Source organism: Enterobacter cloacae complex sp. 2022EL-00981 (genome assembly GCF_028737495.1).
Classification (GTDB): domain Bacteria; phylum Pseudomonadota; class Gammaproteobacteria; order Enterobacterales; family Enterobacteriaceae; genus Enterobacter; species Enterobacter cloacae.
This window is the reverse complement of record NZ_JAQZRK010000032.1, coordinates 1-54,320: the sequence shown is the minus strand read 5'-3', so window position 1 is coordinate 54,320 and position 54,320 is coordinate 1. Positions and strand designations below refer to the sequence as shown.

55 protein-coding genes are annotated in these 54,320 nt (G+C 54.9%); 19 read left to right on the top strand and 36 right to left on the bottom strand.

Annotation, left to right across the window (positions count from 1 at the left end):
* Positions 1–59: 59 nt before the first annotated feature.
* Positions 60–257 (top strand): YbdD/YjiX family protein, encoded by a 198-nt coding sequence (locus PUZ33_RS21090; protein ID WP_006809671.1) that lies wholly within the window; start codon positions 60–62, stop codon positions 255–257.
* Here PUZ33_RS21090 and PUZ33_RS21085 read toward each other — a convergent pair.
* The 4 genes from PUZ33_RS21085 to PUZ33_RS21070 all read right to left on the bottom strand — a co-directional run bounded on the left by PUZ33_RS21085 (position 254) and on the right by PUZ33_RS21070 (position 3,008).
* The gene (locus tag PUZ33_RS21085) at positions 254–658 is read right to left on the bottom strand and encodes a helix-turn-helix domain-containing protein (protein WP_013097626.1); all 405 of its coding nucleotides are present in this window, start codon (positions 656–658) and stop codon (positions 254–256) included. The genes PUZ33_RS21090 and PUZ33_RS21085 overlap by 4 nt on opposite strands.
* Positions 639–935 (bottom strand): type II toxin-antitoxin system RelE family toxin, encoded by a 297-nt coding sequence (locus PUZ33_RS21080; protein WP_029882114.1) that lies wholly within the window; start codon positions 933–935, stop codon positions 639–641. Before PUZ33_RS21080 ends, PUZ33_RS21085 begins: the two co-directional genes overlap by 20 nt.
* Positions 936–1,118: 183 nt before the next feature.
* A complete protein-coding gene (locus PUZ33_RS21075; RefSeq protein ID WP_013097624.1) occupies positions 1,119–1,862 on the bottom strand; it encodes an SDR family NAD(P)-dependent oxidoreductase in 744 nt (247 codons plus the stop codon).
* Positions 1,863–1,919: 57 nt separating this feature from the next.
* The gene (locus PUZ33_RS21070; RefSeq protein WP_058681108.1) at positions 1,920–3,008 is read right to left on the bottom strand and encodes an oxidoreductase; all 1,089 of its coding nucleotides are present in this window, start codon (positions 3,006–3,008) and stop codon (positions 1,920–1,922) included.
* A 159-nt stretch (positions 3,009–3,167) separates the two neighbouring features.
* Here PUZ33_RS21070 and PUZ33_RS21065 point away from each other — a divergent pair, with 159 nt between their 5' ends.
* From PUZ33_RS21065 to PUZ33_RS21045, 5 genes are all read left to right on the top strand, one after another.
* Positions 3,168–4,670, top strand: coding sequence for a sugar ABC transporter ATP-binding protein (locus PUZ33_RS21065; RefSeq protein WP_058681107.1), 1,503 nt, complete (start codon positions 3,168–3,170; stop codon positions 4,668–4,670).
* Entirely contained in the window at positions 4,667–5,662 is a 996-nt protein-coding gene (locus PUZ33_RS21060; RefSeq protein ID WP_058681106.1) for an ABC transporter permease, read from the top strand. Before PUZ33_RS21065 ends, PUZ33_RS21060 begins: the two co-directional genes overlap by 4 nt.
* Before the next feature lie 19 nt (positions 5,663–5,681).
* A complete protein-coding gene (locus PUZ33_RS21055; protein WP_058681105.1) occupies positions 5,682–6,746 on the top strand; it encodes a sugar ABC transporter substrate-binding protein in 1,065 nt (354 codons plus the stop codon).
* An 89-nt stretch (positions 6,747–6,835) separates the two neighbouring features.
* Positions 6,836–8,077 (top strand): LVIVD repeat-containing protein, encoded by a 1,242-nt coding sequence (locus PUZ33_RS21050; protein ID WP_028028043.1) that lies wholly within the window; start codon positions 6,836–6,838, stop codon positions 8,075–8,077.
* Positions 8,078–8,209: 132 nt separating this feature from the next.
* Positions 8,210–12,367 (top strand): Ig-like domain-containing protein, encoded by a 4,158-nt coding sequence (locus PUZ33_RS21045; RefSeq protein ID WP_058681104.1) that lies wholly within the window; start codon positions 8,210–8,212, stop codon positions 12,365–12,367.
* A 29-nt stretch (positions 12,368–12,396) separates the two neighbouring features.
* On the opposite strand, the gene mtnK is transcribed toward PUZ33_RS21045, so the two are convergent.
* A complete protein-coding gene (gene mtnK / locus PUZ33_RS21040; RefSeq protein ID WP_058681103.1) occupies positions 12,397–13,596 on the bottom strand; it encodes an S-methyl-5-thioribose kinase in 1,200 nt (399 codons plus the stop codon).
* A gap of 104 nt (positions 13,597–13,700) precedes the next feature.
* On the opposite strand from mtnK, the gene mtnA reads away from it, so the two are divergent.
* Positions 13,701–14,717 (top strand): S-methyl-5-thioribose-1-phosphate isomerase, encoded by a 1,017-nt coding sequence (gene mtnA / locus PUZ33_RS21035; RefSeq protein ID WP_038418891.1) that lies wholly within the window; start codon positions 13,701–13,703, stop codon positions 14,715–14,717.
* 43 nt (positions 14,718–14,760) lie between these two features.
* Entirely contained in the window at positions 14,761–15,240 is a 480-nt protein-coding gene (locus tag PUZ33_RS21030; protein WP_013097615.1) for an SRPBCC family protein, read from the top strand.
* 40 nt (positions 15,241–15,280) lie between these two features.
* Here the strand turns inward: PUZ33_RS21030 and PUZ33_RS21025 are convergent, their stop codons facing one another.
* Positions 15,281–15,547, bottom strand: coding sequence for a helix-turn-helix domain-containing protein (locus PUZ33_RS21025; protein WP_058650492.1), 267 nt, complete (start codon positions 15,545–15,547; stop codon positions 15,281–15,283).
* A 106-nt stretch (positions 15,548–15,653) separates the two neighbouring features.
* Here PUZ33_RS21025 and PUZ33_RS21020 point away from each other — a divergent pair, with 106 nt between their 5' ends.
* Positions 15,654–15,878 (top strand): helix-turn-helix domain-containing protein, encoded by a 225-nt coding sequence (locus PUZ33_RS21020; protein ID WP_047351880.1) that lies wholly within the window; start codon positions 15,654–15,656, stop codon positions 15,876–15,878.
* 88 nt (positions 15,879–15,966) lie between these two features.
* Here the strand turns inward: PUZ33_RS21020 and PUZ33_RS21015 are convergent, their stop codons facing one another.
* Genes PUZ33_RS21015 through PUZ33_RS21005 form a run of 3 tightly spaced genes read right to left on the bottom strand, consistent with a single transcriptional unit; the run spans position 15,967 to position 17,806 of the window.
* Positions 15,967–16,509 carry a 1,2-dihydroxy-3-keto-5-methylthiopentene dioxygenase gene (locus PUZ33_RS21015; protein WP_023621337.1) on the bottom strand — a complete coding sequence of 181 codons (543 nt, stop codon included), beginning with the start codon at positions 16,507–16,509 and terminating at the stop codon, positions 15,967–15,969.
* Complete coding sequence (gene mtnC, locus PUZ33_RS21010; RefSeq protein ID WP_038980999.1) at positions 16,506–17,195, bottom strand: acireductone synthase; 690 nt, start codon at positions 17,193–17,195, stop codon at positions 16,506–16,508. The genes PUZ33_RS21015 and mtnC overlap by 4 nt, the downstream gene beginning before the upstream one ends.
* Positions 17,192–17,806, bottom strand: coding sequence for a methylthioribulose 1-phosphate dehydratase (locus PUZ33_RS21005; RefSeq protein WP_013097612.1), 615 nt, complete (start codon positions 17,804–17,806; stop codon positions 17,192–17,194). Before PUZ33_RS21005 ends, mtnC begins: the two co-directional genes overlap by 4 nt.
* 122 nt (positions 17,807–17,928) lie before the next feature.
* Here PUZ33_RS21005 and PUZ33_RS21000 point away from each other — a divergent pair, with 122 nt between their 5' ends.
* Entirely contained in the window at positions 17,929–19,089 is a 1,161-nt protein-coding gene (locus PUZ33_RS21000; protein ID WP_058681102.1) for a pyridoxal phosphate-dependent aminotransferase, read from the top strand.
* Here PUZ33_RS21000 and PUZ33_RS20995 read toward each other — a convergent pair whose 3' ends face one another.
* The 3 genes from PUZ33_RS20995 to citR form a co-directional block, all read right to left on the bottom strand.
* Positions 19,090–19,716, bottom strand: a complete 627-nt coding sequence (locus PUZ33_RS20995) for an IbrB-like domain-containing protein (protein ID WP_013097610.1) — start codon at positions 19,714–19,716, stop codon at positions 19,090–19,092. It lies immediately after the preceding gene.
* Positions 19,701–20,924: a phosphoadenosine phosphosulfate reductase gene (locus tag PUZ33_RS20990; RefSeq protein WP_058681101.1), complete on the bottom strand. Its 1,224-nt coding sequence runs from the start codon at positions 20,922–20,924 to the stop codon at positions 19,701–19,703. The genes PUZ33_RS20995 and PUZ33_RS20990 overlap by 16 nt, the downstream gene beginning before the upstream one ends.
* Before the next feature lie 171 nt (positions 20,925–21,095).
* Positions 21,096–21,995 carry a DNA-binding transcriptional repressor CitR gene (gene citR / locus PUZ33_RS20985; protein WP_062676778.1) on the bottom strand — a complete coding sequence of 300 codons (900 nt, stop codon included), beginning with the start codon at positions 21,993–21,995 and terminating at the stop codon, positions 21,096–21,098.
* A 638-nt stretch (positions 21,996–22,633) separates the two neighbouring features.
* Here citR and ahpC point away from each other — a divergent pair.
* The gene (gene ahpC, locus PUZ33_RS20980) at positions 22,634–23,197 is read left to right on the top strand and encodes an alkyl hydroperoxide reductase subunit C (protein WP_008501015.1); all 564 of its coding nucleotides are present in this window, start codon (positions 22,634–22,636) and stop codon (positions 23,195–23,197) included.
* 188 nt (positions 23,198–23,385) lie between these two features.
* Complete coding sequence (gene ahpF, locus PUZ33_RS20975; protein WP_029882129.1) at positions 23,386–24,951, top strand: alkyl hydroperoxide reductase subunit F; 1,566 nt, start codon at positions 23,386–23,388, stop codon at positions 24,949–24,951.
* Between the two features lie 60 nt (positions 24,952–25,011).
* Here the strand turns inward: ahpF and uspG are convergent, their stop codons facing one another.
* Positions 25,012–25,440 carry a universal stress protein UspG gene (uspG, locus tag PUZ33_RS20970; RefSeq protein ID WP_013097606.1) on the bottom strand — a complete coding sequence of 143 codons (429 nt, stop codon included), beginning with the start codon at positions 25,438–25,440 and terminating at the stop codon, positions 25,012–25,014.
* A 180-nt stretch (positions 25,441–25,620) separates the two neighbouring features.
* On the opposite strand from uspG, the gene PUZ33_RS20965 reads away from it, so the two are divergent.
* On the top strand, positions 25,621–26,859 hold the full coding sequence (locus tag PUZ33_RS20965) for a zinc-dependent alcohol dehydrogenase (protein WP_013097605.1): 1,239 nt from the start codon (positions 25,621–25,623) through the stop codon (positions 26,857–26,859).
* Between the two features lie 107 nt (positions 26,860–26,966).
* Here the strand turns inward: PUZ33_RS20965 and rnk are convergent, their stop codons facing one another.
* A complete protein-coding gene (gene rnk / locus PUZ33_RS20960; RefSeq protein WP_013097604.1) occupies positions 26,967–27,377 on the bottom strand; it encodes a nucleoside diphosphate kinase regulator in 411 nt (136 codons plus the stop codon).
* A gap of 266 nt (positions 27,378–27,643) precedes the next feature.
* Between rnk and PUZ33_RS20955 the strand changes: the two genes are divergently transcribed.
* Positions 27,644–28,261, top strand: coding sequence for a flavin reductase family protein (locus PUZ33_RS20955; protein ID WP_038418896.1), 618 nt, complete (start codon positions 27,644–27,646; stop codon positions 28,259–28,261).
* Here the strand turns inward: PUZ33_RS20955 and rna are convergent.
* Positions 28,255–29,064, bottom strand: a complete 810-nt coding sequence (gene rna, locus PUZ33_RS20950) for a ribonuclease I (protein ID WP_013097602.1) — start codon at positions 29,062–29,064, stop codon at positions 28,255–28,257. The genes PUZ33_RS20955 and rna overlap by 7 nt on opposite strands.
* 93 nt (positions 29,065–29,157) lie before the next feature.
* Entirely contained in the window at positions 29,158–30,525 is a 1,368-nt protein-coding gene (dcuC, locus tag PUZ33_RS20945) for an anaerobic C4-dicarboxylate transporter DcuC (RefSeq protein ID WP_020685657.1), read from the bottom strand.
* A gap of 580 nt (positions 30,526–31,105) precedes the next feature.
* Between dcuC and pagP the strand changes: the two genes are divergently transcribed.
* Positions 31,106–31,723: a lipid IV(A) palmitoyltransferase PagP gene (gene pagP / locus PUZ33_RS20940; protein ID WP_155687007.1), complete on the top strand. Its 618-nt coding sequence runs from the start codon at positions 31,106–31,108 to the stop codon at positions 31,721–31,723.
* A 190-nt stretch (positions 31,724–31,913) separates the two neighbouring features.
* A complete protein-coding gene (gene cspE / locus PUZ33_RS20935) occupies positions 31,914–32,123 on the top strand; it encodes a transcription antiterminator/RNA stability regulator CspE (protein WP_002439184.1) in 210 nt (69 codons plus the stop codon).
* A gap of 219 nt (positions 32,124–32,342) precedes the next feature.
* On the opposite strand, the gene crcB is transcribed toward cspE, so the two are convergent.
* Positions 32,343–32,726 carry a fluoride efflux transporter CrcB gene (gene crcB / locus PUZ33_RS20930; RefSeq protein WP_029882131.1) on the bottom strand — a complete coding sequence of 128 codons (384 nt, stop codon included), beginning with the start codon at positions 32,724–32,726 and terminating at the stop codon, positions 32,343–32,345.
* Between the two features lie 67 nt (positions 32,727–32,793).
* Between crcB and PUZ33_RS20925 the strand changes: the two genes are divergently transcribed.
* A complete protein-coding gene (locus PUZ33_RS20925; RefSeq protein ID WP_058681099.1) occupies positions 32,794–33,582 on the top strand; it encodes a deaminated glutathione amidase in 789 nt (262 codons plus the stop codon).
* A 125-nt stretch (positions 33,583–33,707) separates the two neighbouring features.
* Entirely contained in the window at positions 33,708–33,911 is a 204-nt protein-coding gene (tatE, locus tag PUZ33_RS20920) for a twin-arginine translocase subunit TatE (RefSeq protein ID WP_013097596.1), read from the top strand.
* 81 nt (positions 33,912–33,992) lie between these two features.
* On the opposite strand, the gene lipA is transcribed toward tatE, so the two are convergent.
* The 14 genes from lipA to leuS form a co-directional block, all read right to left on the bottom strand.
* Positions 33,993–34,958, bottom strand: coding sequence for a lipoyl synthase (gene lipA / locus PUZ33_RS20915; RefSeq protein WP_013097595.1), 966 nt, complete (start codon positions 34,956–34,958; stop codon positions 33,993–33,995).
* Positions 34,959–35,165: 207 nt separating this feature from the next.
* Positions 35,166–36,119, bottom strand: coding sequence for a YbeF family transcriptional regulator (locus PUZ33_RS20910; RefSeq protein ID WP_013097594.1), 954 nt, complete (start codon positions 36,117–36,119; stop codon positions 35,166–35,168).
* 291 nt (positions 36,120–36,410) lie between these two features.
* Positions 36,411–37,052 carry a lipoyl(octanoyl) transferase LipB gene (gene lipB / locus PUZ33_RS20905; protein ID WP_252107856.1) on the bottom strand — a complete coding sequence of 214 codons (642 nt, stop codon included), beginning with the start codon at positions 37,050–37,052 and terminating at the stop codon, positions 36,411–36,413.
* A gap of 95 nt (positions 37,053–37,147) precedes the next feature.
* Positions 37,148–37,411 carry a DUF493 family protein YbeD gene (ybeD, locus tag PUZ33_RS20900; RefSeq protein WP_003858718.1) on the bottom strand — a complete coding sequence of 88 codons (264 nt, stop codon included), beginning with the start codon at positions 37,409–37,411 and terminating at the stop codon, positions 37,148–37,150.
* A 106-nt stretch (positions 37,412–37,517) separates the two neighbouring features.
* On the bottom strand, positions 37,518–38,729 hold the full coding sequence (gene dacA / locus PUZ33_RS20895) for a D-alanyl-D-alanine carboxypeptidase DacA (RefSeq protein WP_013097592.1): 1,212 nt from the start codon (positions 38,727–38,729) through the stop codon (positions 37,518–37,520).
* A gap of 139 nt (positions 38,730–38,868) precedes the next feature.
* Entirely contained in the window at positions 38,869–39,981 is a 1,113-nt protein-coding gene (gene rlpA / locus PUZ33_RS20890; RefSeq protein WP_058681098.1) for an endolytic peptidoglycan transglycosylase RlpA, read from the bottom strand.
* A gap of 16 nt (positions 39,982–39,997) precedes the next feature.
* Positions 39,998–41,110, bottom strand: coding sequence for a peptidoglycan glycosyltransferase MrdB (gene mrdB, locus PUZ33_RS20885; protein WP_013097590.1), 1,113 nt, complete (start codon positions 41,108–41,110; stop codon positions 39,998–40,000).
* 2 nt (positions 41,111–41,112) lie between these two features.
* A complete protein-coding gene (mrdA, locus tag PUZ33_RS20880; protein WP_058681097.1) occupies positions 41,113–43,014 on the bottom strand; it encodes a peptidoglycan DD-transpeptidase MrdA in 1,902 nt (633 codons plus the stop codon).
* A 28-nt stretch (positions 43,015–43,042) separates the two neighbouring features.
* Positions 43,043–43,510, bottom strand: a complete 468-nt coding sequence (gene rlmH / locus PUZ33_RS20875) for a 23S rRNA (pseudouridine(1915)-N(3))-methyltransferase RlmH (protein WP_003858701.1) — start codon at positions 43,508–43,510, stop codon at positions 43,043–43,045.
* Between the two features lie 3 nt (positions 43,511–43,513).
* Positions 43,514–43,831, bottom strand: coding sequence for a ribosome silencing factor (gene rsfS, locus PUZ33_RS20870; RefSeq protein ID WP_003858696.1), 318 nt, complete (start codon positions 43,829–43,831; stop codon positions 43,514–43,516).
* Between the two features lie 268 nt (positions 43,832–44,099).
* Entirely contained in the window at positions 44,100–44,765 is a 666-nt protein-coding gene (gene nadD / locus PUZ33_RS20865; protein ID WP_058681096.1) for a nicotinate-nucleotide adenylyltransferase, read from the bottom strand.
* Positions 44,758–45,789 (bottom strand): DNA polymerase III subunit delta, encoded by a 1,032-nt coding sequence (holA, locus tag PUZ33_RS20860; protein ID WP_058681095.1) that lies wholly within the window; start codon positions 45,787–45,789, stop codon positions 44,758–44,760. Before holA ends, nadD begins: the two co-directional genes overlap by 8 nt.
* A complete protein-coding gene (gene lptE, locus PUZ33_RS20855; protein ID WP_028028133.1) occupies positions 45,789–46,358 on the bottom strand; it encodes an LPS assembly lipoprotein LptE in 570 nt (189 codons plus the stop codon). Before lptE ends, holA begins: the two co-directional genes overlap by 1 nt.
* A gap of 14 nt (positions 46,359–46,372) precedes the next feature.
* Positions 46,373–48,955 carry a leucine--tRNA ligase gene (leuS, locus tag PUZ33_RS20850; protein WP_014831081.1) on the bottom strand — a complete coding sequence of 861 codons (2,583 nt, stop codon included), beginning with the start codon at positions 48,953–48,955 and terminating at the stop codon, positions 46,373–46,375.
* Positions 48,956–49,169: 214 nt separating this feature from the next.
* Between leuS and PUZ33_RS20845 the strand changes: the two genes are divergently transcribed.
* Positions 49,170–49,652, top strand: coding sequence for a zinc ribbon-containing protein (locus PUZ33_RS20845; RefSeq protein WP_014831082.1), 483 nt, complete (start codon positions 49,170–49,172; stop codon positions 49,650–49,652).
* A gap of 56 nt (positions 49,653–49,708) precedes the next feature.
* On the opposite strand, the gene rihA is transcribed toward PUZ33_RS20845, so the two are convergent.
* From rihA to PUZ33_RS20820, 5 genes are all read right to left on the bottom strand, one after another.
* Positions 49,709–50,650: a pyrimidine-specific ribonucleoside hydrolase RihA gene (gene rihA, locus PUZ33_RS20840; RefSeq protein WP_058681094.1), complete on the bottom strand. Its 942-nt coding sequence runs from the start codon at positions 50,648–50,650 to the stop codon at positions 49,709–49,711.
* A gap of 120 nt (positions 50,651–50,770) precedes the next feature.
* Positions 50,771–51,496, bottom strand: coding sequence for an amino acid ABC transporter ATP-binding protein (locus tag PUZ33_RS20835; RefSeq protein ID WP_014831084.1), 726 nt, complete (start codon positions 51,494–51,496; stop codon positions 50,771–50,773).
* Positions 51,496–52,170, bottom strand: coding sequence for a glutamate/aspartate ABC transporter permease GltK (gene gltK, locus PUZ33_RS20830; RefSeq protein WP_013097580.1), 675 nt, complete (start codon positions 52,168–52,170; stop codon positions 51,496–51,498). Before gltK ends, PUZ33_RS20835 begins: the two co-directional genes overlap by 1 nt.
* On the bottom strand, positions 52,170–52,910 hold the full coding sequence (locus PUZ33_RS20825; protein ID WP_013097579.1) for an amino acid ABC transporter permease: 741 nt from the start codon (positions 52,908–52,910) through the stop codon (positions 52,170–52,172). The genes gltK and PUZ33_RS20825 overlap by 1 nt, the downstream gene beginning before the upstream one ends.
* Positions 52,911–53,065: 155 nt before the next feature.
* Complete coding sequence (locus PUZ33_RS20820) at positions 53,066–53,971, bottom strand: amino acid ABC transporter substrate-binding protein (RefSeq protein WP_014883004.1); 906 nt, start codon at positions 53,969–53,971, stop codon at positions 53,066–53,068.
* Between the last annotated feature and the right edge of the window lie 349 nt (positions 53,972–54,320).

Below are 54,320 nucleotides of genomic sequence, written 5' to 3'. Positions count from 1 at the left end.
TATCCTCCCTCTCCTTTTGGGAGAGGGCCGGGGTGAGGGAAACAAACGAGAAATGACCTATGTTCGACACCCTTTCCAAAGCAGGTAAGTACCTGGGCCAGGCCGCCAAAATGATGATTGGCGTGCCAGACTACGACAACTACGTCGAGCATATGCGCGTCAACCATCCGGACCAGACGCCCATGACCTACGAAGAATTTTTCCGCGACCGCCAGGATGCCCGCTACGGCGGCAAGGGCGGGGCGAAGTGCTGTTAACCCTCTTTCGGTAAATAGAGACTGATCTGTTCCTGTTTACAGCCGTAGATCGCCGCCAGCTTTTCACGGGTGCGCTTTTGCGGACGGGAGTCCAGCGCTTCCAGCTGTGATACGGCAGACTGGGTGATGCCGAGTTTCTCTGCCACCTCCTGCTGGGACATGCCGCGCAGGATGCGCCAGGCGGCCTGCAGGCTGACGTTCTGCCAGGTCATGATGCTGCAAACCTCACCTGGAAGTTCAACGTCATCCAGCTCATCGTGTTCGACTTCAATATCCTCCAGATCGTCGTCGGTTTCGTCGTCGATTTCCGCCATCTGCAGGCACATACGAAAATATTCATCATAGGGAATAACCACGTACTGCGTTTTTCCGTTATCGTCCTTAATTAGCTGAACAGCCATAGGTGGCTTTCTCCTCGTGCAGGTAAGTTGTTGATGTTCTGCGCTTAACGGCCAAAACATAACAATGGTTATCGGGTTCGTCCCGAAGCGTATAGACGATGCGGTAATCGCCAACGCGTAGCCGGTAGTGATCTTCTGTCGCCGATATTTTTTTGATATCGGGCCGGGGAGCCGAGCGGTCATCCAGCTCAACAAGCTTCAACTCAATGCGACGCTGATATCGCTCGTCAATCTTTAAAAATGCCTTCTTTGCCCCATTGGACCAGACAATTTTCATCCGTACCTCCACTGTACGCCCACACAAAGTATAAGGAAATAATAAGACTATTAGATAAATTCCGAATTTCTTATGGGCTACTGTAGAGCGGAGAACAAATGCAGGTAAGCGGCAAAATGCAAACCGTCGAGGCGGTGCGAAAACGCCTCTGCTGGGCGACAGAGGCTTGCAGAAAATATGCGATCAGGCGTTCAAACCGCCGTCCACATCCAGCCCCGTACCGGAGATCTGTCCGGCGGCTGGGCTGGCGAGGAAGGTGACCGCCGCCGCGATATCTTCCGGTTGCCCGTAATGACCGACGGCAATCATCTGACGCTGGGCTTCTGCCTGTTCGCCGTCCTCCGGGTTCATATCGCTGTTGGTTGGGCCGGGATGCACCAGGTTCACGGTAATACCGCGGGGCCCCAGATCCCGCGCCAGACCGCGCGTGAAGGAGTTAAGCGCGGATTTGGTCATGGAGTAGACGGAGATACCCGGCATCGCCACGCGGTTTGCCAGACAGCTACCGATATTGATAATGCGTCCGCCGTCAGACATGTGTACCAGCGCTTCCTGAGTGGCGATCACCACGCCGCGAATGTTGACGTTAATCAGGGCATCGATATCCGCCAGCGTCATGGACTCCAGCGGGCCGCCGCGGGCGATACCGGCGTTATTGACCAGAATGTCCAGCCCGCCGAGGGTGCGCGCCGCATGGGTGACCGCGTCCTGAATAGCCTCTGCACTGGCGCTGTCGGCCTGAACCGCCTCACTGTGCCGCCCCAGCGCGCTTATCTCATCGACCACGGCCTGGGCTTTATCGACGGACTTTTCATACGTGATAACCACATCGGCACCGGCGCGTGCCAGCGACAGCGCGATAGCACGGCCCAATCCCCGGCTGGCACCGGTGACCAGCGCTTTCTTACCTGTTAAATCGATCTGCATGATGACCTCGTTGCGAGAGTGGTGAGAATCATCATTAGGTATAGTCGCTCGGCGCGTTTAACGGCTGAAGGATTCCACTTTCTCGAACGCCGCGCGCAGAACGTCAGGTGTGAGCGCCACGGGCAAATAGTGAATCGACTCCACCGGGCGCAGGGTGTGATTGATGACCTTGTCCAGTTCGTCACGGTTGTTGATATCCACCTCCAGCTCGCGAAGCCGGGTCGGCAGGTTAAAGCGCTGATACGCGGTGACAAGCTGCGCCAGCACGTCGTCCTGACCGAGCAGGGCGCTTTGCACCAGAATGCCGTAGGCCACTTTGGTGCCGTGCAGGTATTTTTCCGTCTGCGGCAGGACGGTTAAGCCGTTATGCACCGCATGTGCCGCCGCCACGCGTGTATAACGTTCGCCGAGCCCACCGACCATGCCGCCACCGGCAATAATGGCATCCACCACATCCCTGAATGCCTGCGTTGCTTCGCCACGCTGCTGGTCAGCCAGCGCGTCCTCGCTGCGTTCCAGCAGCACGTCGCGGATAGCCAGCGCGCCGTTAATCCCCAGACGTACGGTCAGCGGCAGGTGTTCAGGCTGCGGTGCGAGTACAACCGCTTCATACCACTTCGCCAGGGTATCGCCGATACCAGCCAGCAGGTATTCCGCCGGGGCGTTAAGGATGATTTGCGGCTCCACCAGCACCAGGAAATTGGCATCGTCGAAAATTTCAAACTGCAGCGCCTGCCCGGCATCGTTGTACCAGACGGAGAGCGGCGTCCATGCCGCACAGGTAGCGGCGATAGTCGGGATACCCACGAACGGAACGCCCAAACGACGCGCCACGGCTTTGACCGTATCCATCACCGCTCCGCCGCCAATGCCAATCACTACGGCCGCCTCGCTGCCGGATTCATTCACCAGATGGGTGACGTCACGCTCGCTGCAGTGGCCTTTGAACAACAGGTGTTTTGCGCCGGGGGCCGCAAAGCTCTCCGGCAGGTAGGGACGTGCGCCTTCAAGCGCGCGTTCGCCGTAGATCCACACCGCGCGAGAAAGCTGCTCCGGGGTGAAGAAGTCATGCAGATGCGCAAGGCTTCCGGGGTGAGAAAAGTAGTTCGCCGGGCCGGGAACGACGCGGATATCGGTGTTGCTCATGGTGTTGTCCTTTTTTAGCAAGCGCTAACCCGATGTTATGTCTGGACATCCGGATGGCTAATAATATTTGGCTTTATCTTATGCCTTTTCTGTCGTTGTCAGTCAACCGGAGCTGTGAAAAATTCAATAAATCAAACTATTAATGAGGATCCTACGCGGATGGTTTCCAGTCGCCTTGAGATGCGCGGTATCAGCCTGGCCTTTTCCGGCTTTCAGGCGCTGTCGCGCGTGGACTTTACCCTGAACGGCGGATCGGTGCATGCATTGACCGGGGCTAACGGCGCAGGGAAATCGACGCTGATGGCGGTGCTGTGCGGAACGCACGATCGCTATGAGGGGGAGATCTGCATTAATAACCAGCCGGTGACGATCCGCGAACCGCTCGATGCCAAACGGCTGGGGATCCACCTTGTGCAGCAGGAAGTGGACGTGGCGCTGGTTCCGGGGCTGAGCATCGCTGAAAACATCATGCTTGACCAGCTGGCGCAGCCGGGACATCGCTACCGCTGGCGTGCTATTCGTCAACAGGCGAAGCAGGCGCTGGCTCAGCTCGACGTTACGCTGGACGTTCGCCGTTCCATCGACAGCTGCTCGTTGGCTGAAAAACAGCAGATCCTGCTGGCCCGGGCGCTGTCGCATCACTGCCGTTTTTTGATCCTCGATGAACCTACCGCACCGCTGGATGCCCACGACAGTGAACGCCTGTTCGCGGTGGTGCGGCGTTTAAAGCAGCAGGGCATTGGCGTGGTGTTTATCTCGCACCGCATTCATGAGCTGAAAGCCATCTGTGACACCTTAACGGTGTTGCGCGATGGCAAGCTGATTGAGACCGGCCCGATGGCGGATCTCAGCGGCGAAGCGATCGTCGAGAAGATGCTCGGCCACGAACTGAGCGATATCTACCCGCCAGCCCGTCCTGTGCATAGCGACGAGACGCTGCTGCGGGTGGAGGGGCTGCACGACGACGCGTTGCTGAAAGATATCTCCCTGCATCTGCGTAAAGGCGAAATCCTCGGCATTGCCGGGCTGGCGGGCGCAGGCAAAACCGAACTCTGCAAGGCGCTGTTTGGTGCCAGCAAAAGCCGGGTGGAACATGGCGAGCTCAATCATCAGCCCTGGAAACCGCGCGATCCGGCCGATTCCGTGCTGCGCGGGCTGGCGCTGGTACCGGAGGAGCGGCGCAAGGAGGGGATTTTTATCGACGAGCCGGTGAGCATGAATCTGGCCGTGACGGCAGATAACAGCTTTTCGCGCTGGAGTCTCTTTGGTCATCGTCAGGCGTGGCGCTGGGCGGAAGAGGTGATAGCCCGCGTTGGCGTGCGTACGCGCGGGCCGGGGCAGGTTTTACGTCGGCTTTCTGGCGGTAACCAGCAGAAGGTTGCTATTGGCAAATGGCTGCGCAATGACGCCAGCGTGCTGATATTCGACGAGCCGACCAAGGGCGTTGACGTCAAAGCGAAGACCGATCTGTTTCAACTGATCGACGGCCTGGCGCGCGAGGGCAAAGGGGTGATTTACGCTTCGGGCGAATTCGCCGAACTGGTAGGGCTGTGCGACCGCATCTGCGTGCTCTGGGACGGACGCATCGTGGCGGAAATCCCCGGGGCCGAGGCGCGGGAAGAGACACTACTTTATTATTCAACCGGAGGAACGGCGTCGTGAGCAAAGCCCTTTCAGTGACTGCGGCGGCGTCTGGCCGTCAACAGATTTTCGACTTTCTCTACAGGTGGGGCATGTTGCTCACCGTGGTGGCGCTGGTGGTGGTTTTTGGCCTGGCGTCGGACAGCTTCCTCGACCCGAACAACATCATCAACATTCTGCGCTCGATCGCCATCGTGACGGTGATCGCCATCGGCGTATCGATTTCACTCACCGTGGGCGGGTTCGATCTCTCCGTCGGCTCAACGGCGTCGCTGGCGAATGCGCTGGTGATCTCGCTCTTCGTCTGGCACGGCTTCGGCACCACCGAGTCGATCCTGATCACCCTCGCGCTCTGCACGCTGGTCGGGTTGTTTAACGCCTTTCTGATCGTCATCCTGCGCATCCCGGACATGCTCGCCACGCTTGCCAGCCTGTTCGTCATTCAGGGCGTGGCGATGACCTACAGCTACGGCGGGTCGATTACCGAGAACATGGTGCTGCCGAGCGGTGATATGGCGGAAGGAACCATTCCGGCGGCGTTCAGCCTGCTGGGGCAGGTGCCGACCATCGTCATCATCATGCTGGCGGTGACCCTACTGGCACAGCTGGGATTGTCACTGACCACCCACGGCCGGCGCATGTACGCCATCGGCGGTAACCCGGAGGCGGCGCGCCTTTCAGGCATTCGCACCACGCGTTACAAGGTCGCGGCCTACGTGCTTGCCTCGCTGCTGGCCGGACTGGGCGGGATTTTGCTGGCCTCGCGCATTGGGTCGTCGCAGGTGAATGCGGGCGGCGGGTATCTGATGGACGCGGTGGCGGCAGCGTGGATCGGCTTTTCGCTGGCCGGTTCCGGCAAGCCGAACGCGCTGGGAACGCTGGTGGGGGCGGTCATTCTGGGCGTGCTGTCGAACGGGCTGGTGATGCTCTCCGTACCGTATTACGCCATGGACATTATAAAAGGGCTGGTGCTTGCCGTGGCGCTGGCGATTACTTACATACAAAAACGCTGACAACACAACGGGATAAAAAATGAAAAAGATTGCACTCTCTTTGGTGGCTCTTGGGTTACTCACCTCTCTGCCGGGATTTGCGGCCACACCTGCACCGGTTCCGGCGGCCATTGCCAACCACGACGGCCCCATTCGCATTGCGGTGATCCGCAACCTTGGCTCGGATGACAACACCACGCAGTTTGTCGCCGGGGCGATTCAGGAAGGGAAAAAACTTGGCTTTAAGGTCAGCACCTTTTTAAGCAACGGTGACGACGCAAAATTCCAGGACTTTGTGAATCAGGCGATCAGCCAGAAATATGACGGGATTATTCTCTCTCAGGGGCGTGATCCGTATGCGACCGCGCTGGTGAAGAAGGCGGTGGATGCCGGGATTAAGGTTTCGGTGTTTGATACCGCCGTCAACGGCGAGATCCCAGGCGTGACGGTCACCCAGCAGGACGATGCCTCCCTGACGAATCTCTCCTTCGGCCAGCTGGCGAAAGATTTCAACGGCAAGGCCAATATCGTCAAGCTGTGGGTCGCCGGTTTCCCGCCGATGGAGCGTCGTCAGGCGGCGTATAAGGAACTGCAGAAACAGTACCCGAATATCAAAGAGCTGGAGTCTATTGGCGCGGTGTCGTCGGACGTGCAGGGCGATACCGCCAACAAGGTCGGGGCAATTCTGGCGAAATACCCGAAAGGTAAAATCGACGCTATCTGGGGCACCTGGGACGCCTTCAGCCAGGGGGCGTATAAAGCCCTGAAGGAGAATGGCCGCACTGAAATCAAGCTCTACAGCATCGACATCTCCAACCAGGATTTACAGCTGATGCGCGAGCCGGGAAGCCCGTGGGCAGTGAGCGTGGCGGTGGATCCAAAGCTGATTGGGGCAACTAACGTGCGTCTGATCGCTAACAAGATTGCCGGAGAGCCGACGCCTGCGACCTATGATTTTAAAGCAGCGGCGATCCCGCAGGCGCTGCTGACCGCCCAGCCGGGTGCGGTGAACGTGGCATCGCTGGGGAAAATCATTCCGGGCTGGGGACAGACCGAAGACTTTATTGCGCCGTGGTTTGCGACGCTGGAAGCGAAAAATAAATAAAAACAAGCCGGGTGGCGTCAGGTGCAGCCTGATGCCCTCACCCCGGCCCTCTCCCACCGGGAGAGGGGGAAAACCAACAGGAGCTAAAGGTGACAACATTACCCACCCCTGAATACAGCCGCAATATGCGGCTAATTGGCCATAGCGACCAGGGCGGTCGCCCGGACGGCGTGCAACTGATGGTGCACCGCGGTTATGCGTATATTGGTCATATGGTGTCGCAGGGCTTTTCGATTGTTGACGTGCGCGACCCGAAAAACCCGAAAGCGGCGGGTTATGTACCTGCGCCGCCCGGCACCTGGAATGTGCATTTGCAGGCACACGACGATTTACTGCTGGTGATTAACGCCCGGGATCTGTTTGCCGATGCCCGCTTCGCCGATGAAAAGGTCTACTACACCCGTCAGGTGGGGGAGACCGTCAGCGACGTGCAGGACAAAGGCTGGAGCGCCGGGCTGCGCGTGTTTGATATCTCCACGCCGGACAGGCCGCGTGAGATCGGCTTTCTGTCGTTAAATGGCATTGGCATTCACCGCATCTGGTACGTTGGTGGTCGTTGGGCTTATGTGTCGGCGCTGATCGACGGCTTTACCGACTATATCTTCCTGACTATCGACCTGGCCGATCCGCGTAAGCCCGAAGTGGCAGGGCGCTGGTGGTTGCCGGGGATGAACCAGGCCGCAGGTGAACGGCCAGAGTGGCCGGAAGGCAAACGCTACGCGCTGCATCATGCCATTATTGCCGGGGATACGGCATACGGCAGCTGGCGTGACGGTGGTTTAACGCTGCTGGATGTGAAAGATCGCACTCAGCCGAAGCTGATTAGCCACCGCAACTGGAGCCCGCCGTTTGGTGGCGGGACGCATACCGCGCTGCCGCTGCCGGACCGCGATCTGCTGGTGGTGCTCGACGAAGCGGTGCTCGACAACCAGGAGGACGGCGAGAAGTTCATCTGGCTGTTTGATATCCGCGAGCCGTCGAACCCGGTAAGTATCTCCACCTTCCCGCAGCCGGATGAAAGAGACTACGTGGCGAAAGGCGCGCATTTCGGCCCGCATAATCTGCACGAGAACCGGCCGGGAAGCTTTGTCAGTTCCACGCTGATCTTCGCCACCTTTCAGAATGCAGGGGTGCGTGCGTATGACATTTCGAACCCCTATCGCCCGGTGGAAACGGGGGCGCTGGTACCTGCTGCACCTGAAAGGATGATGGATACACGCCCGAATCGCCCGCAGGTGATCCAGTCGTGTGATGTTTTTGTGGATGCGCAGGGAATTATTTACAGCACGGATTATAACGGCGGGTTGTCGGTGATTGAATATTTGGGCTAAAGGGGAAAGGGGGGCTGAAATATATTTATAAGGTGAATGCTTATATTTATAGATTCTTAAAATAAACGCGCCGACTTTATCTTTAAGTCCTGATACGTACTATGGCTCTTTTTTTATTCAAGGATGAATTTAATGAGCCTGAAAAAATGTGCAGCCTGGTTGCAAATAGCATTGCAACTCCTTCCGCCGTCGTTATTTTCGCTGGGCGCGACGCCCGTCGCCGCGCAGGATAAGGTAGCCGAGCCGCAAACCACCGAGCGGGTAGTGGCACAAACCGCCGTGCAGGCGGGGTCACTGCTGGAGAGCGGCAGTGGCCGTTCTGTCGCCAGCGCAATTACGTCCCAGGCAACAAATACCGCCACGCAGGAACTTGAGTCCTGGTTAAATCAATTTGGTACCACGCGTCTGAATATCGGTACTGATGAGCATTTTTCCATTCAGGACGCGGAGTTAGATCTGCTTATCCCTTTATACGAGCAAAAAACGTCGCTGGTGTTCACCCAATTGGGTGGTCGTCGTCACGACGACAGAAATATCGTTAATGTCGGGTTTGGCTACCGTGAATTTAATACCGCATGGATGTGGGGCGTGAATACCTTTTACGATCGCCAGGTTTCGGCGAATCAGCATCAGCGCCTTGGTGTTGGAGCCGAGCTAGGCTGGGACTATCTGCGTCTTTCAGCCAACGGCTACTACCGTTTAAGCGACTGGATGTCTTCGTCCCGCTATCGCGATTATGACGAGCGCGTGGCGAACGGCTTTGACCTGCGTGCAACCGGGTATCTTCCCGCCTATCCGCAGCTTGGGGCGAACCTCGTCTACGAACAATACTATGGTCAGCACGTCGGGCTTTTCGGTGACGATGAGGACGATCGTCAGAAAGATCCTTACGCCGTAACCGTTGGACTGAGCTACACGCCCGTTCCGCTGGTTACCCTGGGTGTAAACCAAAAAATGGGTAAGGGCGAGGCATCGGATACGCAGTTTAACCTTGCGGTCAACTGGGCGCCGGGCGTGCCGCTGCGCACGCAGCTTGATGCGGACCAGGTGGGGGCACGCCGTACGCTGCTGGGGTCACGTCAGGAGCTGGTCGATCGTAATAACAATATTGTCCTGGATTACCGTAAGCAGGAGCTGATTTCGCTCGCACTGCCAGAAAACATCGCCGGGAATGAAAATGCCCGCCAGACCGTAACCGCGAAGGTTAAAACGAAATACGGGCTCGAACGCATCGACTGGCAGGGTGACAATTTGATACGTAACGGCGGCAAAATCACACCGGGTGCCGATCCGGCCCAGGTGGTGATTACGCTTCCAGCCTGGAAAAATGGCGGTTCCAACGCGTATACGTTAACCGCAACGGCCTGGGATAAGCACGGTAACGCTTCTGATACCGCGCGGATGACGGTGAACGTAAACGGCATGGACGTGACCACGCTGCAGCCCAGCCTGACGGCGTCTCCGTCCCGCTTACCGGCGGATGGCACCAGTCAGTCGGTATTAACATTGGCGCTAAAAACCGCATCCGGCGAGGCTGCAACCGGGTTATCGGAGCGTCTTGGCGCATCGATCACCCTGAAAAATGCCGTTACAGGCACCGCGGCGCCTGTCGCACCGCAAATAAGCGCGTTTCGCGAAACGAGCAGCGGCGTATACAGCGCAACGCTTATCAGCGGAACCGCGCCTGCCACCCTCACCATTCAGACGTTCATCGACGGCAATATTAAGCTTGCTACCGCCTCTGTGGCTGAAGAGGCGGTGTCCGAGGTTGTGGAACTTGCCTCACTCAGTCCGTCGGCCGTAAGCGCACCGGCCGACGGCGTAACACCAATTGTCGTTGTGGCAAGCGTTGTCGATCGGTCCGGCAATCCCGTTTCGGGGCAAGAGGTGAAATGGACAGCGGATAACGCTGCGGTTCAGCTGTCTGCTGAACGCACCCTCACCACTGAGCAAGGGCAGGCCAGCATTCAACTCATTAGCCGTGACGTGGTTTCGACGACAGTGAGTGCGCAACTGGCGGACGGTAACCCGCTCTCTACCCCGACGCTAAAATTCGTTGCGGACAGCGCCAGCGCACAGGTGAGATCGGTCAATGTCGATAAAACCCGCATTGTTGCCAATAACAGCGACAGCGTAACGTATACCGCGCAGGTCGCAGATAACAGCAATCATCCGCTTGAAGGCGTGACGGTTAACTGGACGGTGAAGCGGGAAGATGGCACGACCGCAGGAAGCAAAACCTCGGTTACCGACGCTGCCGGAAACGCAACGCTGTCGCTGTCGTCAGCAAAAACGGGCGTTGCCTGGGTTTATGCTGATGTAAATCAGCAGAATGCGGTGAAAGCGGAAGCCGTAACGTTTGTCGCTGACACCAGCACGCAGCGTATCGCCGCCGTGGTGGCCGATAAGCAACAGGCCGTGGCCAACGGCAGCGACAGTATTACCTGGACGGCGCAGGTGCGCGATCTGCAGGGTAACGCCATTTCGGGCGTAGAGGTTAACTGGTCGGCAGATAACCCAGACGTTAAGCTCGCCGCCAGCAGTACGCGGACGGATGCGCAGGGCAATGCCTCGCTGGTGGTTACCTCGCTGAAATCAGGCAGCGTTGTAATCACGGCTCAGACCGCTGAAAGCGCACCCGTTCGTGCTGACAGCGCAACCTTCACGGCCGATCTCACGACCGCGAAAATGACGGAGATGGCCGCCGACAGCGTAACGGCGGTGGCCAATGGTACCGACGGTATCACAGTGCGTACTACCGTTGTGGATGCCAATGATAATCCGGTTGACGGAGCGAAGGTTAACTGGGCGGTGAGCCCTTCCGGCGCGACGTTATCCGATACGAGCAGCGTGACGAATGCATCGGGTGAGGCGAGCGTGACCTTACGTTCTGAAACCGCGGGGGAATATTCTCTTCAGGCCACGTTCGGCAGTAACACGTTACGTGTGACAAAACTGGCCTTCACCGGTGACACCACCACGGCAAAGCTGGCTACCCTCACGGCGGATAAAACGACCGGCATTGTGGCCGACAGCGATACCGTACTGTTAACCGCCACCGTGATGGATAGCCATCAGAACCCTGTACCAGGCGTTGCCGTTAACTGGAGCAGCAGTGATGCGGCTGATGTGACCCTGACGCCCGTTTCAGCAATGACCAATGCGCAAGGGCAGGCTGAAACGCGCTTCTCATCGCGCAAAGCGGGCAACATCACGGTTACCGCGACGGTGAATGGTAGCGGTCAGACGCTTACTCTCTCCGTGACCGGTAATCCGGCGACAGCGCAATTTACGAGCCTGAGTGCGGATAAAAAAGAGGCGGTGGCTGACGGGAATGCGAGCATACGCTGGACCGCCACCGTCGAGGATGCCAACCATAACCCGCTTAGCGGGGTGGATGTTGCGTGGCGAGTAGATAACAGCAGCGTGAAGCTTGCCAGCGCCAGTACAAAAACCAACGAACAGGGCCAGGCGGCTGTAACGGCGTCAACGACAACGGCCGGAACGGCAACGGTTAGCGCAACAGTTGTCGGTTCAACGGCGGCGATAAACGCGGAGCCGGTATCATTCACTGGCGATGTGACCACCGCCAGGGTTGAGAGTCTCAAGGCCAGTTCCGACCACGCGGTGGTTAATACCGACCGTATTACCTACACCGCAGTGGTGAAAGATGTAAACGGTAATGCCGTCAAAAATGCGACGGTCAACTGGAGCACCACGCTTAATACCCTTTCAGCGCAAACCAGCGTGACCAATGGCAGTGGCGTGGCGACCGTGAAGCTAAGTGGCCCGGATACCGGTACGGCAACGGTGAGCGCGGGGATTAATAACACCACTAAAACCGATCAAACGGTTGTGTTTATTGCCAGCTATTCAGCCATGTGGAGCATCACCGGTTCGACAAGTGCATTCAGTACGGGCGCAATATTTGGCTTCCCTTCGCTTGGGTTCGTGGCAACGGGAAGTACGCAGGGGCCGACGTCCCTGGTATGGACCGCAGAAGGTTACAGTACGCTTGTCGTGCCGATGAAGGACGAACAAGGCAATACCCGGGAAGTGACGATTCGCGCGCAGCGCAGATCGGATTGCTCCACCCGTCCGTTCAATGTGGCGGTTCTGTGTAGCAGTTGGGAAACCACAGGCTATAGCGCCAGCCTTAAGTATGTTGAGGCCGATAACCCGGATCTCCCGAGCGGGGTTTACCGGGGGGATATCAAGTTTGCCGGTAAAGACTGGCATTCGTCGTGGTCTCTCGATTACACCGTGACCACCACGCTCACCAAAAACTGATGCAAAAACCTCCCGAAAGGGAGGTTTTTTTAACTGTACTGGCGCACTCTTGCCACCAGCTCTTCCACGCTGTCGATGCGATCGGCAATCACAATCAGCGCTTTACCCAGCGTGATGGCGTGGCGCAGACATTCGTGACGCATCGCGTCGTCCTGAATGGTATCGATGTCCGCGACGTGAGACAGCCCCACACTGCGGCGGATCAGCTCCGTTCCGCAGAAACCAATGGTATCTCTCCAGACCTTTTTCAAAAATTCAGAGGCATAGCCCGGCGCACTCAGCGCGGCATCCCGGGTTTTCTCGTGCGCCAGCGTCTGGAAGCGCTCCGCAAAGGTATTCCATAACGCCTGAATGTCGATCAGACGCTGTTCCCGGGCGGCAGCGGCATCGCGGATGCCTAAATGCCCCGGCAGGCCACAGAAGTTCAGCAGCAGGTTGCCGATGGCGGTGCCCACGTCAAACCCAATCGGGCCAAAGTAACCGAATTCGGCGTCGATCGCTTTCAGGCTACCCTCGGCCACGAAAATCGATCCGCTGTGGATATCCCCGTGCAATAGCGCTTCGGCGTGGGAGAAGAAGCGATGCTTCAGGGAGGCCACGGCAATTTTCAACTGGGCGTCATCGCGCAGGGCGGCGACATCGTTTTCCAGCTCAGCCGGATAGTTGTTGCGCTCGTGGATCTGGTACGGATCGTTAAAGAACAGATCTTCAGTGATCTCGCACATCTCCGGGTTAATGAACTGGGCAACCTGCGCTTTTTTCTGGTGCGGGTGCAGGTAAAAATCGCTGGTGTGGAACAGCGTGTGCGCCAGATACTCTCCCAGTTGACGCGCAGCCTGCGGGTAGGCGTTATTCTTAATCAGCTCCCCGCGCCAGATGCGATGGTCGGAGAGATCTTCCATCACCATGACCGCCAGTTCCGGGTCAAAATGATGAATTTTCACGGTATGCTGCGGGCTGTGCTTGTAATGCTCCACCAGCGTTTGCGCCTCAAGACGGGCGCGGTCCAGCGTCAGCGGCCATGACTCACCGACGCAGCGAACGTATGGCAGCGCCTGTTTTACGATGATGCGGCTCACGCCCTGAGCATCGAAAATTTTGAAGACCAGATTGAGATTGCCGTCGCCTACTTCCTGCGCCTCTACCAGTGATGATGGATTATCAAGGCCGCCAAACTGCCTGGCATACTCCACGGCGTCCTGGGCGGTAAAGGTACGGTATTGCGACATTGCCTGCTCCTCACTGATTTGCGAATAAAGACATTTAGACGTCTATACATCTGGATTTCATCCTGACACAATGTGCTACAACAACGCAACAGGGAATTAACGACATGCAGACATTACAGACGACCAGCCTGCGGGTGGCGGATAATCAGCTCTTTATTCTCGACCAACAGGCCCTTCCGCAGGAGAAACGCTGGCTTGACGCCTCAACGGTCGAGGCGCTGGTGGGGCATATTCACGCCCTTAGGGTGCGCGGTGCGCCGCTGATTGGTCTCTCTGCAAGTCTGCTGCTGGCGCTGCTGGCGGAAAAGGGGAAAAGCCGCGACGAGCTGGCGCTGGCGCTGGAAACGCTGCGCGCTGCCCGCCCGACGGCGGTCAACCTGATGAACAATCTCGACCGCATGAAGCAGGCGCTCTGGCAGGAAGATTTCGTTCCGGCGCTGGTGACGGAAGCTCTGCGACTGATTGACGAAGACAGGCAGCTTTGTGACGCCATTGCGACAGCGGGCAGCGCGCTGGTGAAGCCCGGTAGCCGCCTGCTGACCCACTGTAACACTGGCGGTCTGGCAACCGCAGGCGTCGGCACTGCGCTGGGTGTTATTGCTCGCGCACATCAGGAGGGCAACGTCAGCAACGTCTGGGTGGATGAAACCCGTCCGCTGCTGCAGGGCGGCAGGCTGACCGCGTGGGAGCTCGGCGAGCTGGGCGTGCCGTATCAGCTGATTACCGACTCCATGGCCGCCAGCCTGATGGCAAAAGGGGAGGTAGATGCCGTGTGGGTGGGGGCAGATCGTATTGCCGCCAACGGCGATGTGGCCAACAAAATCGGCACCTATTCCCTGGCGGTGCTGGCGAAATTTCACGGCATTCCGTTCTATGTCGCCGCCCCGCAAACCACCCTCGACCCGGCGTGCCCGAACGGTGAGGCGATCCCGATTGAACAGCGCGCGGCCAGCGAAGTGACGGGCGTGGCGGGAAGCTTCGGCGCGGTACAGTGGGCACCGGAAAATGCGCAGGTTTACAACCCGGCGTTTGACGTCACCCCAGCCTCGCTGATAAGCGGCTGGGTACTGGATACGGGCGTGGTCACGCCGGAAGCGGTAGCAAAGGGGAAATTCGCCTGAGTCCGGCTATCCTTGTAAGGGGTTCCCCTGAGAGGACAACATCGTGACGCTCGATCCCGAAACAGACTTAAAACTGGAACGCGTGGTGGATGCACCGCGCGACCTGCTGTGGCTTTGCTGGACGACGCCAGAGCACATCAAAAACTTCTTTATTCCTGCCCCCCATAAAGTGACCGAATGCGACCTCGACCTGCGCGTGGGTGGACGATTCAATACCGTTTTCGACGTGGACGGGCAAAAAATGGACAATAAAGGTGTTTTCCTGGAAATCGATCCCGGCAAAAAGCTGGTCTTTACCGACGGCTATACCGAAGGGTGGAAACCGGCCGAAAAGCCGTTTATGACGGCGATTTTGTTGCTGGAGGATCTCGGGGAGGGCAAAACCCGCTATACGGCGATTGCGCGCCATCCCACGAAAGAAATCCGTGAGCAGCATGAACAGATGGGCTTCCATGAAGGCTGGGGGATCGTGCTGGATCAGCTGGTGGGGTATGTGAAGTCTCTCAGACCCCCTCTCCCTTGAGGGAGAGGGTTGGGGTGAGGGGGAGCATACGGTGATAGTGTTAAAGATGGGGGCGTTTTCTTGTCGCCCTTCTCTGACGAAAAATGGGTGTCCCCTTTTCATCAAAATACCTTTCCGGCCATATCACTTCAGGCGAGATGTTGAGCGCCTGAGCGATTAGCCATTCCCCTTTAGGCCATGGCCGGGAAAGCGCATTTGCCAGTGTAGATGATGATAGTCCAGCCTTACGTGACAAGGCTGCCAGGCTTGTTCCGTGTTTCTTTAGCGCGGCAACGATATCGGCAGGATGCCAGTTTTTATCACGCATTGTATCCTCCTTACGTAAGTTCGTTACGGGCTCAATTATCCCGTTTTGGGATAAAAAGACAATGGGAGGATATTCGATTTCAGGATATTTGTATGGAATCGGAACAATGGCCTCAGTTTATTCAGATGAATACCAGCGAGTTATCAATGCGTTGAAGAAGGCACGTAAAGAGAAAGGGATTACTCAGACGCAGCTTGCGGAGGCGCTGGGAAAACCGCAGTCGTTTATCGCTAAAGTGGAAAGTGGTGAACGCAGGTTAGATGTGGTGGAGTTTGTGCATTTGGCAAAATTGGTTGGGGCAGATGTGCAGAGGATTATCGCCAGTATTTAATTAATGTGTGACTGCGGAAATGACCACCAGAGCTGTATGTTCCCCCTCACCCCAGCCCTCTCCCAAAGGGAGAGGGAGCAATTTTCACCTATGCCAGACGCGGATACGCATCCGCAATCGCATCACCGGTAAACTGCGCCACCCAGCCCTCCGGATTATCGAATATACGGATGGCCGTAAAGTTTGGCTCTGAGCCCATATCAAACCAGTGTGGTGTGCCCGCCGGTACCGAAATCAGGTCGTTTTTCTCGCACAGCACCTGATACACCTCATTGCCAATGTGCAGGCAGAACAATCCCGCGCCTTCCACGAAAAAGCGCACTTCATCTTCGCCGTGGGTGTGCTCGTTGAGGAATTTCGCGCGCAGCGCTTCTTTTTGCGGGTTGTCGGCGCGCAGGCTGATCACATCCCAACTCTGATAGCCTTTCTCCGCGACCAGTTTGTCGATGGCATGCTGGTAAGCGTCAATGACCACTTCTGGGGCAGGGTCGCGACCTAAATCACGGTCAGCCGCCCAGCGTTCAAAACGCACGCCTTTGGCGTTGAGCTGTTGGGCGATCTCGGCGGCGTCGGTGCTGTGCCACAGGTGCTTACTGGCGTCTTTATCGGAATAAATGGTTAATGCGCTCATGAAGGGATCTGCTCCGGGTTAATTTCGTCGAACTGGTGAACCTGATGATGGTGGCTGGCACCGTCATCATCACCGCGAATCAGCTGCAGGGTGCGAAAACCGGCCTGCTCAGCGGCGTCCAGCTCCTGATGGATATCCGACAGGAACAGGATCTGCGACGGGGCAATGCCCGTCTGCGCCGCAATATTCTGATAAGACTGCACCTCACGCTTGGCACCAATATGGGTATCAAAGTAGCCGCTGAACAGATGAGTAATATCACCTTCATCGCTGTAGCCAAATAACAGTTTCTGCGCGGCGACGGAGCCAGAGGAATAAACATAGAGATCAATACCTTGCGCTTTCCATTTTTCCAGCGCCGGCAGCACGTCCGGGTAGAGATGGCCGGTAAAGTCGCCGTTGACGTAACCGTCGTGCCAGATAATTCCCTGCAGGGCCTTCAGCGCCGTCGATTTACGGTCTTCATCCATAAAGGTGAAGAGGGTATCGATAAGATCGCTGACGCTGGCGTGCGGAGCGTCGATTTCATCGCGCAGGTTGTCCAGAATCGATTTGACCGGCTCGGCGTACTGCTGGGCGGTGACGAAGGCCGCCAGACGCTCACGCGCATAAGGGAACAAAACATCATGGACAAAACGGATATCGCTGGTGGTTCCCTCAATATCCGTCACAATCGCGCGAATCATATCTTCTCCAGTTGTCGTAAACGCATTTCGCATTCAAATAAGAATTCTAATCCTTCCAGATGACGGCGGGCTTCGGCCACATCACGTCCCCAGCAGGTTAAGCCATGGCCGCGCAGAAGAAAACCATAATTAAGCGGGCGCTCCTGGGCGTAATGGGCGATTCGCGAAGCGAGGGCGTCTATATCCTGGTCGTTATCGAATACCGGAATGGCAACCGTAGCCAGATGCGTGGTCTGCCCGGTGAGGGATTTTTGCATCTCAAAGCCGCTGATGTGCAACTCCGCCTCTTTCACCAGCCGCGAGAGCACCGTGGCGTTCACCGTGTGGACGTGCAGTACGGCGTTGGCCTCCGGGAACAGGCGATAGATGAGCGTGTGTAACCCGGTTTCGGCCGAAGGTTTACGGCCAGAGGGGGCGCGATTGGTGGCGATCTCCACCTGCAGAAAATCATCCGGCGTGAGGCTGCCTTTGTCTTTGCCGGATTCACTGAGCCAGCACAGGTTTTCATCCTGACGTACCGACATGTTGCCGCCGGTGGCGGGGGCCCAGCCTTTGGCGCCAATCCAGCGGCAGGCTTCGACCAGTTGCGTGAGTTGCAGGTTGTCTGTCATTTCCTTTTACCCTCTCGGTCAGGAATATTCATATTGTTTAGACGTCTAAGCGTCTTGATTGCCAAAGACTAACATCGTGTTATAGTGGCAGCAACATAAGTATTACAAGCAGGCACCCCACAATGAGCAATAACGCATTGATTCCGCAAAGCAAACTTCCCAACCTGGGCACCACTATCTTTACGCAGATGAGCGCTCTGGCCCAGAAGCACAACGCCATTAACCTCTCGCAGGGGTTCCCGGATTTTGATGGTCCAGGCTATTTGCAGGAGCGTCTGGCCTGGCACGTTGCCCAGGGGGCGAATCAGTATGCGCCGATGACCGGTGTGCAGGCATTACGTGACGCCATTGCGGATAAAACGGCGGAATGCTATGGCTATCAACCGGATGCCAACAGCGACATTACGGTGACGGCAGGTGCGACTGAAGCGCTGTATGCGGCCATCACCGCGCTGGTTCGCGCGGGCGATGAGGTTATCTGCTTTGACCCAAGCTACGACAGCTATGCGCCTGCCATCGAACTGTCCGGCGGCGTGGTGAAGCGCGTGGCATTACAGCCGCCGCATTTTCGCCCCGACTGGCAGGCGTTTGCTGCGCTGCTGAGCGACAACACCCGGCTGGTCATTCTGAATACACCACACAACCCGTCGGCGACCGTGTGGCAGAAGAGCGATTTCGCCGCGCTGTGGCAGGCCATTGCGGAACGTGAAATTTATGTCCTGAGCGACGAAGTGTATGAGCACATCTGCTTTGCCGGGGAAGGGCACGTCAGCGTGCTGGCCCATCCGCAGCTTCGCGAGCGCGCTGTGGCGGTGTCGTCATTCGGTAAAACCTATCATATGACCGGCTGGAAGGTGGGGTACTGCGTGGCACCGGCGGCCATCAGCGCGGAGTTGCGTAAAGTGCACCAGTATCTGACGTTTGCGGTGAACACGCCTGCCCAGCTGGCGCTGGCGGATATGCTGCGCGCTGAGCCTGAGCATTACCGTGAGCTGCCCGAGTTTTACCGCGCACGCCGGGATCGGTTTGTGAGTGCCCTGAGTCAGAGCCGTCTGGAGATCCTGCCGTGTGAAGGCACCTATTTCCTGCTGGCCGATTACAGCGCCATCTCCGATCTGGACGACGTCAGTTTTTGCCAGTGGCTGACCAAAGAGGTGGGCGTGGCGGCGATCCCGTTATCCGTCTTTTGCGCCGATCCCTTCCCGCATAAGCTGATTCGTCTCTGCTTTGCGAAACAGGAATCGACGCTGCTGGCGGCGGCAGAGCGTCTTAACGCGCTCTGATTATTTGACCGTCCAGGCTTCTGAATAACGGCGGTCTGCAAAGAGTTCCAGCAGACCGTTGATTTGCTTGAGGCGCAATACCTCGTCGCTATCCATTCCCAGTTCCTGACTGATTCTCTCGTCGTCCCAGCCAAGCTGCACCAGCTCGCGGACGATATCGGACATCGCATTGATTTGATGGCGGCCGCGCGCCCGATTGTGGCGAATGGTGGCCGCTATCCGGTCGAACTTTTTCTGCCGCTCTTTACGCAGACAGGTGACAGGCAGATAGCCTTTAAGCTGGCGTTTCAATACCGCCCGGTTGGACCCAATTTCATGCCGATGGAAGCCGTCGACAATTTCATAATGCCGGGCCTCACTTTCCGTCACTACAATGGGTTGGGTAAAACCGTCCATCTCCAGGGATTTACAGAGCAGCCGTTTTTCCGGCGGGGCAACGTTGTTGGGGTTGTAATCGTTCGCGGTAATCTCGTCCTGTTTGATCCACAGCACGCAGTCGACAGGCTGTTCGCGAAAAGGGCTATTTTCATGGATGGCCTGGCGAAAGGCGTTAATGGCTTCAATGCGTTTATCTTCGGGAAGAGACTGAAGATAATTTTTCATCTCGTTAATTAATTGCTGCTGCATAAGATCCCCCACTCTTTGCGTTTTGATTTCATCCGTTCGCTGTAACGCTGGTAATGCCTGGGTTTGTTCGGACTGAATGACAGCGCCCGGCACCAGTAGTCATTGTTGAGTAATACCTTGCATACGCGTCGCCAGGACGGGATATCTTTGGCGCCGATATCGCCCTCCTGAGTGTCGGGAATATCGGCCATGCCTCTCTTCTGATACCAGTGCAAATAGATCGCGATTTTATTGCGGTAATGTTCCGCGGTGGTGTGCGGCATGCTGTCGAGAAGCAGCATGGCGTATTCCCGCCAGCTGAGCGCGTCGGGTTTCAGAATTTTGCGGTGGCCATAGAAGTGATTGTCCTGCCCCGCGTAGACCCCGCCACTGTGCACGCCGTTTACCCGCTCACACATCGCCGCCCAGCGTTCGGGCTCCACAACATGATAGAGCCACAACCCCTGACGCTGCTCCGGGCCAAAGGGTTCACAGATGCGCATATAGCGCGGCGGCACGCCAGCCTGAAACATCAGGTCGTAAAGCGGGTTATAGCACCCGCCCGTTTTCGCAAACCAGGTCCAGATATCGGCGGTTTTCCAGTCATAAAGCGGATAGACATACCAGGCGTGCCCGCCGGGGGCGACGGTGGTCCAGGGTTTGTCATCGGCAAAGCGCTGCTTTCGTGCGTTAGCGATCGTCAAAAAGCGATTATAGGATTCATCGGCACGAATGCCGATCATCATTGCTGCCGGGCGCCTTTTGGCAAACCAGTCGGAAAATTCGCGAACAAAGACCTCGAAGGTCATGCCGGGCTGGTAGAACGAGAAGTAATCTGGATCGGTTACCGCCTCTTCCGGGGGCGTGCGTACCCAGTTTTTACCCGGCTCCCAGCACTGCCATTCGGGCTGGAACTGTGAGAGTGAATTTTGCGTGGTCAACGGGAGCGCTACCCACCAGCATTTTTCAATCACATCGGCGTATTGTGCGATCATGTTATTCACGTGCTGAATGGTACAGGTGAACTGTGCTTCCCAGTCGATAAATAACAGACAGATTTTTTTTCCCATTTTTCGGGCTTGTCGGGCCGTTAAATGGAACATAATGGTGGAATCTTTTCCGCCAGAAAATGAAACACAGACCCTTGGCAGATTCTCAAGCGTCCATGTTATGCGCTCTGTGGCAGCGTCAAGGACATTTTGATTAAGTGGATGCTTATAAATTGACAAAGGCAACTCCTCCTGGAAATAAATACCGGACGTTCATGTCAATGCAGGAAAGAGAATAATAGTAGTGAAAATAAAGGCAGGTAAATCAAAAAAGGCAGATTTTTTATTATCTATAAATGAGGGTTATATTTTGAAGAGAGAAATGGCTGTAAATATCACAGCCATTCGGATTTATTTTTGCGTGATTTGTTCAACAAACGTCGAGAAAACCGAGCTGTTAAGCGCTGAGCGGTTATAAACCATGAAGACGTCCATTTGAGGCAGCGTGAAGGGGGCGTCCACTTTTTTCAGTCGCAATACGTCACGATATTTTTCATACAGGACTTCCGGGATATATCCCACTAAATGCGATGCGCTGATCATGTTTATGATTGAAAAGAGAGAGTCGCAGCGAAAACCGATTGTCCTGTCGGCATGCACTTCCTCAGTCTTTGACTGATAGTGTTTCACACCCGCTTCATCGCTCAGGAAGATCGTAAACTTCTCTTTCTGCAGCTCTTCCAGGGTAGCGGTCTCCTGCAGACGGGGGTGATCCTGGCTGCACACCAGAATCATTCGGTAATTAACATAGGGAACGCATACCATTGAGCGATTGTTGATAGGCGCAATGGAGAAAATTAAGTCTGCTTTACGGTAGGCAAGCAGGTCTTCTGCGGAATCCGCGGACAGCAGCATGTCATGAAGCTCTATTTCATAATTGTGCTCTCGCATCAATAGCTTCATGGGGTTGAGCAGATTGTCGGTTGTCAGAACCTGCGGGCAGTAGATGACAAAATTCTTTTTGAGCGATGAGCCATGCATGATGTTGATGGTCTGCTCAAGCTGATTGAGGTTTTGCTCAAGATGATGATGCAAATTTGCCCCGACGGTGGTGGGAGTGATCCCTTTTCCCGAACGGATAAACAGCGGATCGTTCAGCTGGTTACGCAGCCGCTGCAGGGATTGACTGACCGCGGAAGGCGTTATGTAGAGCGTTTCTGCTGCCTTGCTGATGCTCAGGTGTTGGTAGATGCATTCGAAAATGACCAGCAGATTGAGATCGAATTTTTTTAAGTCGTAAAGATTTGCCATGTTTCATCCTGAGTGTGCTGCGTTGCGTTATCACATCACTGATAACTATAGAAGGAACGTAACCATTTACCATCCTTGATGGTTAGCTCGCTTAATTATGATTGAAAACCAACTTAATATATCACGAACGTAGATTAATGAAATAGAACTTCAATAATGGTTAAGATATTTTTACCTTTAAAATAGAAAGCAGAACTGAATAAAAATAGTCAGATTTATATATGGACAAGTAATTATCACTCATTTTTATTTTTACTGGCGTGAGCATTAGCGGTGATGGGGAATGCTTAGTTTGGTAAAACCTATCACAGCCATAGATATGATTATCCCTTCAATCCATTGCCCTGTCCCGACACGGGTGCTGTAATCAGGGGGCTGTAACGACCTTGATATAAAGGTATGTAGAGCGCAACGCAACGCCAGTCTCACTGGCACTGAAAGTTCCTGTGGAAAGTTCAGGTATCAGGGCCGCCCACCAGGGCGGCCTTTTTACTTTCGGGCTTTTATTCATTGGGTTCACAACGTTGTCTTGTTCGGGTTGTTAGGTATGGCTGATTGATTTGATAAAGCAAACGCATTAGCCCATGTAGCGAAAGTTCGTTACCTTACATCTCAACGAAAACACGGAGGAAGTACAGATGTCTTTGATTAACACCAAAATTAAACCTTTCAAAAACCAGGCGTTCAAAAACGGCGAATTCATTGAAGTGACTGAGAAAGATACCGAAGGCCGCTGGAGCGTGTTCTTCTTCTATCCGGCTGACTTCACTTTCGTTTGCCCGACCGAACTGGGTGACGTGGCCGATCACTACGATGAACTGCAGAAGCTGGGCGTAGACGTGTACTCTGTCTCTACCGACACCCACTTCACCCACAAAGCGTGGCACAGCAGCTCTGAAACCATCGCGAAAATCAAATACGCGATGATCGGTGACCCGACTGGCGCCCTGACCCGTAACTTCGACAACATGCGTGAAGATGAAGGCCTGGCAGACCGTGCGACCTTCGTTGTTGACCCGCAGGGCATTATCCAGGCTATCGAAGTTACCGCTGAAGGTATCGGCCGTGATGCATCTGACCTGCTGCGTAAAGTGAAAGCAGCTCAGTACGTGGCGTCTCACCCAGGCGAAGTGTGCCCGGCGAAATGGAAAGAAGGCGAAGCGACGCTGGCTCCATCTTTAGACCTGGTCGGCAAGATCTAAGTCTGTAAAGCCTGGCGGCGCTGCGCTTGCATAGGCCTACAGTATCGTAGGCCGGGTAAACGACGTGCCACCCGGCAACCCATGGGCGCCCCCCGCGCCCATTTCATTCCAGCACCATGATGCAAGTTGCATTCAGGCCGCCCGTATAAGGCAGCTTGCATGATGACGTTTTTAGAGAGGGAAGAACAATGCTCGACACTACAATGAAAACCCAGCTCAAGGCATACCTTGAGAAACTGACCAAACCTGTTGAGCTGATTGCCACGCTGGACGACAGCGCTAAATCGGCAGAAATCAAGGAACTGCTGGCGGAGATCGCCGAACTGTCACCGAAAGTGACCTTCAAAGAAGCGAACGATCTGGCGGTGCGTAAGCCATCTTTCCTGATCACCAACCCGGGCTCTGATCAGGGGCCGCGTTTTGCCGGTTCACCACTGGGCCACGAATTTACCTCACTGGTGCTGGCTCTGCTGTGGACCGGTGGGCATCCGTCGAAAGAGGCGCAGGCGCTGCTGGAGCAGATCCGCGATATCGACGGGGATTTCACCTTTGAAACGTACTATTCGCTCTCCTGCCACAACTGCCCGGACGTGGTGCAGGCGCTGAACCTGATGTCAGTCCTGAACCCGCGTATCAAACACACCGCGATTGATGGCGGCACTTTCCAGAACGAAATCACCGATCGCAACGTGATGGGGGTTCCGGCAGTGTTCCTGAATGGGCAGGAGTTTGGCCAGGGCCGTATGACCTTGTCCGAAATTGTGGCCAAAGTGGATACCGGCGCCGAAAAACGTGCCGCAGAAGAGCTGAACAAGCGCGATGCGTATGATGTACTGATTGTCGGCTCTGGCCCGGCGGGCGCCGCGGCAGCGGTCTATTCCGCACGTAAAGGTATTCGTACCGGTCTGATGGGCGAACGCTTTGGCGGCCAGGTGCTGGATACCGTGGATATCGAAAACTACATCTCTGTGCCGAAGACCGAAGGCCAGAAACTGGCTGGCGCACTTAAAGCGCACGTCAATGATTACGCAGTGGATGTGATCGACAGCCAGAGCGCCAGCAAGCTGGTTCCTGCCGCAGTCGAAGGTGGCTTACATCAGATTGAAACTGCTTCCGGCGCGGTGCTGAAAGCCCGCAGTATTATCATTGCCACCGGTGCCAAATGGCGCAACATGAACGTGCCGGGTGAAGATCAGTATCGCACCAAAGGCGTGACCTACTGCCCGCACTGCGATGGTCCGCTGTTTAAAGGCAAACGCGTGGCGGTGATTGGCGGCGGTAACTCCGGTGTTGAAGCGGCTATCGACCTGGCGGGCATTGTTGAACACGTTACCCTGCTGGAATTTGCACCAGAGATGAAGGCAGACCAGGTACTGCAGGATAAAGTACGCAGCCTGAAAAACGTCGACATTGTGCTGAATGCGCAGACCACGGAAGTGAAGGGCGACGGCAGTAAAGTCACCGGTCTGGAGTACCGCGACCGCGTCAGTGGCGATGTGCACAGCGTTCCGCTTTCGGGGATCTTCGTGCAGATTGGTCTGCTGCCAAACACCACCTGGCTGGAAGGCGCCATTGAGCGTAACCGCATGGGCGAGATTATCATCGATGCCAAATGTGAAACCAGCGTGAAGGGCGTATTTGCAGCGGGCGACTGTACTACCGTGCCGTACAAGCAGATCATCATCGCGACCGGTGAAGGGGCGAAAGCGTCTCTGAGCGCGTTCGACTACCTGATTCGCACCAAAACAGCATAATAAAAGTCAGTAAGACTGCACCTGCACCAGGAGAGGCCACCATAAGGTGGCCTCTTTTTTTTATCTCACGACCATCACCGGAATGTGGGTGTGACGGATAACGCTGGAGGCGTTTGAACCCAGCAGATGCGTAGTAATGGACGGATTGCGTGAACCGATAACCACCACGTCGGCGTTCAGCTCGCTCGCCAGCTCGTTAACGGCATCGCGCACGCTGCCAAACCGGACATGCGTTTTAATGCGGGAAGGATCGATGGTGAAGTGCCCGACCATCGTTTGCAGGCGATTTTCCGCCTCGTGCTGCAGATGCTCTTCAAAGCGGCGTACATCGGCGGCAAAGCGATGCAGACTCAGGCTGGCAGAACCCGGCAGCACGTGTAGAAGATGAATAATCCCGTCCTGCTGCGCCAGAAATTCCGCATGGCGTACGGCCTTGTCGCTCAGCTCCATCTCAAAAACATCAACCGGCATAATAATTCTTTGATACATACCCGTTTCTCCTTGTTTATAAACGCTGGAATCATTCAACCATAAAATGAATATGGTTTTTGTAAGCGCTGCGGCACTTTTCTGTTTTTCCCAGGATAAATCTCAAAAGCCCGCTAATCCCGGGCAGGTCGTCAGGGAACGCTACCCTTAAATACTTACCCGGATCCTTTCGGAGGTCGCATGAAAGCACTCACGTACCACGGTCCACATCATGTTCGTGTCGAGAATGTCCCCGATCCTGTTATTGAACAACCTGACGATATTATCCTGCGCGTAACGGCCACGGCGATCTGCGGATCGGATCTGCATCTCTACCGCGGGAAGATCCCCAAAGTTGAGCACGGCGATATTTTTGGCCACGAGTTCATGGGCGAAGTGGTGGAGACGGGCAGGGAAGTGAAGACGCTGCAAAAAGGCGACCGGGTGGTGATCCCGTTTGTCATCGCCTGCGGTGACTGCTTCTTTTGCCGCCTGCAGCAGTACGCGGCCTGCGAGAGCACCAACGCCGGGCAGGGCGCCGCGCTGAATAAAAAGCAAATTCCCGCGCCCGCCGCGCTGTTTGGCTACAGCCATCTTTATGGCGGCGTGCCCGGTGGACAAGCGGAATACGTTCGGGTGCCCAAAGGTAACGTCGGGCCGTTCAAAGTGCCTCAGCTGCTCTCCGATGATAAAGCGCTGTTCCTCTCCGATATCTTGCCTACCGCCTGGCAGGCGGCGAAAAATGCCCAGATTGAAAAGGGCTCCAGCGTCGCCGTTTTTGGTGCAGGACCGGTGGGGTTACTGACCATCGCCTGCGCGCGGCTGTTAGGTGCCGAACAGATCTTTGTGGTTGACCATCACCCGTATCGTCTGCGTTTTGCCGCAGAGCGTTACGGCGCCATCCCCATTAACTTTGATGAAGACAACGACGCAGCGGAAAAAATCATTGAGCAAACCGCAGGCCAGCGCGGCGTGGATGCCGTCATTGATGCCGTGGGGTTTGAAGCCAAAGGCAGCACCACGGAAACCATCCTCAGCAACCTTAAAATTGAGGGCAGCAGCGGTAAAGCGCTGCGTCAGTGTATTGCTGCTGTTCGACGGGGCGGGGTGGTGAGCGTGCCCGGCGTGTATGCGGGCTTTATCCATGGCTTCCTGTTTGGTGATGCCTTCGATAAGGGGCTCAGTTTTAAGATGGGCCAGACCCACGTCCACGCCTGGCTTGGCGAGTTGTTACCGCTGATCGAAAAGGGGCTGCTGACGCCGGAGGAGATTGTCACCCACTATCTGCCGCTGGACGATGCCGAACGCGCCTACCGGATCTTTGAAAAACGGGAGGAGGCGTGCCGCAAGGTGATTCTGGTGCCCGGTGCCGAAACGCCGGAAGCGGCGGAACAGCAGGTTAAAGGGCTGGTGAATGCGTTTCCGGGTGGGGTGGTTTAAGACGGTACCCTTACCTGCGGCACGATATAGGACGTCCAGGTGAATCTGCGGAAAGAGGATGCGCAGGCATCCTCTGTGCAACGCGGGTCGCGCTTGTTCAGATGGGATTAACGCAGGTAATCGCCTGCCGCTTCTGGCTGGTAGAGCAACGCCAGCACTTCCAGATGGGTCGAGGCACCGCCCGGCAATTCCCAGTGAATGGTATCCCCCGTACGCAGGCCCAGCAGGGCCGCGCCGACCGGTGCCAGCACGGAAAGCTGAGCGCTGCTGTCGGTCATTTGCGCCGGGTAGACCAGCGTGCGGGTTAACTCTTCGCCCGTTGTCAGGTTGCGGAATTTGACCTGGCTGTTCATGGTGACCACGTCATGCGGCATGGACTCCGGGGTACACATCTGCGCCCGGTCGAGCTCTTCATTCAGGGCATCGGCTACCGGGAGCGAGGCGAATTCTGGTTTCTCCAGAAGTCGGTCAATACGTTCCGCGTCAAGTTCATTGATAATGATGGTGGGTCTGGACATTTTTTACTCCATGTCGTTAATGCTGCGTGTAACGCAGAAACCAATCCAAAAGAAAACCCTCGCCGTCTGGCAGCGAGGGTTTAACTCTCCCGATGATACTGTCTGCGCACGCAACTTTGAAGTGATAGAGGTCACATTCATGGGCCATATGAATTTTCGCTGAAATTTATTCAGTCTGCATTTCTGGCGGATTGCGTTACGCTGAACGTTCTGAATCAGGATAGTGGGTAAACGCAGTTCGCGTCTGCCCCTTATAAGAGAGCGCTATGTACTTTTATCAACCGTCACAGGGGCATGGCCTGCCGCATGACCCGCTGAATGCCATTATTGGTCCGCGTCCGATTGGCTGGATCTCCTCCTGCGACCAGGCAGGACAGATCAACCTGGCACCGTATAGCTTCTTTAACTGCTTTAACTACCGCCCGCCGATTATTGGCTTTTCCAGCAACGGCTGGAAAGACAGCGTGCGTAATATTAACGAAACGGGTGAGTTTGTCTGGAACCTTGCCACGCGCGATCTGGCTGAGGCGATGAATCTCACCTCCGCTACGCTGCCTCACGATCAAGACGAGTTCTCTTTTTCCGGATTGACGCCAGCGGCAAGCCAGCTTGTAAAGGCGCCGCGCGTGGCCGAGAGTCCGGTGAACTTTGAGTGCCGCCTGTCGCAGTGTATTCAGCTGACCGGCGCCGACGGCACGCTGGTTGACACCTGGCTGGTGCTGGGCGAAGTGGTGGGGATTCATATTGCCGAATCGCTACTCGAAGAGGGGATCTATCAGACGGCGAAAGCGCAGCCCATCCTGCGTGCGGGTGGGCCGACGGCCTATTATGGCATCAGTGATGAACACCGCTTCGATATGGTGCGCCCGATTGTGGATCAGTAACCCACTTTATCGATAACAAACTGTTTGCCACAGTTACCCGGATGTGGCTGTGGCGCAAAAGAGCCGGCAGACAGCGGGTTATTAATGGTGCTGGCCTTAAGCGAGATCTGCATTTCGGTCAGATAGGCCGGATTACCATTGCAGGTCAGTTTGAACGCTTTGACGTTGTCTTTGCTCCAGCTTTTCGCCACGGCGTTATCAAAATCTTTACGGCTTACCGTTTTACCGTAGTTATCCGCCAGGAATTTACCCACCGCGCTGTTTTTTATCTCCTGATTCATCCGCACCATGGTGCCGAAATAGGCGTCAGGATCAAAGCCGAAGCAGACGCCGTGTTTGGCGTACTCATAGCGTTCCAGGCAGGAGTTACCGCCAGCACCGGGCATGACGCTGTTCAGCTTTGCGGCACCCGACAGTGATAGCCCGGTTTCGGCGGCTGAGCATTTGCGGCTGGCTTTGGCTTCCGGCATGTTCGGGATTGGGCGGGTCGCGCAGCCAAAACGCATCCAGCGGCGTTCATCCACGCCGCGTGCGGCGATGGATTTTGGCAGGCCAGGCCATAATCCGTGTACGGTTAGATAATCGGTCTTGTTATTGCTCTCTTTTTGCAGACGGCACTCTTCGGGTTCGTTACGGTTACGTTCAGCCATGCTCTGGCAGAACCCGGTTTGCCAGGAAAGCGCCAGAACGTAGCGATCGAAATCGCCATACTGCGTGGCTTTGAGCGGATCCGCCTGCGCGGAGAAGACACAGAGTGCAAGCGCCATGGCGCCAGACGGGATAACGATATCCTTCCTGAACATGTGATTTCCTGATGGGTTAACGCGATAGATTTCTGGAAGTTATTAAAGCACAAAAAGCGCCCGCAGGCGCTTTTTGGATATCGGTCATTTTACTCAGGCTGCGCCAGGAACCAGCACTTCGGTTGCGATAATCACGATGATCAGGCCCACAAGCACCGGGACCGACGTGCGTTTTACCACTTCGAACGGCGAGATTTTTGCCATCCCGGCGACCGCGACTACGACACCCGATACCGGCGAAATGGTACGACCAAGGTTAGACGCCTGCAGCATGGGAATGGAGAGATAAGCCGGGTTAATACCGGAAGAATGTGCCAGTTTTGGGATCATCTCAACGAAGGCGTAGAACGGCGCGTTGCCTGAACCGGTGGTCATCGCTGCCAGCATGGTCAGCACCACCAGTACCAGCATCAGGATAATGCTGGCAGAGCCGAACGACGTGGCGATAGAGATGAGGCTCTGAATAAAGCCGATAGTGCTCAGACCCTGCGCGAAGACGCCTGCCGCCACCAACAGCATCACAACGCCTGCAAACGCATCAGCCATACCGCGATACGCCACTTCCAGGCCAGAAAATACCTTCTGAGTGTTGAAACCACGAATAAATTCCAGCATGGCTGCCAGCAGCATACAGATAACCAGAATGGTAATGATGTGCAGCTGTGGTCCCCATTTGCCGTCAAAAATCAGCACGCCGATGATAGGCGTGAACGGCAGAATGGAATAGAACGCCGGGGCGGTGGTGGTGATTTCATTCACGTCCATCATTTCGTGGCTGATGTGCTCTTTTTTATCGAGATAACGCTGCCAGAAGAAATGCGCGATCCCCATGCCCACGATAGCCACAATGGAAATCGGCAGCGTGGTTTTAAAGGCGAAATCGATGAGTGACATTTCTGCGGCTTTCGCCGCCAGTACGACGTCGCCAGAGGTAGGGGAGAGAATAATGGCCGCCGGAGAGGCGCAGATAGCCGCCGCTGCACCACGGCTAATGCCGACGTTAACCATCACCGGGAACAGGGTAGCCATTAACAACACCCCCAGGCCAGTGGCGGACGACACGGCCAGCGACATCAGACAGGCGAGGAAGTAGGCTGCCACCATCAGCAGATACGGGGAGTTGATGTACTGCAGCGGCCTGGAAGCCAGCTTCACGACCATATCGTTGGCACCAATATGGGTCATGTAGGCGGCAAAACCGCACAGCATCATGATCATCATGCCCAGATCGCCACCGCGGCTCATGAGCAGAATTTTAATGTATTCAACAATGTCTGTGGCGGTATACCCGGTGCTGGCTGCGCTGGCGGGTAAGACCTGGTGACCCATCAGGGCGCTAACGATCAGCAAGGCCAGGCCGCCGACAAATAACACGCCCGTGGCGGAATACCCCTTAATGATGTAGCGTGCTACACCGACAATGACGACGACTCCGATAAGGAGCTCGAAAAACGTAAGCATGATTTCCCCTGTATCCTTGCTGCCCGAGAGCACAAATAATCAATAAAAAAGAAGGATGAGAATGTGCCGAATTAATGGCCAGTCCTTGCTGATTAAAATCAATAAATATACTACTAAAGCAGATGTTAGCGATATTTTTGCCATGGTGATGGCAATAATGACATATGGGTATTGACCGGTGACAACAGTGGAGTATGTCATTTAAATGCTAATGAGTTGTTAATTTATTGATTCTATATTAACACGTTCTTGAATAAGAGGGGAAAAGACTTTTCCTGCCGGTGCGCGTTGGTGAGTGGGTCCGTACAGCGTTTCGTGAGAAAGGGGCTGAGCAGCACGAAAACACTGGCTGTAGAGGCTAATGATAATCTTTATACCTTGCAGACAGGGCGTCATGTTTGTCCTGAAAGCCATATTAATTGAAGGGTTATTTTTACGGTAGGCATTATTAAAAAAGGTTTGAACGCGCCCGTGAGATGATTATTCAACAGGCCGCCGTGCCGCTCTCAGAATATTCTCGCAAAGTGGCTGATTAATTAGGAGTAATGCCGATGCCGTTAAGGCTCCATTCAACTATTGTATGGTAAACTTTGCCTCGAATACTAAGAATGGTAATTGCATTGTGATCGTACGTAATAAATTTTTCTTCATTTTTCTGTTTATTTTTGCACAGTTAACGCTCTCTTCTGTGGCACAGGCTGAAGAGAACGCGACGGATAAGGGCTGGTTCTCCACCTTTACGGATAATGTTTCGCAGACCTGGAATGCGCCAGAGCACTATGATCTCTACGTGCCAGCCATCACCTGGCATGCACGCTTTGCCTACGACAAAGAAAAGACCGACAAATATAACGAGCGCCCGTGGGGGGCAGGTTTTGGTCAGTCGCGCTGGGACGAAAAGGGCAACTGGCACGGTATTTATCTGATGGCCTTTAAAGACTCCTTTAACAAATGGGAACCGATCGGTGGCTATGGCTGGGAGAAAACCTGGCGTCCGTTAGCTGACGACAACTTCCACGTTGGCCTGGGCTATACCGCCGGGGTGACTGCACGCGACAACTGGAACTATATCCCCATTCCGGTTCTGCTGCCGCTGGCCTCAATTGGTTATGGTCCTGCAACGTTCCAGATGACCTACATTCCCGGTACGTACAACAACGGTAACGTTTACTTCGCCTGGATGCGTTTTCAGTTTTAACTGAAAAAAGCTGACAAAGCGGTGAAAAAATGCGCAGTCGTTGATTCATATGGGATAAAAATCCGCCAGCGAAAATTAACGCGACTTTAGTCACTTTTTATCAAAGATCCGCTGGACAAAAGGTCCCACAATTGTTGTACTGGTAACCGACACAGCATTTGTGTCGTTTTTTAATGTAAAGGTAATTTTGATGTCTAAGATTAAAGGTAACGTTAAGTGGTTTAATGAGTCCAAAGGATTCGGTTTCATTACTCCTGAAGATGGCAGCAAAGACGTGTTCGTACACTTCTCTGCAATCCAGTCTAATGGTTTCAAAACTCTGGCTGAAGGTCAGCGTGTAGAGTTCGAAATCACTAACGGTGCCAAAGGCCCTTCTGCTGCTAACGTAATCGCTCTGTAATTCAGACGCGTCAGCAAGAATTTCAAAACCCGCTCACTGAGCGGGTTTTTTTCGTTTTGCATCAGCCAAGCAGATACATCTTCAGGAAGCTGGCAACGATCAGCACGCTCAACAACACCACGCCTGCGCTCATCAAACTCTCTTTCATTCTGTCACCCTCGTTCTGTATTGGCACCAGAGTGACAGAGAAAAATTAAGCCAACATTAACGCTTCGGCAGTTAGTGGGGGCTGGCGGAAGAAAATAGCCAGAATGCGATCCCGGTCATCGCAAAAGAGCCGAGCATATTTATCGCAACGTTCAGCAACGCCCAGCCGATACGGCCTTCCTGAAACAAAAACACCGTTTCCGCAGAAAAGGTGGAGAAGGTGGTTAAACCGCCGCAGAACCCGGTGGTAATCAATACTTTCCACATGGGATCGATGTGCGTCATACGGTTAAACCAGGCCAGACCCATGCCAATGATAAACGCACCAATCAGGTTTGCGGCCAGTGTTCCCATTGGAATCGCCTGATGCAGTGGATTAAACCGCATACTCAGGAACCACCGCGCAACGCTTCCCGTCCCCCCACCAATAAAAACAGCTAAAAGGAGTTGTAACACTGTAAATACCTGCTATTTGATGTGTAAGAGTGGCGAGTTTAACGCTGTTTATAATCAGGAGACAAATATGTATGTTGCGGTAGGGCAGTTTGCGGTCACGCCTCGCTGGCATGAGAACGCGGCGCAGTGTGTCTCGCTGATGATGCAGGCACAACAGAAGGGGGCATCGTTGCTGGTGCTGCCAGAGGCCTTGCTGGCACGCGATGATAACGACCCGGATTTGTCGGTGAAATCCGCGCAGCCGCTGGATGGCGCGTTTTTACAGCAATTACTGGCCGAGAGTGCGGGTAATGACATGACCACAATGTTGACGGTCCATGTGCCGTCAACGCCTGGCCGGGCAGTTAACACACTGGTAGCCATCCGTGGCGGCGTCATCATCGCCAGCTATGCCAAGCTTCATCTCTATGATGCGTTCAGTATCCAGGAGTCGCGCCAGGTTGACCCGGGGGAGTGCGTTCCGCCCCTGATCGCAGTTGATGGTTTAAACATTGGGCTGATGACCTGCTACGATTTACGTTTTCCTGAGCTGGCGTTGAGCCTGGCATTACAGGGAGCGGATGTGCTTGTTCTGCCTGCCGCATGGGTTAAAGGGCCGCTGAAAGAGCATCACTGGGCCACATTGCTTACGGCGCGCGCGCTGGATACCACCTGTTATGTGGTCGCGGCAGGGGAGTGCGGCAATAAAAATATCGGGCAGAGCAGGGTGATTGACCCGCTGGGCGTCACGATTGCCGCCGCAGCGGAAGGTCCGGTTTTACTGATGGCGGAGATAATTTCAGAAAGGATAGCGCTTGCACGGCAGCAATTACCTGTTCTTCGCAACCGACGTTTTGCGCCACCGCAATTATTGTGATGTTTTTTTCAACAATGCTTGATTCACCTTGTTACAGGTTGCTATTGTGTGCACGCGCCAAATGACCGTTAATATGATCCGGTTTTGACGCTGAATGCAGCCTGTTTTAAGTAAAGAAGGTATCTATGGGTGAGATTAGTATTACCAAACTGCTGGTGGTTGCCGCACTGGTCGTCCTGCTGTTTGGTACCAAGAAGTTACGCACGCTGGGTGGTGACCTGGGTGCCGCCATCAAAGGCTTTAAGAAAGCGATGAACGACGATGACGCGGCAGCGAAGAAAAGCGCCGAGGATACCGTTCCGGCTGAAAAGCTCTCTCACAAAGAGTAACGGCAATGCCTTAAGGCTTGCGAAAAAAAACCGGCTCAACAGGCCGGTTTTTTTGTATTCCTGTAAGTGAATATTACAGGGTTATTTAACTTCTTCGCCTTTTGCCTGCATATCGGCATGGTAAGAGGAGCGCACAAACGGACCGCAGGCAGCATGGGTGAAGCCCATCGCCATCGCTTCCGCTTTCATTTCATCAAATTCATCCGGGCTAACGTAGCGCTGCACCGGCAGGTGATGACGACTTGGCTGCAGATACTGGCCCAGCGTCAGCATGGTCACGCCGTGGCGACGCAGATCGCGCATCACTTCGATGATTTCGTCATTGGTCTCACCAAGGCCGACCATCAGACCTGACTTGGTAGGGATATGTGGATGCGCTTCTTTAAAACGCTCCAGCAGCTTCAGGGACCAGTTGTAGTCAGCACCCGGACGCACCTGACGGTAGAGACGCGGTACGTTCTCCAGGTTGTGGTTAAAGACGTCTGGCGGCGTTGCGGTCAGGATATCCAGCGCGCGGTCCATACGACCACGGAAATCCGGCACCAGCGTCTCAATCTTAATGTTCGGGCTTTTCTCGCGAATGGCAGTAATGCAGTCAGCAAAGTGCTGAGCACCCCCATCACGCAGGTCATCACGGTCAACGGAGGTAATGACCACATAACGCAGCGCCATATCAGCGATGGTCTGCGCCAGTTTTTGAGGTTCGTTTGCATCCGGCGCCACCGGGCGGCCATGAGCAACATCGCAGAACGGGCAACGGCGGGTACAGATAGCACCCAGAATCATAAACGTCGCGGTGCCGTGGTTGAAACACTCAGCAAGGTTCGGGCAAGAGGCTTCTTCACATACAGAGTGAAGGCCATTCTTACGCATCGCCGCTTTGATCCCCTGGATACGCGAAGAGTCGGCCGGAAGTTTGATTTTCATCCATTCCGGTTTTCTTAACAGCGCCTCGCGCTCTGTAGCCACGTTTTTAACCGGGATAAGGGCCATTTTATCGGCATCGCGGTATTTAACACCGCGTTCCATCACAATGGGTTTACTCATAGCGTGCGTGTTCCAGTTGCGAATATCGAAGGAAAGCGTTTCAATTCAAGGGAATGTTGTATTTATCAACTATTTTTGAACGAACGACAGGCAGTATATCATTGAAACGGTCGTTAAAGCAGCCTGCCAGGTCGCCAATTTGTAAAATAGTTGTTGTTTTGTGCCTTTTGCCCTGCGTGCGGCAGGGGCTTGTGCTGTGTCAACCTGTCAGAAGGCCTGGCGGATGATGCGGATCACATTTTCAAGTACCGGATCGCGCAGACTGAGCTTATTGTAATGCAGTGAAATCTCAATAGATTCTGCATTCAACTGGCTGAGCGGAATACTCTCCAGCGGCCAGCATTTCCGCAGCAGATGATACAGGCGCGAAGGCATGATGCAGAGCATGTCACTGCTGCCAATCAGGGACGCGGTAGTGAACATATTGTAACTGCTGAAGCTTATCTGGCGCTCCGGGAAAATGTCATCGATACGCTGGCGCAGCGCATGATGAGACTGTCCTTCCGTCATAAATGACGAGTGATCGTAGTTACGCAGATTTTCTATGGTGAGCGGCTCGCTGAGCACCGGATGCTGCTGGCGACAGACCAGCACCAGGTTGTCGGCATAGAGGACATTTTGCCCCAACGCGCGGGCGCTGAAGCTGCCGCTGTCGATAATTAAATCGGTCTGGAACTGGGCAAGCTGCACGTCAGGTTCGCTGATCGGTACATTACGCAGCAGCAGCTGCGGCGCATGCTCTTTTACGGCCTGGTATATTGCAGGCATAACCAACACCCCCACAGAGGGAGAGCAGCCGATGGTGATGGTTCGCTGTTTGTCGTAGCTTCCGGTTAAATCCAGCGCGCCCAGAATCGACTCCAGCCCCTGGCTGATGTACTCATGCAGATGCGTGGCGTAAGCCGTGGGGGTGACACCCTGTCCCTTACGAATAAATAACGGGTCCGGAAATATAGCGCGCAGCTTTTGAATTGACTGGCTTATTGCAGAGGGCGTGAGATTAAGAATTTTCGCAGCGTTAACGATACCCTTATGAACATATACCGCCTCAAAAATAGTCAGTAAATTGAGATCAATATTACGTAAAGTCCGAAAAATTTGCGGCTTGTCTTCGCCACCGGGTTCATTCAGGCGTTTGGCTGGTAAATTATTATACTCCACGCTTTTACTCCGTACACATTCACAACATGAATGATAGTTGAATTTATTTATTATGCTTGTAGAGATTCGTAAAGTGTTGGTTTTGTTTCACTTGTTTATCAAAAACAACCAGTTGAGTGATTATCACGCAAGTTACTTAGGTCCTGCACGCAGCGCTGACGGGAGGCTAAATAATATGGATCGGTAATATTCGAGCGCTTCGAAAATATAGAATCTGCGGATTATTGTAAAGTGTAAAAGCGGCAATTAAATCGTGGCCCGTCAAATTATCGAGCCACAATGTATAATATATTAAGCAGTGATATATTCGTGCGGGGGATTGTTAAGTAGCGCTAACATATTAGCTAAAAGTACAGGACGGATATTTTCTGTTGTTGCCGTATCAACCCACTGGCACATTTGCGTCATTTCCATCCCGGCATAGCCGCAGGGGTTGATGCGCTGGAAGGGCTCCAAATCCATATTAATGTTCAAAGCCAGCCCGTGAAACGAGCAGCCTTTACGGATACGCAGCCCCAGCGAGCAGATCTTCATCTCGCCCACGTAGACTCCCGGTGCGTCGGCCCGCGGATGCGCATCAATACCGTATTCCGCCAGCGTGTTGACGACCGTTTGCTCAAGCAGAGTGACCAGTTCACGTACGCCCAGCTTTCTGCGTTTGAGGTTCAGTAGAACGTACATCACCTGTTGCCCTGGGCCATGGTACGTAACCTGCCCGCCGCGGTCGCTCTGAATAACCGGGATATCGCCCGTCATCAATAAATGTTCCGCTTTTCCCGCTTGCCCCTGTGTAAACACCGGCAGGTGTTCTACCAGCCAGATTTCATCGGGGGTGGTGTCATCGCGTGAGTCGGTGAAGTCATGCATAGCCTGGGAGACAGGCTCATAAGGTTGCAGCCCGAGATGACGGACAAGAATTTTATCCTGATACAAAACGACGTCTCCGAAGACGAGGGACAAAAGATGAGGGGGAGTATATCACAGCGGGGGAGAGGGGTTACCCGGCAAACCGGGTAACCGCAGAGGGACTACAGCACCATACGAACAATTTCGATATTGCCGAGCTCTTCGTACAGCGTCTCAACCTGCTCAATGTGTGTTGCGGTAATGGTAATCGATACCGAGTGGTAGTTGCCCTTGCTGCTTGGTTTTACTGACGGAGAGTAGTCACCCGGCGCATGGCGCTGTACCACTTCAACCACCTGATCAACCAGCTCAGGTTTCGCCAGACCCATTACTTTGTAAGTAAATGGGGTAGGGAATTCAAGCAGTTCGTTAAGTTTGGTTTTCATGTCAGCTCCGGCGTAACGTCAAAAAAGAATAACTCCCACGTCAGGTGGGAGTTATCAGGATACTTAGTATATGGGGATCAAAATCACACTTTCAAGTGTTCGATTTTTAGCCAAACCAGTGATGGAACATCAATTTAATGTAATCAATGATTTTGCCGAAGAAATTGCCTTCAGGAATTTCCTGCAGGACAACCAGCGGGCGCTGATCGATAGTTTTGCCATCCAGCTGGAAGTTGATGGTGCCTACAACCTGGTTTTTCTGCAGCGGTGCATGCAGCTCGGTGGTGTTCAGCACGTAGCTGGCTTTCAGGTCTTTCATGCGTCCGCGTGGAATGGTCAGGTACAGATCTTTGTCCACGCCCAGGGAGGCGCGATCGTTATCACCGAACCAGACCGGCTCAGAGGCAAACTCTTTACCTGCTTTCAGTGGGTTCACGGTTTCGAAGAAACGGAAGCCCCAGGTCAGCAGTTTTTTGCTTTCTGTCTCACGGCCTTTAAAGGTACGACCGCCCATCACGGCAGAGATCAGGCGCATCTGACCTTCGGTAGCAGAGGCGACCAGGTTGTAACCCGCTTTGTCGGTATGACCGGTTTTGATGCCGTCAACGTTCAGGCTGTTATCCCACAGCAGGCCGTTACGGTTGGTCTGGCGAATACCGTTGAAGGTAAACTCTTTCTCTTTATAGATGGCGTATTCGTTCGGTACATCGCGGATCAGCGCCTGGCCAATCAGCGCCATATCGCGCGCAGAGCTGTACTGACCCTCCGCATCCAGGCCGTGAACGGTCTGGAAGTGGCTGTTTTTCAGGCCCAGCGCAGAAACGTAGCTGTTCATCAGGCCCACAAACGCATCCTGGCTGCCCGCAGCGAAATCGGCCATGGCGACACAGGCGTCGTTACCGGACTGCAGGTTGATACCACGAATCAGCTGAGAGACAGGAACCTGCATACCCGGTTTCAGGAACATTAAAGAAGAGCCTTTAAAGACCGGGTTCCCGGTTGCCCACGCATCGTTACCGATGGTGACCAGGTCTGTTTCTTTAAATTTACCTGCCTTCATCGCCTGGCCGATAACGTAGCTGGTCATCATTTTCGTCAGGCTGGCCGGATCGCGGCGGGCATCGGCATTCTGTTCTGCCAGAACTTTGCCAGAGTTGTAATCGATCAGGATGTAGGATTCCGCATCGATTTGCGGAACGCCAGGGATCATGGTCTTGATGTTCAGGTCATCGGCGTGAGCTGCGGAGAGCGCAGCAGCGCAAAGGGCCGTGGTCAGCGCCATGCGCTGCACAAAACGAGCAGAAAAAGTGGTCTTCATGGTCAGAACTACGACATCCGTGATGGAATTAAAAAAAGTGCCTTACTATAGCAAATGCTATTCAGGCAGGCATCCGACTTTAAGCATGAGTTTGTGAATGACTTTTACACAAACTGACATTTAGGATGCCGCCGATACATTACTTCGCTACAGCGATAAATGACTGGAGTTGCGCTTCATTTTGCAGACGCTGCTGCAGGGTCGCTGCCTGCGATTTGCTGGCAAACGGTCCCATCTGAATACGCCACACCGCCCCGTTTTGCTCAACGCGGCCTGGAACGCCAAACTGCTGGCTCAGGCGCTGTTGATACTGCTGCGCGCGGGCCTGATCGCTGACGGCGCCCACCTGAACGACAAAGCCGCCGCTGGAAGCGGCAGCAGGCGCTGCTGCCTCCGCGCTCTGGGTCGTTGCCGGAGCGGTGACGGGGGCAGGCTGCTGCGCGACGGGGGCGGCAACAGGCGCCGGGGCAGGTTCACTGCCTTCCAGCACGCCGGAGGCCAGGGTCGTTGGAGCCCCCAGGAAACCGCTACTCTTTACCGGTGCGCCAGTGCTGTCATCGCTTTGCAATGTGTCGTTGCTGATAGGACGCACTTCGCCTGCTGGCTGAGAAGGCTCGGCCGGCGATGAGACGCTCCCCATGCCACCGTCAAGATTCGGACGATCGGGAAGGGCGTAGGTCTGTTTCGCCACTGTCGTACACGCGGTACCCGGCCCGGAGAGCGAGCCATCCGGTGCCACGATAATGGGGTCGATACGAACCTTGGTATTGTTCGAGGTGTTCAGGCGGTCGGCGGAGGCGCGCGACAGCGAAATCACACGGTCGTTACCGTACGGACCGCGATCGTTAATGCGGACCACGATCATACGGCCGTTCGCCAGGTTGGTGATACGCGCGTAGCTTGGGATAGGCAGCGTCGGGTGTGCCGCAGTGAGTTGCGTCGGGTCGAACGCTTCTCCTGATGCCGTCAGGTTGCTCCCGGGTTCCGCATCATAAATGGCAGCGAAACCCGCCTGGCTGAAACGGGAAGGGTCCTGAACGATTTTGTAGCTTTTGCCGTCGCGCTCATAATCCTGATTCGCGCTGGCGTTGAGCGGTTCATAAACGGGATCGGCGCCGCTGATTTCAACGATTGGGCCATTACACACCGCAGGCTGCGGCGGCGCGACGGTTGCCTGTTGCTGACCATCATCACTTGTGCACGCCGCAAGTAAACTTGCCGCAATGCAGATCCCCAGCCACTGCTTACGCATTCCGATCCCCTTATTTTTATACGCTTTTTGACAACATTTTTCTGTGGGTATGGATCGACATCACGATACCAAACCCGGCCATCAACACGATCAGTGCCGAGCCTCCGTAACTCACCAGCGGAAGCGGAACGCCTACAACCGGCAGAATACCACTCACCATACCAATATTTACGAAGACATAAACGAATAAAATCAACATTAACCCGCCCGCCATGACGCGGCCAAAGGTGGTTTGCGCGCGCGCGGCAATCCACAACCCGCGCATGATTAACAGTACATACAGCGCGAGTAAGATCAAGATGCCGACCAGCCCAAGCTCTTCCGCCAGGACCGCAAAGATAAAGTCGGTATGGCGCTCTGGTAAGAACTCCAGCTGCGACTGGGTGCCGTGCAGCCATCCTTTACCGCGCAGGCCACCGGAGCCAATCGCGATCTTGGACTGAATAATATGATAGCCCGCACCCAGCGGATCGGTTTCCGGATCGAGCAGCATCATCACGCGCTGGCGCTGGTAATCATGCATCAGGAAGAACCAGAGAATAGGGATGAACGCGGCAACCAGCACCACCGCAATACCAATCAGACGCCAGCTCAGGCCCGACAAGAAGAGAACAAACAGGCCGGAGAGTGCGATGAGGATAGAGGTACCAAGGTCAGGCTGCGCCGCCACCAGCAACGTTGGCAGGAAAATCAATACCAGCGCGATGGCCGTGTTTTTCAGTGATGGCGGACAGACATCGCGGTTGATAAAGCGTGCCACCATCAGTGGAACGGCGATTTTGGCAATTTCCGAGGGCTGGAAGCGAACTACGCCCAGATCCAGCCAGCGCTGTGCGCCTTTGGAGATGGCCCCAAAGGCATCTACCGCAACCAGCAAAATAATACAGAAGATGTAGAGATAGGGGGCCCAGCCTTCGTAGACGCGTGGCGGGATCTGCGCCATGACGACCATAATGACCAGCCCCATCGCGATCTGGCCAATCTTGCGCTCCATCATGCCGATGTCCTGGCCGCTGGCGCTCCAGATAACCAGAGCGCTGTAGACCAGCAGAGCCAGCAGGATCAGCAGCATGGCTGGGTCGATGTGGATTTTATCCCACAGCGATTTTTTATTTGGATTATCCGTCATGATTATTGGTCCTCCGCCGCAGCGGCCGCCGGGTTTTCAGCCGGCAGTTCGGTGTTGTTATCACCCAGCATGATGTGGTCGAGGATTTGGCGCATGATGGTGCCCACGGCTGGCCCTGCGCCACCGTTTTCCAGAATCATTGCCACCGCCACCTGCGGGTTATCATAGGGTGCAAATGCCGTCATGAGCTTATGGTCACGCAGTCGTTCGGCAATGCGGTGCGCGTTATAGGTTTCGTTAGCCTTCAGGCCGAAGACCTGCGCCGTACCGGATTTGGCGGCCACTTTATACGGCGCTCCGGCGAAATATTTATGCGCAGTACCGTTCGGGCGGTTTGCCACCCCGTACATCCCGTCTTTGGCGATCTCCCAGAAGCCGGAGTGAATATCCCCCACTGGCGGTTCATGCGGTTGGATCCACGGCACTTTTTTGCCCTCTTCAATGGTACTTTGCAGCAGGTGCGGGACTTTCACCACCCCGTCGTTGATGAGGATCATCATCGCTTTGTTCATCTGCAGCGGGGTTGCGGTCCAGTAGCCCTGGCCGATACCCACCGGAATGGTATCACCCTGGTACCACGGTTTCTTAAAGCGCTTTAGCTTCCACTCGCGGGTTGGCATGTTGCCGGAGCGTTCTTCGGCGAGATCGACCCCGGTGTAATGGCCGTAGCCAAATTTGCTCATCCACTCTGACAGGCGGTCAATACCCATGTCGTACGCCACCTGATAGAAGAAGGTATCCGCAGACTCTTCCAGCGATTTCGTCACGTTCAGATGACCGTGGCCCCATTTTTTCCAGTCGCGATAGCGTTTCTCTGAACCCGGTAACTGCCACCAGCCCGGGTCAAACAGGCTGGTGTTGCGATTGATGACACCCGCGCTCAGCGCCGAGACGGCGACGTAAGGTTTCACCGTGGACGCCGGCGGATAGACCCCCTGCGTGGCGCGGTTGACCAGCGGCGTGTTCGGGTCATTAAGCAGGCCGGAGTAGTCCTTACTGGAAATTCCATCGACAAAGAGGTTAGGGTCGTAGCTTGGCATGGAGACCATCGCCAGTATGCCGCCGGTACGCGGATCGGTCACGACAACTGCCGCACGGCTGCCCGCCAGTAAGGTTTCAATATACTGCTGGAGTTTCAGGTCGAGCGTCAGGTAGACGTCATGCCCTGCCTGCGGCGGCACCTCTTTCAGCTGACGAATAACGCGGCCACGGTTGTTAACTTCCACCTCTTCATAGCCGGTCTGCCCGTGCAGGACATCTTCGTAATAGCGTTCAATTCCAAGCTTACCGATATCGTGCGTCGCGGCGTAGTTTGCCAGCTTGCCGTCTTTATCGAGACGCTCAACGTCTTTGTCGTTGATCTTGGAGACGTAGCCGATTACGTGCGTCAGTGCGGAACCGTAAGGGTAATAGCGACGCTTGTAGCCTTTCACTTCCACACCGGGAAAACGGTACTGGTTGACGGCAAAGCGGGCGACCTGGACTTCCGTCAGGTTGGTTTTAACCGGAATGGAGGTAAAACGGTGAGAACGGGCGCGCTCTTTCTTGAAGGCAGCAATATCGTCATCGTTAAGATCGACAACGCTTCGCAATGCTTCCAGCGTATCCTGCACGTTGTCGACTTTTTCCGGCATCATCTCAATCTGGTAGATGGTGCGGTTTAAGGCCAGCGGGGTGCCGTTACGGTCGTAAATAATGCCGCGGCTGGGGGCGATAGGCACCAGCTTGATGCGGTTTTCGTTTGAGCGCGTCTGGTAATCGGTATAGCGGACAATTTGCAGATTATAAAGGTTGGCGATCAGCACGCCGGTAAGCAGCAAAATCCCCGTAAAGGCGACCAGCGCCCGGCGCACAAACAGCGCGGACTCAGCCGTATAGTCGCGAAAAGAATTCTGTAGTTTCATCCGCTGCTTAATCTACCCTGGTCAGTCATTACTCGCGGTGATAGGGGTGGTTGGTAGTAATGCTCCACGCGCGGTACAGGCTTTCTGCCACCAGTACCCGAACGAGCGGGTGGGGAAGCGTCAGCGCGGAGAGAGACCAACTTTGTTCTGCCGCCGCTTTACAGGCAGGGGACAACCCTTCAGGCCCGCCAATCAACAGACTGACGTCACGACCATCCTGCTTCCAGCGCTCCAGTTCGTGCGCCAGCTGCGGTGTATCCCAGGGCTTGCCTGGAATATCGAGGGTCACGATGCGGTTTTTGCCTGCGGCAGCCAGCATCAGTTCTCCCTCTTTATCAAGAATGCGTTTAATATCCGCGTTCTTGCCGCGCTTTCCGGCGGGGATCTCCACCAGCTCGAACGGCATATCTTTAGGGAAACGACGCAGATATTCAGTAAAACCGGTTTGTACCCAGTCCGGCATTTTGGTGCCGACGGCGACCAGCTGCAACTTCACGCATTAACCCCAGAGTTTTTCCAGCTCATACAGGCGACGGCTCTCTTCCTGCATGACGTGGACAATCACATCGCCAAGATCGACAACCACCCAGTCAGCGGTCGCTTCACCTTCAACACCGAGCGGTAACAGCCCTGCTGCACGTGATTCCTGCACAACATGATCGGCAATTGAAACCACATGGCGAGTAGACGTACCGGTGCAGATGATCATGCAGTCGGTGATGCTGGATTTACCCTTAACGTCGATAGCGATGATGTCCTGACCTTTCAGGTCATCAATTTTGTCGATAACAAAATCCTGGAGTGCTTTACCCTGCAAGTTTTCCCCCTGGGTGAATGAGATTGTGCAACTATGAATTCGTAGCCAGACAGTATACCTGAACTGACGCCCCTGTCGGGACAAATGTCACCGGCCGGGCTTTTGAAGGCGGGTATCATCCCACCCTCCGCCGGAGATTGCATCGCCATTTTTGTAAAACAATTTCTGTAAAGCAATGAGCGGCGGGAAAGTCTGGCAGCGGAGGATAACAGTATGGCTTACTCTGTCAAGGCAGGATAATCAATAAGGCGCTTTTTGTGCGCCCGGATTATGCGTCTGCGCTTTTCTGATACAACCCGTGCGCGTGGATATAGTCCAGCACTGACGATGGCAGGAGATCGTCACAGGCTAAACCGTGCTGAAGCCGGTCGCGAATGATTGTCGCAGAAATATCAAACCACGGCGTCTCCGCCAGATAGATCTTCCCGGCAGGTTGATTATGCAGATCTTCCACATTGTCGGTCAGATGAGCTTCCAGCCACTGCTGATACTGTTCTTCACGCATGGTCAGCGGATAGCCCGGACGGCGGCAGACGAGGAGATGGCTGTTCTCCAGAATGGTTTCATACTGGTGCCAGGTGGGGAAGTTGAGCAGAGAATCCTGGCCGATGATAAAGGCCAGCGGTTTGGCCGGCCCCTGTTCGGCCCGCCACTCCTGTAGCGTTTGCGAGGTCCAGGACGGGGTGTCGCGACGGAGTTCACGCTCGTCCAGGCTGAAGAGCGGTTTATCCGCAATGGCCAGGGCGAGCATCTCTTTTCGCTGCTCGCTGGTGGCCTCAGGCTGAGGCCGATGTGGCGGAACGTTATTGGGCATGATAATCACGCGCTGAAGACCAATCAGATTCGCCAGAATTTCAACCGGTTTCAGATGACCGTAATGGACCGGGTCAAAGGTGCCACCGTACAGGGCCTGTAGAGAGTGCATGCTATCCATCGATAAATACATCTGCCAGCGCCTTGTGGCAGAGCAGCAGAGAAAGGCTTTCCAGTTCCGCCCAGACGGACTGGCCGTAATCTTGTTTTAACGTGAGCTCTGCGCGCATCAAAAGCTGTACCGCCTGGCGCAGCTGTTCATGGCTCAGACGATTAATGGCCTCGGTGGTCATCGCCCGACGGTTTTGCCAGACACGGTGTTTGTCGAACAACGAACGCAATGGCGTATGAGCAGACTGGCGCTTGAGCGTGATGAGCAGCAGCAGTTCACGCTGCAGCGTACGCAGCAATATAACCGGTTCGCTACCCTCAAGGCGTAGCTGCTGCAAAATATGCAGGGCGCGCTTGCTCTTTGCCATCAGCAGCGCATCAACCCAGTGGAACGGCGTGAAGTGTGCGGCGTCGTTAACCGCCTGCTCCACGCGCGGCAGAGTCAGCTTGCCATCGGGCCAGAGGAGGGCGAGCCGGTCCAGCGCCTGGGCCAACGCCAGCAGGTTGCCTTCATAGCAGTAGCACAGCAGCTGATTCGCTGCGTCGTCCAGTTGCAGGTTATTCTGCTTCGCTCTTGCCGCCACCCATTTCGGCAAATGGGCCTGCTCAGGCGTCTGGCAGGTGACCAGCACGGCATGAGTGGCGAGTTGGGTAAACCACGCGGCGTTTTCCTGCGCTTTGGTGAGCTTGTTGCCACGCACGATTAACAGCAGATCGCTGTGCAACAGGCTGGCCAGCGTCGCCAGCTGTTCATTGATGGCCGCGTTCGGACCATTCTCTGGCAGCAGGATCTGGATTGTCTGGCGTGATGCAAAGAGACTCATCGCCTGGCAAAGGGAGAAGAGGGCATTCCAGTCGGTATTGTTATCCAACTGGACGGTGTGGTGTTCATCAAAGCCCTGAGCGGCGGCGGCATGTCGCACGGCATCCAGGCTTTCCTGAAGCAAGAGCGGGTCGTTACCCAGTAGCAGATACGCCGCGCGCAGCCCTTCATTGAGCTGCGCGCGGAGTTGTTCAGGATACAGCCTGATCATCAGTTACCCATGGAGGTAGAAACAGGAGGCGTGTTGGCATCCGGTTTGTCGATGATGTCAGAACCCTGTCTTGTCGTTGCGGCAATGCCTGGCAGCTTACGGATCAGCTGTTCTGCGGCCTTGTCGTACATTTCGTTAATGATAATCTGCTGCTCAGCATCTTTTGCCAGCGCCGTTTGCGGGTTATCAAAGAACGAGCGGTACACTTTGGTATTGATAGGGAAAATGTCTTTACCCGGGATCAATACTGCCGCGTTCACCGTCAGCACCATCTGATATTCCGCAGTACGTCCATCCTGGAAGATCGACGCGGTATCTTTAGCCAGCGATGAGCTTAAGATACGTAATGACGGTACATCCTGGCGCAGGGTGCCTTTTTCGATCAGTTGAACATCGTTCAAACGTAGCTGGTTACGCACTGCCCGGCTGAGTGGACCATTCGGATCCCCTGAGTCGAAAATCATCGTTTTCATCTCAGCGGGCACCGCCGTGGTATTGCGCAGGTGCCAGCCACACCCCGCGGTGACCAGCACCGCCAGAGATAAGAGTATTGTTGCCAGTTGTCGCACGTTTCCTCCCGCGCTTAGCCAACGACCAGATTCAGCAGTTTACCCGGTACGTAGATCACTTTACGTACGGTAACGCCCTCAAGATATTTCGCCACCAGATGTTCCTGGCCAGCACGCTCACGAACCTGTTCTTCGGTTGCATCAACGGCGACGGTAATTTTACCGCGTACTTTACCGTTGACCTGTACCACCACCAGCGTGGTGTTTTCCACCATGGCGGATTCATCAGCAACCGGCCACGGCGCGTTGTCGATATCGCCTTCGCCTTTCAGCTCCTGCCACAGGGTGAAGCTGACATGCGGGGTGAACGGGTTCAACATGCGCACGACGGCCAACAGCGCTTCACGCATTAAGGCACGATCCTGCTCGCCTTCCTGCGGTGCTTTCGCCAGCTTGTTCATCAGTTCCATAATAGCCGCAATTGCGGTATTGAAGGTCTGACGACGACCAATATCATCGGTCACTTTTGCAATCGTTTTATGAACATCACGACGCAGCGCCTGCTGGTCTTCAGTCAGGGCAGCAACGTTCAGTGCCGGTGCGTCGCCCTGAGCGGTGTGTTCGTAAACCAGTTTCCAGACGCGCTTCAGGAAGCGGTTCGCCCCTTCAACACCGGACTCCTGCCACTCCAGGGTCATGTCTGCCGGTGAGGCAAACATCATGAACAGACGCACGGTATCCGCGCCGTAGCGCTCAACCATCACCTGCGGGTCGATGCCGTTGTTTTTGGACTTGGACATCTTGCTCATGCCGGTATACACCAGTTCATGACCTTCGGCGTCTTTCGCCTTCACGATACGGCCTTTCTCGTCGCGCTCAACAATCGCATCAACCGGAGAGACCCAGTTACGTTCGCCGTTCGCACCCACATAGTAGAACGCATCTGCCAGTACCATGCCCTGACACAGCAGCTGTTTCGCTGGCTCGTCAGAGTTCACCATGCCTGCGTCACGCATCAGCTTGTGGAAGAAGCGGAAGTAGAGCAGGTGCATGATGGCATGTTCAATACCACCGATGTAGATGTCTACCGGCAGCCAGTAGTTTGCCGCGTCGGAATCCAGCATCCCTTCCTGATACTGCGGGCAGGTGTAGCGGGCGTAGTACCAGGAAGACTCCATAAAGGTGTCAAAGGTGTCGGTTTCACGCAGCGCAGGCTGACCGTTAACGGTGGTTTTTGCCCACTCAGGATCGGCTTTGATCGGGCTGGTGATGCCATCCATGACCACATCTTCCGGCAGGATAACCGGGAGCTGATCTTCAGGGGTTGGCATTACGGTGCCGTCTTCCAGCGTGACCATCGGGATTGGCGCACCCCAGTAACGCTGACGGGAAACGCCCCAGTCGCGCAGGCGGTAGTTTACTTTACGCTCGCCCACTCCCAGCGATGCCAGTTTGTCGGCGATGGCGTTGAAGCCGTCTTCAAAGCTCAGACCGCTGAACTCACCAGAGTTAAACAGCGTGCCTTTTTCCGTCAGTGCTTGCTCAGACAGGTCAGGTTCAGAGCCGTCAGCTGCCAGAATAACGGCTTTGATCGGCAGGTTGTATTTGGTGGCAAATTCATAGTCGCGCTGGTCGTGACCCGGAACAGCCATCACGGCACCGGTACCGTATTCCATCAGCACGAAGTTTGCTGCCCAGACCGGAATCGCTTCGCCAGTCAGTGGGTGCTTCGCATAGAAGCCCGTGGCAACGCCTTTCTTCTCCATGGTCGCCATGTCGGCTTCTGCCACTTTCGTGTTGCGGCATTCGTCGATGAAGGTAGCCAGCTCCGGGTTATTTTCGGCAGCTTTCTGTGCCAGCGGGTGACCTGCGGCCACGGCCAGATAGGTCGCGCCCATGAAGGTATCCGGACGGGTAGTGTAGACGGTCAGAGTCTGATCGTAGTTCTCAACGTTGAAGGTGATCTCCACGCCTTCAGAACGGCCGATCCAGTTGCGCTGCATGGTCTTAACGGTATCCGGCCAGTGGTCCAGCGTGTCCAGATCGTTCAGCAGTTCGTCAGCGTAAGCGGTGATTTTGATAAACCACTGTGGGATCTCTTTACGCTCAACTTTGGTGTCGCAGCGCCAGCAGCAGCCGTCGATAACCTGTTCGTTCGCGAGAACGGTCTGGTCGTTCGGGCACCAGTTAACGGCAGACGTCTTCTTATAGACCAGGCCTTTTTTGTACAGCTCGGTGAAGAACTTCTGTTCCCAGCGGTAGTATTCCGGGGTACAGGTCGCCAGTTCGCGGCTCCAGTCATAGCCAAAGCCCAGCATTTTGAGCTGGTTTTTCATGTACGCGATGTTGTCGTACGTCCACGGCGCTGGCGCCGTATTGTTTTTGACCGCCGCGCCTTCTGCAGGCAGACCGAATGCATCCCAGCCGATTGGCTGCAGCACGTTTTTGCCCAGCATACGCTGGTAGCGTGCAATCACATCACCGATGGTGTAGTTACGCACGTGGCCCATGTGTAGTCGACCAGAAGGATAGGGAAGCATCGACAGGCAGTAATACTTCTCTTTGCTCTCGTCTTCGGTTACTTCAAAGGTACGCTTCTCGTCCCAGTGTTGCTGGACTTTTGATTCTATCTCTTCCGGGCGGTATTGCTCTTGCATGGCAGCCAGTGGTCCTGTTTTCAATACAGCTACAAATGTAGCCAATGGATGTGGTATTTCAGATCCGCATAGCATAGCCCAAACGCCCGCGTCAAAACAGCCTTTCGCACAAATGCGCTTTGCAGGAATTTACCGGGTCTGTGGTTCACCTGACAAAGCGGCGATGAAATAAGGTCTATTATTAGAAATAGTTACTTACCCGGGAGGCAAAATGATGAACAAGGTTGCTCAATTTTACCGCGAACTGGTGGCAACACTGACGGAACGGCTGCGTAACGGCGAGCGAGATATCGACGCGCTGGTGGAACAGGCGCGTGCGCGCGTGACGCAAACGGGTGAGTTAACGCGAACCGAAGTGGAAGAGGTGACGCGCGCCGTGCGTCGTGACCTCGAAGAGTTCGCGCGCAGTTACCAGGAGAGCCAGGACGAGGTGACCGACAGCGTATTTATGCGGGTGATCAAGGAGAGCCTCTGGCAGGAGCTGGCGGATATTACCGATAAAACACAGCTGGAGTGGCGTGAAGTCTTTCAGGATCTGAATCATCACGGCGTGTACCACAGCGGCGAAGTGGTGGGGCTGGGAAATCTGGTCTGTGAGAAATGCCATCACCATATTGCCGTTTATACGCCGGAGGTGCTGTCACTCTGTCCGAAGTGCGGGCACGATCAGTTCCAGCGTCGGCCGTTTGAGCCGTAGGTAAAAGCAAAACTGTTTGCTCCCTCTCCCCGTGGGAGAGGGTTGGGGTGAGGGCATCAGGCCGCACTATAGTATGCGAGCCTCTCCGCCAGCAAATCCACAAACGCCTGCCGATCGATATCCACCATTAGCGTGGTATTCGGTTTATTGCTCGTCAGCGAATAGTAATCCACCACCGTCATCCCTTGGGTGTATTTCCCCTGGGTCTCCACACCAACCCAGCGCTCTACCGTGGTAAACATCTCAGGCTTCAGCAGCCAGGCAATGGTGCACGGATCATGCAGCGGCGCGCCGTGGAAGCCCCATTTCTCGGCTTTGTGATATTCCATAAAGAAGTCGAGCAGCTCGGCCACGGTCGTGGCAACCGGGTTGCCAATCGCACGAAAACGCTCGATGTCATTCGCCATAATCTGCGCCCGGTGGGTAACATCCAGCCCGGCCATCACAATCGGCAAACCCGACTGGAAGACGATCTCCGCCGCTTCCGGGTCGACAAAGATGTTGAACTCCGCCGCAGGCGTCCAGTTACCCAGCCCCATGGCTCCGCCCATAATCACGATACGGGCAATTTTGCTGTGCAGTTCAGGATGGCTGTTCAGCAGCAGCGCAACGTTGGTTTGCGGGCCCGTTGCTACCAGCGTGACGGGTTCAGCACTCTCGCGCAGTACCTTTGCCATCAGCTCCACGGCGGTACAGGATTGCGGGGCGAAACCCGGTTCCGGCAGTGCCGGGCCGTCCAGGCCGCTTTCTCCGTGTACGTTGTCGGCAATGATCAGTTCACGCATCAGCGGTTTGACCGCGCCACCGGCCACGGGAATATCGGGGCGCTTTAGCAAGGTCAGCATACGCAGGACGTTGCGCAGGGTTTTATCCGGCGTCTGGTTGCCTGCAGATGAGGTGACAGCTTTGACTTCAAGTTCAGGGGAGGCAAGTGCAAGGACGAGGGCAATCGCGTCATCATGACCCGGATCGCAATCGAAAATAATAGGCTGTGCCATAGCGTTCTCCATACGTAGCGTTATTTTGTGACAAGGTTAACGCTGCAATGTGACGCCGACGAGAAGCAGAGATTGAAAGCGTGAGACAGTGCGCAATCCGCAGATTGCGCACTGAGAAGATTAATGCAGGATTTTAGCCAGGAAGTCTTTAGCGCGTTCGGATTTCGGGTTGGCGAAGAACTCTTCTTTCGGCGAGTCTTCAACGATCTTGCCTTCATCCATAAAGATCACGCGGTTTGCCACTTTGCGGGCGAAGCCCATTTCGTGGGTCACCACCATCATGGTCATCCCTTCGTGGGCCAGTTCAACCATGACGTCCAGCACTTCGTTGATCATTTCGGGATCGAGTGCGGAGGTCGGTTCGTCGAACAGCATTGCCACCGGATCCATACACAGCGCGCGAGCAATCGCCACACGCTGCTGTTGGCCGCCGGAAAGCTGTGCCGGGAACTTATCGGCGTGCGCAGAAAGCCCCACGCGATCCAGAAGCTTCAGCCCTTTCTCACGCGCCGCTTTTTTGTCACGCTTAAGCACTTTCACCTGCGCCAGCGTCAGGTTCTCGATGATGGAGAGGTGAGGGAACAGTTCAAAATGCTGGAACACCATCCCCACGTGGGAGCGAAGCTGGGCAAGGTTGGTTTTCTTGTCGTTCACTTTGGTGCCGTTAACAACAATTTCACCCTGCTGCACAGGCTCCAGACCATTAACCGTTTTGATCAGCGTCGATTTACCGGAACCGGACGGCCCGCACACTACCACCACATCACCTTTTTTGACTTCGGTGGAGCAGTCGGTCAGCACCTGAAAGTGCCCATACCATTTAGAAACATTTTTCAGGGAAATCATTATACCGTCCTTTTCTTCAGCCAACTGACCAACAGCGACGCGCTTAAACTAATCACAAAATAGACCGCACCTGCGAAGAGCACCATCTCAACCTGCGTACCATCGCGCTCACCGATGGTGGACGCAGTACGGAAGAAGTCTGCCAGGCTCAGGACATATACCAGAGAGGTATCCTGGAACAGCACGATGCCCTGGGTCAGCAGGAGGGGAACCATGGCGCGAAACGCCTGCGGCAGAATAATGAGTTGCATGGACTGCCAGTGGGTCATCCCCAGCGCCAGCGCCGCGCTGGACTGCCCGCGTGAGATACTCTGTATGCCCGCACGGATGATCTCGGAATAGTAAGCGGCCTCAAACATGGAGAACGCAACCATCGCGGAAATCAGGCGGATATCGGTTTTCGGTGACAGTCCCAGAACGTTTTGCAGGAATCCGGGAACAATCAGGTAAAACCACAGCAGCACCATCACCAGCGGGATAGAGCGGAAAACGTTAACGTAGGCAGTGGCAAACCAGGCGAGCGGTTTGAAGCTCGACAAGCGCATTACCGCCAGCAGGGTGCCCCAGACGATACCGACGATGATGGCGATCGCCGTGATTTTTAAGGTGATCACCAGGCCATCCAGCAGGTACGGCATGGAAGGAACAATGGAACTCCAGTCAAATTCGTACATTATTTGCCCCCCAGATTGCCCGGCAGGCGAATTTTGCGTTCAACCAGGTTCATCACCAGCATGATGAAAGCGTTAATCAGAACATACGCGAGCGTAATTGCCGTGAAGGATTCCCACGCGTGGGCGGAATAATCCAGCAGTTTACCCGCCTGCGCCGCCATATCGACCAGACCGATCGTGGAGGCGATGGCCGAGTTTTTGACCAGGTTCATCATCTCTGAGGTCATCGGTGGAACAATGACGCGGTAGGCGTTAGGCAGCAGGACGTAGCGGTAGGTTTGCGGCAGCGTTAACCCCATCGCCAGACCCGCGTTCTTTTGTCCACGCGGCAGCGACTGAATAGCGGCGCGTACCTGCTCGCACACGCGTGCGGCGGTAAACAGCCCCAGACACATCATCGAGGAGACAAAGAACTGTACGTTAGGATCCAGTTCCGACTTGAACCACATGCCAATATTTTCCGGCAGCAGTTCAGGAACGACCAGATACCAGGTAAAGAACTGCACGATCAGCGGAACGTTACGGAACAGTTCCACATACAGCGTGCCGATAGAAGAGAGAAAACGGTTAGGGACGGTGCGCAGAATACCGAACAGTGAACCGACAAGGAACGCAATAATCCACGCCGTTATCGATAACGCAACGGTAACCTGAAAGCCGCTCCACAGCCAGCCAAGATAGGTTGTGTTGCCGAACGGGGCTTGTTGCAGAAATATGCCCCAGTTCCAGTCTATTGACATAATAAACTCCAGAAAAAAAAGGGTAGCAGCGCTACCCTCGAAGATTGGTGAGAAGCTCATTTTTCGCGCTGAGTGGGGAACGACCACTCAACGTATAGTCTGTCCATGCTTCCCGACAATCGAGAGGGCAGGAGATCCCGCCCCTGTAGTTCTAATTAGTTAAGAGCCTTGTCATTTGGTGATTTGAACAGTGCTTTCATGTCGTCAGACAGTTCAAAATTCATGTTGAGATTTTTGGGTGGAATTGGGTTCTTGAACCATTTGTCGAACCATTTTTCCGCTTCACCGGAGGTTTGCACCTGGGCGATGGTGTCATCGATCAGCTTCTTGAATTGCGGATCGTCTTTACGCAGCATACAGCCGTAGGCTTCTTTCGACTGGGCGGTACCAACGATATCCCAGTTGTCCGGCTTCTTCGCTTTTGCACGTTCGCCAGCCAGCAGAGCATCATCCATCATAAACGCGACGGCACGGCCACTTTCCAGCGTACGGAAGGAGTCACCATGGTCTTTCGCGCTGATGATGCGCATATCCATTTTCTTCTCGTCGTTCAGCTTGTGCAGCAGCACTTCTGAGGTTGTCCCGGAGGTCACAACAACGGCTTTGCCTTTAAGGTCAGCAAAATCTTTGATGTCGCCGCCTTTTTTGGTCAGCAGACGGGTCCCCACCACAAAGATGGTGTCGGAGAAGGCGGCCTGTTTCTGACGCTCAAGGTTGTTGGTGGTTGAGCCACACTCAAAATCGAAGGTGCCGTTTTGCAGCAGTGGGATACGGTTCTGCGAGGTGATTGGAATCAGTTTTACCTGCAGGTCGGGTTTGTTCAGCTTTTTCTTCACGGCCTCAACGATGGCGTTAGAGTAGTCCTGTGAATAGCCCACGACTTTTTGCGTGTTGTCGTAGTAAGAGAACGGGACAGAAGATTCACGGTGGCCGACCACGATCACGCCGTTTTTGGCAATCTTGTCGAGAGTGCTGCCGGCTGCCGGCGCGTCTTCAGCGTGTACAACGCCTGCGGACATCCCCATTACCAGCATTGCTGTGGCCAGTTTACGTAATTGCATACCCAACTCCTTTCTTATCAGCGTCAGTGACGCATTGATACCCATTGTGATGTTGTTATATCTCGCGCTATGCGAGTGCAGTGTTATGCAAGCTTGTTAACATTTAGTCTGGCTTAATGTAAAGATTTTGCTGCGTTATTGTTTATTTTTGCGAAGCGCGCCGCACCATTCCGAGGCAGAAATCTCTCGTTGCACCGTTTCGGTGCTACCGGCGATCTATACTGGTGCGACAAGGTTGCACACGAAGCCAAACTGCGTTTACCTGAATAAACAAAGCAATAGGCGTGCCAGAATTGAAATTTGGGAGGGAGCTGTCGGGTGGCGGCTACGCCTTACCCGACCGACGAAG

Excerpts from the sequence above, each read along its gene's own strand:
- PUZ33_RS21090 (WP_006809671.1), top strand. The coding sequence starts at position 60 with ATGTTCGACACCCTTTCCAAAGCAGGTAAGTACCTGGGCCAGGCCGCC.
- PUZ33_RS21085 (WP_013097626.1), bottom strand. The coding sequence starts at position 658 with ATGGCTGTTCAGCTAATTAAGGACGATAACGGAAAAACGCAGTACGTG.
- PUZ33_RS21080 (WP_029882114.1), bottom strand. The coding sequence starts at position 935 with ATGAAAATTGTCTGGTCCAATGGGGCAAAGAAGGCATTTTTAAAGATT.
- PUZ33_RS21075 (WP_013097624.1), bottom strand. The coding sequence starts at position 1,862 with ATGCAGATCGATTTAACAGGTAAGAAAGCGCTGGTCACCGGTGCCAGC.
- PUZ33_RS21070 (WP_058681108.1), bottom strand. The coding sequence starts at position 3,008 with ATGAGCAACACCGATATCCGCGTCGTTCCCGGCCCGGCGAACTACTTT.
- PUZ33_RS21065 (WP_058681107.1), top strand. The coding sequence starts at position 3,168 with ATGGTTTCCAGTCGCCTTGAGATGCGCGGTATCAGCCTGGCCTTTTCC.
- PUZ33_RS21055 (WP_058681105.1), top strand. The coding sequence starts at position 5,682 with ATGAAAAAGATTGCACTCTCTTTGGTGGCTCTTGGGTTACTCACCTCT.
- PUZ33_RS21045 (WP_058681104.1), top strand. The coding sequence starts at position 8,210 with ATGAGCCTGAAAAAATGTGCAGCCTGGTTGCAAATAGCATTGCAACTC.
- mtnK (WP_058681103.1), bottom strand. The coding sequence starts at position 13,596 with ATGTCGCAATACCGTACCTTTACCGCCCAGGACGCCGTGGAGTATGCC.
- mtnA (WP_038418891.1), top strand. The coding sequence starts at position 13,701 with ATGCAGACATTACAGACGACCAGCCTGCGGGTGGCGGATAATCAGCTC.
- PUZ33_RS21025 (WP_058650492.1), bottom strand. The coding sequence starts at position 15,547 with ATGCGTGATAAAAACTGGCATCCTGCCGATATCGTTGCCGCGCTAAAG.
- PUZ33_RS21020 (WP_047351880.1), top strand. The coding sequence starts at position 15,654 with ATGGCCTCAGTTTATTCAGATGAATACCAGCGAGTTATCAATGCGTTG.
- PUZ33_RS21015 (WP_023621337.1), bottom strand. The coding sequence starts at position 16,509 with ATGAGCGCATTAACCATTTATTCCGATAAAGACGCCAGTAAGCACCTG.
- mtnC (WP_038980999.1), bottom strand. The coding sequence starts at position 17,195 with ATGATTCGCGCGATTGTGACGGATATTGAGGGAACCACCAGCGATATC.
- PUZ33_RS21005 (WP_013097612.1), bottom strand. The coding sequence starts at position 17,806 with ATGACAGACAACCTGCAACTCACGCAACTGGTCGAAGCCTGCCGCTGG.
- PUZ33_RS21000 (WP_058681102.1), top strand. The coding sequence starts at position 17,929 with ATGAGCAATAACGCATTGATTCCGCAAAGCAAACTTCCCAACCTGGGC.
- PUZ33_RS20995 (WP_013097610.1), bottom strand. The coding sequence starts at position 19,716 with ATGCAGCAGCAATTAATTAACGAGATGAAAAATTATCTTCAGTCTCTT.
- citR (WP_062676778.1), bottom strand. The coding sequence starts at position 21,995 with ATGGCAAATCTTTACGACTTAAAAAAATTCGATCTCAATCTGCTGGTC.
- ahpC (WP_008501015.1), top strand. The coding sequence starts at position 22,634 with ATGTCTTTGATTAACACCAAAATTAAACCTTTCAAAAACCAGGCGTTC.
- ahpF (WP_029882129.1), top strand. The coding sequence starts at position 23,386 with ATGCTCGACACTACAATGAAAACCCAGCTCAAGGCATACCTTGAGAAA.
- uspG (WP_013097606.1), bottom strand. The coding sequence starts at position 25,440 with ATGTATCAAAGAATTATTATGCCGGTTGATGTTTTTGAGATGGAGCTG.
- PUZ33_RS20965 (WP_013097605.1), top strand. The coding sequence starts at position 25,621 with ATGAAAGCACTCACGTACCACGGTCCACATCATGTTCGTGTCGAGAAT.
- rnk (WP_013097604.1), bottom strand. The coding sequence starts at position 27,377 with ATGTCCAGACCCACCATCATTATCAATGAACTTGACGCGGAACGTATT.
- PUZ33_RS20955 (WP_038418896.1), top strand. The coding sequence starts at position 27,644 with ATGTACTTTTATCAACCGTCACAGGGGCATGGCCTGCCGCATGACCCG.
- rna (WP_013097602.1), bottom strand. The coding sequence starts at position 29,064 with ATGTTCAGGAAGGATATCGTTATCCCGTCTGGCGCCATGGCGCTTGCA.
- dcuC (WP_020685657.1), bottom strand. The coding sequence starts at position 30,525 with ATGCTTACGTTTTTCGAGCTCCTTATCGGAGTCGTCGTCATTGTCGGT.
- pagP (WP_155687007.1), top strand. The coding sequence starts at position 31,106 with ATGGTAAACTTTGCCTCGAATACTAAGAATGGTAATTGCATTGTGATC.
- cspE (WP_002439184.1), top strand. The coding sequence starts at position 31,914 with ATGTCTAAGATTAAAGGTAACGTTAAGTGGTTTAATGAGTCCAAAGGA.
- PUZ33_RS20925 (WP_058681099.1), top strand. The coding sequence starts at position 32,794 with ATGTATGTTGCGGTAGGGCAGTTTGCGGTCACGCCTCGCTGGCATGAG.
- tatE (WP_013097596.1), top strand. The coding sequence starts at position 33,708 with ATGGGTGAGATTAGTATTACCAAACTGCTGGTGGTTGCCGCACTGGTC.
- lipA (WP_013097595.1), bottom strand. The coding sequence starts at position 34,958 with ATGAGTAAACCCATTGTGATGGAACGCGGTGTTAAATACCGCGATGCC.
- ybeD (WP_003858718.1), bottom strand. The coding sequence starts at position 37,411 with ATGAAAACCAAACTTAACGAACTGCTTGAATTCCCTACCCCATTTACT.
- dacA (WP_013097592.1), bottom strand. The coding sequence starts at position 38,729 with ATGAAGACCACTTTTTCTGCTCGTTTTGTGCAGCGCATGGCGCTGACC.
- rlpA (WP_058681098.1), bottom strand. The coding sequence starts at position 39,981 with ATGCGTAAGCAGTGGCTGGGGATCTGCATTGCGGCAAGTTTACTTGCG.
- mrdB (WP_013097590.1), bottom strand. The coding sequence starts at position 41,110 with ATGACGGATAATCCAAATAAAAAATCGCTGTGGGATAAAATCCACATC.
- mrdA (WP_058681097.1), bottom strand. The coding sequence starts at position 43,014 with ATGAAACTACAGAATTCTTTTCGCGACTATACGGCTGAGTCCGCGCTG.
- nadD (WP_058681096.1), bottom strand. The coding sequence starts at position 44,765 with ATGGATAGCATGCACTCTCTACAGGCCCTGTACGGTGGCACCTTTGAC.
- holA (WP_058681095.1), bottom strand. The coding sequence starts at position 45,789 with ATGATCAGGCTGTATCCTGAACAACTCCGCGCGCAGCTCAATGAAGGG.
- leuS (WP_014831081.1), bottom strand. The coding sequence starts at position 48,955 with ATGCAAGAGCAATACCGCCCGGAAGAGATAGAATCAAAAGTCCAGCAA.
- PUZ33_RS20845 (WP_014831082.1), top strand. The coding sequence starts at position 49,170 with ATGAACAAGGTTGCTCAATTTTACCGCGAACTGGTGGCAACACTGACG.
- rihA (WP_058681094.1), bottom strand. The coding sequence starts at position 50,650 with ATGGCACAGCCTATTATTTTCGATTGCGATCCGGGTCATGATGACGCG.
- PUZ33_RS20835 (WP_014831084.1), bottom strand. The coding sequence starts at position 51,496 with ATGATTTCCCTGAAAAATGTTTCTAAATGGTATGGGCACTTTCAGGTG.
- gltK (WP_013097580.1), bottom strand. The coding sequence starts at position 52,170 with ATGTACGAATTTGACTGGAGTTCCATTGTTCCTTCCATGCCGTACCTG.
- PUZ33_RS20825 (WP_013097579.1), bottom strand. The coding sequence starts at position 52,910 with ATGTCAATAGACTGGAACTGGGGCATATTTCTGCAACAAGCCCCGTTC.
- PUZ33_RS20820 (WP_014883004.1), bottom strand. The coding sequence starts at position 53,971 with ATGCAATTACGTAAACTGGCCACAGCAATGCTGGTAATGGGGATGTCC.